The sequence below is a fragment of the Ureibacillus endophyticus genome, assembly GCF_024159215.1.
Lineage (GTDB): Bacteria > Bacillota > Bacilli > Bacillales_A > Planococcaceae > Ureibacillus > Ureibacillus endophyticus.
In genome coordinates, this window is the sequence record NZ_JAMYWW010000001.1 from 1473089 (window position 1) to 1530759 (window position 57671).

The 57671-nt window shown below is 33.0% G+C and carries 61 protein-coding genes (1 of these 61 cut by a window edge); 43 read left to right on the forward strand and 18 right to left on the reverse strand.

Annotated features, from left to right (window positions below; genetic code table 11):
• Window positions 1-64: 64 nt before the first annotated feature.
• On the reverse strand, window positions 65-1033 hold the full coding sequence (locus tag NKR20_RS07175) for an ABC transporter substrate-binding protein (protein ID WP_121215774.1): 969 nt from the start codon (window positions 1031-1033) through the stop codon (window positions 65-67).
• Between the two features lie 185 nt (window positions 1034-1218).
• Between NKR20_RS07175 and NKR20_RS07180 the strand changes: the two genes are divergently transcribed.
• From NKR20_RS07180 to NKR20_RS07200, 6 genes are all read left to right on the forward strand, one after another.
• The gene (locus tag NKR20_RS07180) at window positions 1219-2223 is read left to right on the forward strand and encodes a FecCD family ABC transporter permease (protein ID WP_121215775.1); all 1005 of its coding nucleotides are present in this window, start codon (window positions 1219-1221) and stop codon (window positions 2221-2223) included.
• Window positions 2220-3275 (forward strand): FecCD family ABC transporter permease, encoded by a 1056-nt coding sequence (locus NKR20_RS07185; RefSeq protein WP_121215776.1) that lies wholly within the window; start codon window positions 2220-2222, stop codon window positions 3273-3275. The genes NKR20_RS07180 and NKR20_RS07185 overlap by 4 nt, the downstream gene beginning before the upstream one ends.
• A gap of 24 nt (window positions 3276-3299) precedes the next feature.
• A complete protein-coding gene (locus tag NKR20_RS07190) occupies window positions 3300-4121 on the forward strand; it encodes an ABC transporter ATP-binding protein (protein WP_253424850.1) in 822 nt (273 codons plus the stop codon).
• Complete coding sequence (locus NKR20_RS07195) at window positions 4114-4734, forward strand: IucA/IucC family C-terminal-domain containing protein (protein ID WP_121215778.1); 621 nt, start codon at window positions 4114-4116, stop codon at window positions 4732-4734. The genes NKR20_RS07190 and NKR20_RS07195 overlap by 8 nt, the downstream gene beginning before the upstream one ends.
• Window positions 4735-4787: 53 nt before the next feature.
• Window positions 4788-4874, forward strand: a complete 87-nt coding sequence (locus NKR20_RS19535) for a (2Fe-2S)-binding protein (protein ID WP_121215779.1) — start codon at window positions 4788-4790, stop codon at window positions 4872-4874.
• A gap of 121 nt (window positions 4875-4995) precedes the next feature.
• Window positions 4996-5421, forward strand: coding sequence for a hypothetical protein (locus NKR20_RS07200; protein ID WP_253424852.1), 426 nt, complete (start codon window positions 4996-4998; stop codon window positions 5419-5421).
• A gap of 77 nt (window positions 5422-5498) precedes the next feature.
• Here the strand turns inward: NKR20_RS07200 and sspO are convergent, their stop codons facing one another.
• Both sspO and NKR20_RS07210 read right to left on the reverse strand, forming a co-directional pair.
• Window positions 5499-5654: a small acid-soluble spore protein O gene (gene sspO, locus NKR20_RS07205; protein ID WP_245987591.1), complete on the reverse strand. Its 156-nt coding sequence runs from the start codon at window positions 5652-5654 to the stop codon at window positions 5499-5501.
• 110 nt (window positions 5655-5764) lie between these two features.
• Entirely contained in the window at window positions 5765-6220 is a 456-nt protein-coding gene (locus NKR20_RS07210) for a GNAT family N-acetyltransferase (RefSeq protein WP_253424855.1), read from the reverse strand.
• Between the two features lie 242 nt (window positions 6221-6462).
• On the opposite strand from NKR20_RS07210, the gene NKR20_RS07215 reads away from it, so the two are divergent.
• The 3 genes from NKR20_RS07215 to istB all read left to right on the forward strand — a co-directional run bounded on the left by NKR20_RS07215 (window position 6463) and on the right by istB (window position 9296).
• Entirely contained in the window at window positions 6463-6849 is a 387-nt protein-coding gene (locus NKR20_RS07215) for an iron chaperone (protein ID WP_253424857.1), read from the forward strand.
• Between the two features lie 399 nt (window positions 6850-7248).
• A complete protein-coding gene (gene istA, locus NKR20_RS07220; RefSeq protein WP_253423462.1) occupies window positions 7249-8535 on the forward strand; it encodes an IS21 family transposase in 1287 nt (428 codons plus the stop codon).
• Window positions 8536-8543: 8 nt separating this feature from the next.
• On the forward strand, window positions 8544-9296 hold the full coding sequence (istB, locus tag NKR20_RS07225; RefSeq protein WP_253428007.1) for an IS21-like element helper ATPase IstB: 753 nt from the start codon (window positions 8544-8546) through the stop codon (window positions 9294-9296).
• Window positions 9297-9331: 35 nt separating this feature from the next.
• On the opposite strand, the gene NKR20_RS07230 is transcribed toward istB, so the two are convergent.
• The 3 genes from NKR20_RS07230 to NKR20_RS07240 all read right to left on the reverse strand — a co-directional run bounded on the left by NKR20_RS07230 (window position 9332) and on the right by NKR20_RS07240 (window position 11326).
• Window positions 9332-9793 (reverse strand): GNAT family N-acetyltransferase, encoded by a 462-nt coding sequence (locus tag NKR20_RS07230; RefSeq protein ID WP_253424859.1) that lies wholly within the window; start codon window positions 9791-9793, stop codon window positions 9332-9334.
• Window positions 9794-10224: 431 nt separating this feature from the next.
• The gene (locus tag NKR20_RS07235; protein WP_121215286.1) at window positions 10225-10545 is read right to left on the reverse strand and encodes a heme oxygenase; all 321 of its coding nucleotides are present in this window, start codon (window positions 10543-10545) and stop codon (window positions 10225-10227) included.
• A gap of 262 nt (window positions 10546-10807) precedes the next feature.
• Complete coding sequence (locus NKR20_RS07240; RefSeq protein WP_253424862.1) at window positions 10808-11326, reverse strand: PadR family transcriptional regulator; 519 nt, start codon at window positions 11324-11326, stop codon at window positions 10808-10810.
• A gap of 454 nt (window positions 11327-11780) precedes the next feature.
• On the opposite strand from NKR20_RS07240, the gene NKR20_RS07245 reads away from it, so the two are divergent.
• Window positions 11781-12170, forward strand: coding sequence for a GNAT family N-acetyltransferase (locus tag NKR20_RS07245; protein WP_253428084.1), 390 nt, complete (start codon window positions 11781-11783; stop codon window positions 12168-12170).
• 229 nt (window positions 12171-12399) lie between these two features.
• Here the strand turns inward: NKR20_RS07245 and NKR20_RS07250 are convergent, their stop codons facing one another.
• Together NKR20_RS07250 and NKR20_RS07255 are read right to left on the reverse strand one after the other, a co-directional pair.
• The gene (locus tag NKR20_RS07250; protein WP_253424865.1) at window positions 12400-13716 is read right to left on the reverse strand and encodes an ammonium transporter; all 1317 of its coding nucleotides are present in this window, start codon (window positions 13714-13716) and stop codon (window positions 12400-12402) included.
• Between the two features lie 3 nt (window positions 13717-13719).
• Complete coding sequence (locus NKR20_RS07255) at window positions 13720-14079, reverse strand: P-II family nitrogen regulator (RefSeq protein ID WP_253424868.1); 360 nt, start codon at window positions 14077-14079, stop codon at window positions 13720-13722.
• Between the two features lie 630 nt (window positions 14080-14709).
• On the opposite strand from NKR20_RS07255, the gene NKR20_RS07260 reads away from it, so the two are divergent.
• The 3 genes from NKR20_RS07260 to NKR20_RS07270 all read left to right on the forward strand — a co-directional run bounded on the left by NKR20_RS07260 (window position 14710) and on the right by NKR20_RS07270 (window position 15983).
• Window positions 14710-15237, forward strand: coding sequence for a MerR family transcriptional regulator (locus NKR20_RS07260; RefSeq protein ID WP_253424871.1), 528 nt, complete (start codon window positions 14710-14712; stop codon window positions 15235-15237).
• Between the two features lie 27 nt (window positions 15238-15264).
• Complete coding sequence (locus tag NKR20_RS07265; RefSeq protein WP_245987594.1) at window positions 15265-15453, forward strand: hypothetical protein; 189 nt, start codon at window positions 15265-15267, stop codon at window positions 15451-15453.
• A gap of 107 nt (window positions 15454-15560) precedes the next feature.
• Window positions 15561-15983: a MarR family winged helix-turn-helix transcriptional regulator gene (locus NKR20_RS07270; RefSeq protein WP_121215289.1), complete on the forward strand. Its 423-nt coding sequence runs from the start codon at window positions 15561-15563 to the stop codon at window positions 15981-15983.
• Between the two features lie 339 nt (window positions 15984-16322).
• On the opposite strand, the gene NKR20_RS07275 is transcribed toward NKR20_RS07270, so the two are convergent.
• On the reverse strand, window positions 16323-16658 hold the full coding sequence (locus tag NKR20_RS07275; protein WP_121215290.1) for a DUF4363 family protein: 336 nt from the start codon (window positions 16656-16658) through the stop codon (window positions 16323-16325).
• A 100-nt stretch (window positions 16659-16758) separates the two neighbouring features.
• Here NKR20_RS07275 and NKR20_RS07280 point away from each other — a divergent pair, with 100 nt between their 5' ends.
• Window positions 16759-17463, forward strand: coding sequence for a YetF domain-containing protein (locus NKR20_RS07280; RefSeq protein WP_121215291.1), 705 nt, complete (start codon window positions 16759-16761; stop codon window positions 17461-17463).
• Between the two features lie 74 nt (window positions 17464-17537).
• Here the strand turns inward: NKR20_RS07280 and NKR20_RS07285 are convergent, their stop codons facing one another.
• From NKR20_RS07285 to NKR20_RS07295, 3 genes are all read right to left on the reverse strand, one after another.
• Window positions 17538-18437: a cation diffusion facilitator family transporter gene (locus NKR20_RS07285; protein WP_121215292.1), complete on the reverse strand. Its 900-nt coding sequence runs from the start codon at window positions 18435-18437 to the stop codon at window positions 17538-17540.
• Window positions 18438-18847: 410 nt separating this feature from the next.
• Window positions 18848-19480: a LysE family transporter gene (locus tag NKR20_RS07290; RefSeq protein ID WP_121215293.1), complete on the reverse strand. Its 633-nt coding sequence runs from the start codon at window positions 19478-19480 to the stop codon at window positions 18848-18850.
• 230 nt (window positions 19481-19710) lie between these two features.
• Window positions 19711-20772, reverse strand: a complete 1062-nt coding sequence (locus tag NKR20_RS07295; protein WP_121215294.1) for a 2,3-butanediol dehydrogenase — start codon at window positions 20770-20772, stop codon at window positions 19711-19713.
• A gap of 313 nt (window positions 20773-21085) precedes the next feature.
• On the opposite strand from NKR20_RS07295, the gene NKR20_RS07300 reads away from it, so the two are divergent.
• The 17 genes from NKR20_RS07300 to NKR20_RS07380 all read left to right on the forward strand — a co-directional run bounded on the left by NKR20_RS07300 (window position 21086) and on the right by NKR20_RS07380 (window position 34605).
• The gene (locus NKR20_RS07300) at window positions 21086-21646 is read left to right on the forward strand and encodes a GNAT family N-acetyltransferase (RefSeq protein WP_253424873.1); all 561 of its coding nucleotides are present in this window, start codon (window positions 21086-21088) and stop codon (window positions 21644-21646) included.
• A gap of 287 nt (window positions 21647-21933) precedes the next feature.
• Complete coding sequence (locus tag NKR20_RS07305) at window positions 21934-22479, forward strand: accessory gene regulator ArgB-like protein (RefSeq protein ID WP_253424876.1); 546 nt, start codon at window positions 21934-21936, stop codon at window positions 22477-22479.
• Window positions 22476-22667 (forward strand): hypothetical protein, encoded by a 192-nt coding sequence (locus NKR20_RS07310; RefSeq protein WP_121215297.1) that lies wholly within the window; start codon window positions 22476-22478, stop codon window positions 22665-22667. The genes NKR20_RS07305 and NKR20_RS07310 overlap by 4 nt, the downstream gene beginning before the upstream one ends.
• An 18-nt stretch (window positions 22668-22685) precedes the next feature.
• Entirely contained in the window at window positions 22686-23978 is a 1293-nt protein-coding gene (locus NKR20_RS07315; RefSeq protein WP_121215298.1) for a sensor histidine kinase, read from the forward strand.
• Window positions 23975-24721, forward strand: a complete 747-nt coding sequence (locus NKR20_RS07320) for a LytR/AlgR family response regulator transcription factor (protein WP_121215299.1) — start codon at window positions 23975-23977, stop codon at window positions 24719-24721. Before NKR20_RS07315 ends, NKR20_RS07320 begins: the two co-directional genes overlap by 4 nt.
• Window positions 24722-24973: 252 nt before the next feature.
• Window positions 24974-25357: a hypothetical protein gene (locus NKR20_RS07325; protein WP_121215300.1), complete on the forward strand. Its 384-nt coding sequence runs from the start codon at window positions 24974-24976 to the stop codon at window positions 25355-25357.
• A gap of 129 nt (window positions 25358-25486) precedes the next feature.
• Window positions 25487-26026, forward strand: coding sequence for a LysE family translocator (locus tag NKR20_RS07330; RefSeq protein ID WP_253424879.1), 540 nt, complete (start codon window positions 25487-25489; stop codon window positions 26024-26026).
• Window positions 26027-26351: 325 nt separating this feature from the next.
• On the forward strand, window positions 26352-27560 hold the full coding sequence (locus NKR20_RS07335; protein ID WP_253422723.1) for an ISL3 family transposase: 1209 nt from the start codon (window positions 26352-26354) through the stop codon (window positions 27558-27560).
• 69 nt (window positions 27561-27629) lie between these two features.
• A complete protein-coding gene (locus tag NKR20_RS07340; protein WP_121215302.1) occupies window positions 27630-27863 on the forward strand; it encodes a hypothetical protein in 234 nt (77 codons plus the stop codon).
• A 248-nt stretch (window positions 27864-28111) separates the two neighbouring features.
• Entirely contained in the window at window positions 28112-28441 is a 330-nt protein-coding gene (locus tag NKR20_RS07345) for a PadR family transcriptional regulator (RefSeq protein ID WP_301285993.1), read from the forward strand.
• The gene (locus NKR20_RS07350) at window positions 28431-29003 is read left to right on the forward strand and encodes a hypothetical protein (protein WP_253424883.1); all 573 of its coding nucleotides are present in this window, start codon (window positions 28431-28433) and stop codon (window positions 29001-29003) included. Before NKR20_RS07345 ends, NKR20_RS07350 begins: the two co-directional genes overlap by 11 nt.
• Before the next feature lie 43 nt (window positions 29004-29046).
• Complete coding sequence (locus NKR20_RS07355; RefSeq protein ID WP_253424886.1) at window positions 29047-29700, forward strand: class I SAM-dependent methyltransferase; 654 nt, start codon at window positions 29047-29049, stop codon at window positions 29698-29700.
• A 338-nt stretch (window positions 29701-30038) separates the two neighbouring features.
• Complete coding sequence (nhaC, locus tag NKR20_RS07360) at window positions 30039-31415, forward strand: Na+/H+ antiporter NhaC (protein WP_253424889.1); 1377 nt, start codon at window positions 30039-30041, stop codon at window positions 31413-31415.
• A 165-nt stretch (window positions 31416-31580) separates the two neighbouring features.
• Window positions 31581-32789: an ISL3 family transposase gene (locus tag NKR20_RS07365; protein WP_253424673.1), complete on the forward strand. Its 1209-nt coding sequence runs from the start codon at window positions 31581-31583 to the stop codon at window positions 32787-32789.
• 243 nt (window positions 32790-33032) lie between these two features.
• Window positions 33033-33380 carry a PadR family transcriptional regulator gene (locus NKR20_RS07370; RefSeq protein WP_253424892.1) on the forward strand — a complete coding sequence of 116 codons (348 nt, stop codon included), beginning with the start codon at window positions 33033-33035 and terminating at the stop codon, window positions 33378-33380.
• Entirely contained in the window at window positions 33367-34362 is a 996-nt protein-coding gene (locus NKR20_RS07375) for an HAAS signaling domain-containing protein (protein ID WP_253424895.1), read from the forward strand. The genes NKR20_RS07370 and NKR20_RS07375 overlap by 14 nt, the downstream gene beginning before the upstream one ends.
• Before the next feature lie 87 nt (window positions 34363-34449).
• Complete coding sequence (locus NKR20_RS07380) at window positions 34450-34605, forward strand: DUF1540 domain-containing protein (protein ID WP_121215308.1); 156 nt, start codon at window positions 34450-34452, stop codon at window positions 34603-34605.
• A 159-nt stretch (window positions 34606-34764) separates the two neighbouring features.
• Here the strand turns inward: NKR20_RS07380 and NKR20_RS07385 are convergent, their stop codons facing one another.
• Window positions 34765-35457, reverse strand: coding sequence for a class I SAM-dependent methyltransferase (locus NKR20_RS07385; RefSeq protein WP_121215309.1), 693 nt, complete (start codon window positions 35455-35457; stop codon window positions 34765-34767).
• Window positions 35458-35566: 109 nt separating this feature from the next.
• Between NKR20_RS07385 and NKR20_RS07390 the strand changes: the two genes are divergently transcribed.
• The 3 genes from NKR20_RS07390 (at window position 35567) to NKR20_RS07400 (ending at window position 39318) form a co-directional block, all read left to right on the forward strand.
• Window positions 35567-36430 carry a LysR family transcriptional regulator gene (locus NKR20_RS07390; protein ID WP_121215310.1) on the forward strand — a complete coding sequence of 288 codons (864 nt, stop codon included), beginning with the start codon at window positions 35567-35569 and terminating at the stop codon, window positions 36428-36430.
• Window positions 36431-36516: 86 nt separating this feature from the next.
• A complete protein-coding gene (locus tag NKR20_RS07395) occupies window positions 36517-36963 on the forward strand; it encodes a DMT family transporter (protein ID WP_253424898.1) in 447 nt (148 codons plus the stop codon).
• 228 nt (window positions 36964-37191) lie between these two features.
• Entirely contained in the window at window positions 37192-39318 is a 2127-nt protein-coding gene (locus NKR20_RS07400; protein ID WP_253424901.1) for a transglycosylase domain-containing protein, read from the forward strand.
• Window positions 39319-39451: 133 nt separating this feature from the next.
• Here NKR20_RS07400 and NKR20_RS07405 read toward each other — a convergent pair whose 3' ends face one another.
• Window positions 39452-40429: a hypothetical protein gene (locus NKR20_RS07405; RefSeq protein ID WP_253424904.1), complete on the reverse strand. Its 978-nt coding sequence runs from the start codon at window positions 40427-40429 to the stop codon at window positions 39452-39454.
• Between the two features lie 177 nt (window positions 40430-40606).
• Entirely contained in the window at window positions 40607-41578 is a 972-nt protein-coding gene (locus NKR20_RS07410; RefSeq protein WP_253424909.1) for a DUF5050 domain-containing protein, read from the reverse strand.
• Window positions 41579-41724: 146 nt separating this feature from the next.
• Here NKR20_RS07410 and NKR20_RS07415 point away from each other — a divergent pair, with 146 nt between their 5' ends.
• The 4 genes from NKR20_RS07415 (at window position 41725) to NKR20_RS07430 (ending at window position 45966) form a co-directional block, all read left to right on the forward strand.
• Window positions 41725-42240, forward strand: a complete 516-nt coding sequence (locus NKR20_RS07415) for an NfeD family membrane protein (RefSeq protein ID WP_341943281.1) — start codon at window positions 41725-41727, stop codon at window positions 42238-42240.
• A gap of 15 nt (window positions 42241-42255) precedes the next feature.
• Window positions 42256-43764, forward strand: a complete 1509-nt coding sequence (locus tag NKR20_RS07420; RefSeq protein ID WP_121215625.1) for a flotillin family protein — start codon at window positions 42256-42258, stop codon at window positions 43762-43764.
• A 260-nt stretch (window positions 43765-44024) separates the two neighbouring features.
• Window positions 44025-44528 (forward strand): hypothetical protein, encoded by a 504-nt coding sequence (locus NKR20_RS07425; RefSeq protein ID WP_253424912.1) that lies wholly within the window; start codon window positions 44025-44027, stop codon window positions 44526-44528.
• Between the two features lie 193 nt (window positions 44529-44721).
• Window positions 44722-45966 (forward strand): DUF4153 domain-containing protein, encoded by a 1245-nt coding sequence (locus tag NKR20_RS07430; RefSeq protein WP_253424915.1) that lies wholly within the window; start codon window positions 44722-44724, stop codon window positions 45964-45966.
• A 559-nt stretch (window positions 45967-46525) separates the two neighbouring features.
• Here the strand turns inward: NKR20_RS07430 and NKR20_RS07435 are convergent.
• Window positions 46526-48013 (reverse strand): SLC13 family permease, encoded by a 1488-nt coding sequence (locus NKR20_RS07435; protein ID WP_253424918.1) that lies wholly within the window; start codon window positions 48011-48013, stop codon window positions 46526-46528.
• Between the two features lie 466 nt (window positions 48014-48479).
• Here NKR20_RS07435 and NKR20_RS07440 point away from each other — a divergent pair, with 466 nt between their 5' ends.
• The gene (locus NKR20_RS07440; protein WP_253424920.1) at window positions 48480-49286 is read left to right on the forward strand and encodes an aldo/keto reductase; all 807 of its coding nucleotides are present in this window, start codon (window positions 48480-48482) and stop codon (window positions 49284-49286) included.
• 53 nt (window positions 49287-49339) lie between these two features.
• Here the strand turns inward: NKR20_RS07440 and NKR20_RS07445 are convergent, their stop codons facing one another.
• Entirely contained in the window at window positions 49340-50257 is a 918-nt protein-coding gene (locus NKR20_RS07445; RefSeq protein WP_253424923.1) for a LysM peptidoglycan-binding and 3D domain-containing protein, read from the reverse strand.
• Window positions 50258-50741: 484 nt separating this feature from the next.
• On the opposite strand from NKR20_RS07445, the gene NKR20_RS07450 reads away from it, so the two are divergent.
• The 4 genes from NKR20_RS07450 (at window position 50742) to NKR20_RS07465 (ending at window position 56968) form a co-directional block, all read left to right on the forward strand.
• Window positions 50742-53153 carry a P-loop NTPase fold protein gene (locus tag NKR20_RS07450; protein ID WP_253424926.1) on the forward strand — a complete coding sequence of 804 codons (2412 nt, stop codon included), beginning with the start codon at window positions 50742-50744 and terminating at the stop codon, window positions 53151-53153.
• Window positions 53154-53658: 505 nt separating this feature from the next.
• Entirely contained in the window at window positions 53659-54120 is a 462-nt protein-coding gene (locus NKR20_RS07455; RefSeq protein WP_253424928.1) for an N-acetyltransferase, read from the forward strand.
• 978 nt (window positions 54121-55098) lie between these two features.
• Window positions 55099-56211, forward strand: a complete 1113-nt coding sequence (locus tag NKR20_RS07460) for an AAA family ATPase (protein ID WP_253424931.1) — start codon at window positions 55099-55101, stop codon at window positions 56209-56211.
• A gap of 13 nt (window positions 56212-56224) precedes the next feature.
• Window positions 56225-56968: a hypothetical protein gene (locus tag NKR20_RS07465; protein ID WP_121215635.1), complete on the forward strand. Its 744-nt coding sequence runs from the start codon at window positions 56225-56227 to the stop codon at window positions 56966-56968.
• 442 nt (window positions 56969-57410) lie between these two features.
• Here the strand turns inward: NKR20_RS07465 and NKR20_RS07470 are convergent, their stop codons facing one another.
• Window positions 57411-57671, reverse strand: the end of a protein-coding gene (locus NKR20_RS07470) for an ABC transporter ATP-binding protein (RefSeq protein ID WP_253424934.1). It continues 414 nt past the right edge of the window; only the last 261 of its 675 coding nucleotides appear in the window; its start codon lies beyond the right edge, outside the window; it ends in the stop codon at window positions 57411-57413.

Consider the following 57671-nt stretch of genomic DNA (forward strand, 5'->3'; position numbering starts at 1 on the left):
AACAGAATCGATGTTTTTCCATGTCTGACAACACAAATGATAACAAATCGTATTTTAATTTAACTTATTTTAGAAAAGTTTTTTCGATATCATCTAGCATTAAGTTAGCAGCTTTTACACCGCCAGCTGTGTTCCAAATAACATCATCCACTTTATGCACTTCACCTTTTTTTGCTACTTCCAGGTTTTTGAAGATAGGATCCTCTAACCATTCTTTTTCAAGCTCAGTAGCAGCTCCGTCCCCAGTTTCGTAAGTAAAGTAGAATAGGATATCGCCATCCATTAAAGGCACTTGTTCTTTTGTTGCACCTTTAATTGCAAATTCATCAACATCTTGGCTTTCAGGTCTTGCAAATCCAAGTTGATTTAAAATGACACCAGAAAAAGAATCTTTTTGATAAATACGAACATCCCCAGCCATAAAACGGACCATAGAAACCTTCATATTCAATTTATCACCAAGCTGTTCTTTTAAGTCAGCAATTCTAGAATCGTATGCGTCTATAATTTCTTTACCTTTTTCTTCTTTATTCACTGCTTTTGCATAAAGTTCAAAGTTGTTTTTCCAATTGCCACGTAAATCTTCAGCAAATACAGTTGGAGCAATTGCGCTTAATTGTTCATAAATTGCTTCTTGGCGCATTTTATTCCCGATAATTAAGTCAGGTTGTAAAGCAGCAATTGCCTCAATATTTACTTCACTTTCTAATCCAACTACTTCTACATCTTTCATTTCATCAGCAATATGATCGTACCAAGGATTGCCCGTCCAAGATTGAACTGCACCCACAGGTTTCACTCCAAGTTCAAGAAGTGCTTCAGTTCCTTCATTTGTTAAAATTACTATTCTCTCAGGTGTATTTTCTAAAGTTGTTGTACCCATTGCATGCTCAACTGTATAACTAGTTTCTACTGTGTTTTGCTCACTTGTTTCTTTTTCAGAACTTTTCTCTTCATTCGTATTTCCTCCGCATGCAGCTAAGATGAAGAGTAAAAAGACTGATAGACTAAATAAAATAGATTTTGATTTCATACTTAAGTCCCCCAATTGATAGTGATAATTGTTATCATTTATGAGAATATATTATTTTTATTTTAAACCAATGTCAACAATTAATTGAAAATGATTATCAAAATCATTGACATGGAAGTAATCAGTACAATAGACTAATCTTAGAAATATAAAACTTTAAGATTTATTTTGGAAGGTAAAATATTATGCTATTAAAAACAAATCGTTGGAAAATAATAGGGTTGATTTTCGCAAGTTTGCTACTCTTATTACTAATGTGTGGAAGCATCATATATGGATATACCGATACAACGTGGAAGATGGCTTGGGATGCATTCCAATTTAATAATGGTTCAAATGAGCATCTAGTCATCACAACGGTAAGACTACCCAGGGCATTAATTGCTGCAGCAGTAGGTTTCAGCGTGGCCATAGCTGGTGTGTTAATGCAAACACTGACGAAAAATCCACTTGCATCTCCGGACATTTTTGGGGTAAATGCTGGTGCTGGTTTTGCAGTGGTAATTGGAATCACGATGTTTTCAATGGGAAATTTACAAGCGATAACATGGGTCGCATTTTTGGGGGCGTCCATAGCTGCTATTGGAGTGTATGCATTAGGAACGGCAGGTAGAGAAGGACTAACACCAATTAAACTAACATTGGCTGGTGCAGCAATGGCCGCCATGTTTTCTTCCTTTACCCAGGGGTTCCTTGTTACGGACGAAGCCGCACTGGAGCAGGTTTTGTTTTGGTTAGCAGGTTCTGTTCAAGGGCGAAAGCTTGAAATATTATTGTCGGTTTTACCATATTTAATAGTTGGCTGGTTAGGTGCCATGGTGATTTCTCCAAAGATGAATGTTTTGTCGATGGGGGAAGATGTAGCAAAAGGTTTAGGACTTCGTACGGGTTTATTAAAAGTGTGTATAGCCATTGTTGTGATTCTATTAGCTGGGGGTTCAGTAGCCATTGCAGGTCCAATCGGGTTTATTGGTATTGTTATTCCACACGTAGCAAGAGCAATCGTTGGAATTGATCATCGTTGGTTAATTCCGTTTTCAGGACTTCTTGGAGGCTGTTTATTACTTATAGCTGATATCCTGGCTCGGTATATCATTATGCCGCAAGAGGTACCGGTAGGTGTTATGACAGCTATCATTGGAACTCCATTCTTTATCTATATCGCAAGAAAGGGGTTTAATGCAAAATGAGTAAAAATAAAACAGTTCGATTTTTGAATGGAAAAGTCTCATTTTTATTTGATAGACGAGCGATTAAAGTTTTTTCTATAGCAGCGATCACAGCTGCGATTATTTTTATCATCAGTACAGGGATAGGGGATATGAAAATTAGCCCTCTTTCAGTAATAAATGTATTGTTCGGCGGTGGAACTCAAATGGAACAACTGGTAGTCACTTCCTTACGATTACCCCGCATTATTGTAGCCCTAATGGTAGGTATGTCATTGGCTGTTGCGGGTGCAATTTTACAAGGTATGATTCGAAATCCATTGGCCTCACCAGATATCCTCGGAACTACAGGAGGAGCGGCAGTTGCGGTTGTCGGTTTTTTAGCCTTTTTCAGCGATGAAAACAATGCATTAACGGTAAGTATTAAATGGATGCCTTTAGCAGCTTTTATTGGTGCTGGAGTCATTGCAATTCTGGTATACATACTGGCATGGAAAAATGGCGTATCTCCATTCCGACTAGTGTTAATAGGGATAGGGGTATCTGCCCTCATGCAGGCTTTAACGACATTGATGATGATTTTGGGTCCAATTTATCGTGCGAGTCAGGCAAATATTTGGATTACTGGTACTGTAAATGGCACCACTTGGGATAATGTAAAAATTTTAGTCCCGATATCTGTCATTCTAGTTATGATTGCATTGTTTATGACACGAGATATGAATATACAAGAACTTGGGGATGACATTGCCACTGGGGTTGGCAGCCATGTTCAACGTCAGCGTATTTTTTTTCTGGTCATTAGTGCGGCATTAATCGGTGTTTCAGTTGCGTTTGCAGGAGGAATCGGTTTTGTTGGTTTAATGGCGCCTCATATGGCTAGAAGATTGGTTGGATCTTCTTTTGGGGCTCTATTACCAGTATCTGCACTTATAGGCGGAATACTCGTTATGTTGGCAGACTTAGTAGGCAGAACATTATTTTCTCCGTTAGAAGTTCCGGCTGGAATATTTACTTCAGCAATCGGGGCACCTTATTTTATCTATTTACTATTTAGAACGAGAAATTCATAAATTTGGTTTAAGGAGTTGAGGATGATGGCACAAGCAATTGAAACGAAAGAGTTAACTCTTTCCTATGGTGAATCAATTATTATTGAAGAAATGGATTTACGTATTCCAAAAGGGGAAATTACAGTTTTTATTGGCGGAAATGGTTGTGGTAAATCAACACTCCTTCGTTCTATTGCCCGATTGTTAAAACCTAAAACGGGTTCTATTTATTTAGAAGGAACTGCAATTGCCAATATGTCAACGAAAGACGTGGCTAAACAAATGGCGATTCTTCCTCAATCACCTGTTGCTCCTGAAGGTCTTACGGTTCTCCAGTTGGTTAAACAGGGGCGATATCCATATCAAACATGGTTAAAACAGTGGACGAAGGAAGATGAAAAGATAGTAAACGATGCATTAAAAGCTACAGGGATTGAAGAACTAAAAGATCGAGCAGTTGATTCTTTATCTGGAGGACAACGCCAAAGGGCATGGATTGCGATGACATTGGCTCAGGATACGGACATTATTCTCCTTGATGAACCAACTACCTACTTAGATATGGCCCATCAAATTGAAATTCTCGACTTGCTTTTCGAATTAAATGAGAAAGAAAATCGAACAATTGTGATGGTTCTGCATGATTTGAACTTGGCATGTCGATACGCCCATAATATTGTGGCTATCAAAAATAAAGAAATCTTTGCACAAGGCAAACCGGAAGATGTAATCAACAGTAGGTTAGTCGAAAAAGTATTTGAAATGGAATGTGAAATTACAACAGATCCATTGTTTGGAACACCTATGTGTATTCCTTGTGGAAAGGGAAGATGTATTCTTAAACAGCGAGTAAGTGCTCATGCATAAAGCTCTAGATAGTAACGAAATTGAACAATTAAGACAGTTTCGTTTTGCTACAAAGCTTGAATCATCGGAACTATCGATTGAATTAAATCGATTAAAAGATGAAACTGAATTGTTGCGCTATTTGGAAAATCTCGGTCCTCATATTGGATCTCCAAATTTAAAAGTTACTTCATCTGTTTTCATAAAGAGATACGCGTTTTTAGCGGTAATTTATTTCCATGCATTTACTACATGGAATAAAAAATTAGATGTTTCTTTCGATAATTTAATTTTGCAGACGAAAAATGAAGAAGGCAATTGGCTGCCAACAATTTATTTTAAAGACATGGGTGTAATAGAGGTAATGGAAGATAGAAGTAGTAGGAGAGACGAGGTGCTTAAAAAATTATTTTCAGATAATATTGATGTATTGATAAACTTATTATCGAAAGTGACGAAGCAATCGAAACGTATTCTTTGGGAAAATATTTCTATTTATATCTTCTGGTTATACGAAATAGTGTTAAGTAACTCAGATAATGCATATTTGCGCAATCTAGCAAAAGAAGATTTTTATTATATAGTCCATGAAGCGCCCGGGAGTCTTTTCGGAGCCATACGACCAATCCATTAAAATCGTTTTATAGAAATAAAAGATACCTACAACATTTACAAGAAGAAGTACGAGTGAGAAACACCTGTTGCCTTTCTTACTTATTAATGGGAAAGAAGAAATATTGCAAATCATGTCCACTAATATGTAATAAAAAATAAATACTCAATAATCAGTGCTTTCCTTAAATAAGGAAAGTGCTTTTTCATTACCTGAGGATTTGAAACATTTTCCAATTTTTATCGTCAATTTATTGAAAAGATAGTATAGAGAGGTGAGGAAATGAAGGAAAGTATAAAAGGAGCTATTTCATATATATCATTGGTAATAGGATTAATTTTATTGTTTATTGGCTTTTTATATTATTTAATAATTACTTCTGATATACCTGTTAGTTTCACACTCGCCGAATCTAAGGTGGCACAAGGGACTATTCTCGCTTCTACTTTTGCATTTTTGTTAGGTTCACTTTTGAATCTTAATAAGAAAGTTCGTACTATACTAATTGGTATATTGAGTATTAGTTTTATTATAAATTTATCTCATCTTACTACAGCTAGTCGTGGAGCAGAGTATTTTACGCTTGAGTTTGTACACCTGATATTATCATTTGTAATTCAACCGGTATTAATTATTTTCGTAAATATTTTAGTCATCATAAATAATCGAAAAAAAGGTAAAGAGTATTTCCGAACGCAATCAAAGTGACTTTTTCTTTCGTTTATTAAACTTCGACAAGCCCCCACCTTAATATAGATAGGGGCTTGTTGCATAAATTTTTTTCCTTACTGTCGCTTCTTCGTTTTCTTATTATTAGCTCTTTCTGTCGCTGTTAATGGTTCATTTGCAAATTCATGATCGAACTCTCTTGATAAATTCTTTCTTACTGCCTGCTTATCACTAATAGTATCACTTACATTGCTTTTCCGGTTGTTACTCACTTTCAACACCTCCATGTAGTTAGTTTGCTACGTGTTGTCCTGAGTATGCATTTTTGTTAATTGTTATTGTCACTACTTAAAATTGTTTAACTGTACAAAATAAAGATTAGTTATAAATCAATTTCCATAAATAAACTGTTCGGATCATCCCAATATTGGTCAAAGGGCTTACAGTATCTGAAGCCAAAACTTTCGTATAGACGGTGTGCAGGTTTGAATGCATCCATTGAACCGGTTTCTAGACTTAATTTTGTGTAACCACGTTTTTTAGCCTCGTTAATAATGTGTTGTAATATCGCACTAGCAACACCTTTTCTTAAATGTTTCTCCGCTGTTCGCATAGATTTTACTTCCCCATGCTTTGCCGTTAATTCTTTTAGTGCTCCACATCCCATAATGTCGTTATCTTCCCACGCACTATAAAAAGTAATATTATCTTGTTTGAGTCCTTCAACATTTAAAGCGTGTATACTTTCAACAGGAGAGTTTTCCATCATACCTGCTAAATGGGTCTTAATAAGTTTTATTGTGCGAATATCTGTTAAGTCATCTATTTTTATATCCATAACCATCCTCCTCTTAATTTAATTATAATTTAAGAGGAAAAATAAGGAATCAATATTATGGTTATTCATTCAGGCAAAAAGAGAGAACTTAGGGTGTTTTGAAATGCATAGAAATTACGAAAACATTATGTTGATTCTGTAAGAAAAAAAGATGTAAAGTATTTTAAATGGGGTAGTGAGAATAGATTTGCTTATTCTAATTCAGAAGCCTTTAGTTACTTAAATTTAAGAGGAGGTATATTATGGACAAAACCATTCCCAAATCAATTGATGAATATATTTTACTCTATCCTCAAGAGATTCAAGAAATATTAAATACAATAAGAAAGGTAATAAAGGATTCAGCACCAAATGCCGAGGAAAAGATAAGTTATGGAATGCCTACTTTTGCATTGAATGGCAATTTGGTACATTTTGCTGCATATAAAAACCATATAGGCTTCTATCCATCTTCAAGCGGAATAAGTTCTTTTCAGCAGGAGTTATCAGAATATAAAACTTCTAAAGGTGCAGTTCAATTCCCAATCGGAAAACCCATCCCATATGAATTAATTAGTCAAATAGTAAAATTTAGAGTTGCTGAAAACCAACGTAAAGCGGAAGAGAAAATAAAAAGAAAAAATAATTAAATTAGAAGTAGCTAAGTTTGCTAATTTAATGAACTGTACAAAGCCATTTAGCTATCGTGCAATATTTGTTGAATAATTTTATCAATTATATTAAATATGTTATTTAAGTTTTTCATATAATTTATGCTTCAAGCGAAAAGGCACAAATGTTGATTTAACAACATTCGTCCCTTTTTGTTGTTTTATAGGTGGTTCTTTAAAGAATTTTTACTTTTTTAAATCCATCCATTCTTCTCTTGTTATCGCATAAACTTTAGTGAATTCATTTACTACGTCAGGAAATTCGTCTATTAGTTTCATTCCTGTCTATAAATGCTAATTTAAATATGTACATTATCGCTTTAATAACTATGTACATAAATGCTCGGGGTATACATACTAATCTAGAGGTGATTAGGAGTGTATATCCAACTAAACGTAGAAACAAAATTTGAAATAAATAGTCTTGCAGACTTAGCAGGATTCAAAAAAATAATGGAGCAGTTAAAAATGAAAATAAATAAAAGTAAATTAGCAAGGGACTTAGGAGTAGATCGTCGTACAATCGACAAATATTTAAATGGTTTTGTTCCCAAAAAGAAACGAAATAAACCATCTAAAATCGATAAGTTTTATCCAGTAATCGCAAGTTTATTATCTGAGGATTCAAAGCAGGTGTTTTATTATCGGCGTAATCTTTGGCAGTATTTAAAAGATAATCACGGCTTAGAATGTGGGCAATCAACGTTTCGAAATTATATTGCGACTACACCAGAATTCCAAGCGTATTTCGAGAAAGATGAACGTATCTCAAGTATGGGAAACAGTGGGATTCGATTTGAAACGCGTGCTGGGCAACAAGCACAATTAGACTGGAAAGAAAGCATTATGTATGAAACAAAAGATGGCGAACAAGTAGAAATAAATATAGCCGTTTTAGTATTGAGCCATTCACGCATGCGATTCTTTTATATGAGTATTTCTAAATCACAATCCGTACTATTTTCTTTCCTAACGGAAACGTTTGAAAAAATGGGTGGCGTCCCTGAAGAGCTAGTTACAGACAATATGAAGACAGTCATGGATGAAGCACGTACCGAATTTTCAAAAGGAAAAGTAAATGCGAAGTTTGCCCAATTTGCGAAGGATTTTGGTTTTAAAGTCAGACCATGTATCGCAGGTCGTCCTAGAACAAAGGGGAAAGTCGAAACAACAATGAAATTACTTGATGAGATTCATGCATATCAAGGTAAGTTTAATATGGAAGAATTATATGACTATATTGAACGTTTATGTAATCGAATTAACAGTGAACTTCATCAAGGAACAAATAAAATTCCGTTACTTGAATTCCAAAAAGAAAAGAATCACTTACTCCAGCTACCAACTGAACGAGTAAGAGATTCCTATAAAATCAAGCATACACCTGTAAAGGTCAATGCATCGAACATGATTACTTACAAATCCAATCAGTACTCTGTCCCACCAGGGTACCAAGGAAAGAAAGTAAGTTTACAAGTATATGATGAGCATTTATGGATTTATTATAACATGGAACTGATCGCACACCACAAAATAAGTGATGCAAAACTTAATTACCAGGAAGCCCATTATCTTGAAACAATATTAAAAGCACTACCGAACTATCCAGATATTAATGATCTAGCGAAACGAAATTTAGCAGCGATTGGAGAAATCTATAAATGAATCCTAATATGAACTCAAATTATCAACAGCTTCAACAAAACTTGGAGTATTTAAAATTAAAGCAAATGGGTCTCCATTTAAGTGAAACCATCGACTTCGGTATTAAGAATGAGCTTTCATTTATAGATACACTTATAAAATTAACAAATTACGAAGTAGATGTACGTGAACAGAATATGATTCATGCGATGGTAAAGGTCGCAGCATTTCCTCATTTAAAAGAAATGAAAGACTTTGACTTCTCTTTTCAACCAAGCATAAATCAGCAACAAATACTCGATTTTCAAAGCTTACGTTTTATTCAAGAAAATGAGAATATTGTATTTCTAGGCCCAAGTGGTGTGGGTAAAACCCATCTAGCCATAGCGATTGGAATCATGGCTGCGAAGAAACGTACAAGCACCTATTTTATTAAGTGTCATGATTTAATTCAAAATCTAAAAAGAGCATATCTCGAAAATCGTTTGGAAAGTCGTTTAAAGCATTATACGAAGTATAAATTATTGATCGTTGATGAAATTGGCTATTTACCGATTGATTCAGAGGATGCGAAGCTATTTTTCCAGCTCATCGATGCACGTTATGAAAAGAAAAGCACCATATTTACAACCAATGTGAACTTTAAATCTTGGGAAGAAATTTTCCCAGAACCAAAATTAGCAAATGCAATTTTAGACCGAATTTTACATCACGCAAGTGTAGTAACAATTACAGGTAATTCATATCGTCTAAAACAACATCTCGAACCAATAGACGAGTAATTTTGTACATCCTTAAATGAGCAAAAATGTACATATTAACGTTGACATTTATATGTCGAAATAGCTGTGCGATATGAACCAACATTTGTGAACTTCATATATGAATAAAGTATATTAAACGGGGTATATGTAAAAGCCCAGTCTCTAACAGCTTTTGAGGCTTCACTTACATATCCCTTTTTCTGCATATTTTTTCGTATATGATAGCCTATTTCTGGTTTGATTTTCCCATCAATCACCTGCATTGTAAGTCCACAATCTCCAATTAACTCACCTGTTTCCTTTAAAACAACCGCCCATAATCCAAACGAGAATATTTGATATCTTTCAATGTTATTATTAATCCATGTTCTTACTTTTTCTTCATCAAATGCATTGGGATAGTACTGCATCACTTCAGGATCTCCTAAAATGGCATACAAAGCTTCAAAATCGTGTTCTGATAATTCCCTAAGAATTAATCTCTCTGTTTCTATGATTATTTTGTTATCTCTCATCTGTATACTCCTTATCATTCTTACTATACTTTCCGTTACCGTATTGGAAGGTGAGGGTTGTATAATTTGAGGGTTAATCAACAATTGGGTGCCATTCGTGAAGGATTTAGACTTATTTTGCATTCTAGGGTCACATTGGGTTGCAAAATATTTATAGTATTATGAAAGGTGATCCGTACTATTCGTAAAGATAAAATAGATTTAAAATTCCTTGATTTATACTAGTTCGCAAACAAGGGTAGTCTGAAAAGTCCTTTTAAGTCGTAACCTTTGTGACTGACGCTTACGATTTCGTCATAGATAAAATGGCGAAGAGGAGAGTGGATGTTTATTTCGACTACCGCAGAAGCAATAATTCGTAAGGGAAAATTTTCAATAAAGAATAAGGGTGTCCAAAAAGTTTTTCCTTTTTGGACACCCCTGGTAAGTAATTAAGCATTTCCCTCTAAAGTCGAAGCAACCTCTGAAATAATAATTTCACTTCCTAAGATTGGAGATTCTTGTTCAGAGTTACCTGGTCCTCTATGAGCGTCTTTGAAAGCATCGCTATTTTTCCAATTAGTAAAGTCTTCAATTGTGTTCCAATACATATTTACATTAAGCTCATCATATTCTGTAAGATTTTTAGTAATTAAAACTTCAACTTTTACAAATCCATCCATTTTTTGTAAATCCCCTGGTCTTGTGAACATTGGAGCCATTTTTTCTGCAAAACCTAGTTTCGTTTTAATTTTATTAGTTACAATAATCATTTATTATTCCTCCTTAATTTTCAAAGCAAATATTTATCCTTTAGTATGGACGAACTTCAACTTTACAAGACTGAAAGCAATGTCAGTTTTAGTCTTCCTATTTCTGTTCAATCTATTATCTCGTTTCGTTCGTCAATGTAAATAATAATAGTATTTTTGTGATTAGTCAAACGTGACTATATGATCAAAATATGATTTTTTTTATTGTGACTCAAATAAAAAAGGAACCATTTATGGCTCCGTTGATATATTGAGTATTAAATTAATCCAAATGGAGAAGACGTTTAATGGTTTTTTCAAGAAATGCAACCTCTGCTTCTAACATAGTAATTTTATGTTCAACTGCAAGATTAACACCAGTTCGGTTGCCGTGTGTAGGAGTTTGTTTAAATAGCTCTATCAGTTTTTCGTTTTTCTTTAATCGTTCTTTCAAGGCTGGTATTGCTTTTTCCATAGGAAGAAAGTCAATAAACATTAACCCAATATCTCCTTGGTAATTAACACTTTCAGCAGAAGACAGATTATCCAATAGCAATTTATAAAAATAGTTTCGGCCACTTTCATTTATAGAGTACACTTTACGAGTGGGTCTATTACCTTCTTGCTCTAACTGTATGTCAATAAAACCTTTTTGATTTAGTTTATCTAGAGTAGCATAAGCAGTTGGTTTTTTCATATTTGTAACTGTACTTAAGTTTCTTTCGATAAATTCATTAATTTGATATCCGTGTTGACTTTGTCCCATTAATAAACCAAGCAGAATTAGTGAGCGATGTTCCACTGAAATCCTCCTTTCTTTCATCAATCCTTATATATTCTCTCGTAAATTTTACTTGCAGTCAATTGAGTGCGAATCTAGTGATTGCTGGTTAATAGGGTTATAAATAAAGGAAATCTTTTATTATCCAGAAAATAACAGCAGTCCTGGTTTGTTTAAATTTATTCTACGTTTGTACACGCAGTTCTTTAGTATGATCTAGATGTCGGAAACATTAAATAAAATTTTTTATCTTCAACAACGATTACACAGAGGTACTATTCCTTTTTTACAATGGGGGCATGTTCCTGAATAAAGGTTAAATTATAAAGCTTGAAGAACTATTATAAGGTGGGGAACAACAAATAATACCCTCCAGGTGGCATTAGTTAAAAACTCTTAAGGAGGTATTGTAGTAAACCCTCTCAAATTTATTATAACTCAGTATAATCCGACATACGCGGAACAGACAGTGGAAATGTGGCGAGAAAGTAAGGAACGGGCTATTGGTCAAAAAGAACATCATAGCATTGAAAATCATATATATTTTTTAAATAATATATTATCAAAGCAGTATCAAATAGATGTAGTGTTAATTGATGAGAATGTAGTTGGAATGATCGCCTATAATAAAAGGGAGATAAGCCAACTCTATATTCATATTGATTATCAAGGATTTGGTATAGGTCAAATATTACTTGATAAGGCAAAAGAGCAATCAAGTGGGAGATTAACATTATATACATTTGAAGTAAATGAAAACGCACGACGATTTTACGAAAAGAACGGATTTAAAATCATTTCTAGAGGACATGAAAATGAAGAAAATTTACCTGACATTCTATATGAATGGATATCCAAAAAATAATAAAATAGATAGTGCTTTTTCTAAAATATAGCCACTTTTCGGGGGTTACTTACAAGGGGCTATAGTAGAAAAAATGATTTTCAAAAATCGTTCATTTCTTAATTGAGGAAAAATTTAGTAATAATAAAAGTGCCACTCCTATAGCAGGCCGGCACTTTTATTTATTGATTTATATTACATACAAGCTTAAGTAAACAACTGTATTTATTCTATAGGTGATATTATTTGATCAAACAGGAGTTTTATTTACTGACTTTTTATTTTTTGCTGGGGCAATGATAATGCCTGTTGTTTCTTCAAAATCATATAAATTTGTAGGTAAATCAGTGAAACGTTCTATTTCATTGTAGGCAGGGATACCGTGGTAGGACATATCTAATCCTTCTTCCTCTTCTTGTTCACTTGCTCGTAAACCGACTGTTACTTGACATACCTTTGCAATGAAGATTCCGCCGATAAGTCCCCACACAACTACGACAATTGAACCCAATAATTGTACTTTTATGAGAGAAAAATCACCAGTTGTAAAAAGACCTTGAGATGAATCGAACAATCCAACTGCAATTGTACCAAATACCCCATTAAAACCATGTACAGCTACAGCTCCAACAGGGTCATCTACTTTTAGATTATCTACTAATAAAGTAGCATAAATCACAATGACACCACTAGTAACACCAATAATGATGGCACTCCATTGAGAAACAAATGCACATCCAGCAGTTATAGCCACTAAGCCGGCTAATACACCGTTAATCGTCATACTTGGGTCTGCTTTTCCAAACTTTTTCAATGTCATGAAAAGAGCAGCAGTACCACCACTTGCTCCGGCAAGAAGTGTATTAAGGGCAATTGATGCAAGGGAAGTATTGGATGCATCTAGTGTGCTTCCAGCATTAAAGGCAAACCATCCGAACCAAAGAATAAAAGCACCAGAAGAAGCTAACGGAATATTACTTGGCGCAAATACATTCGTACTACCATCTGAATTAAATCTTCCTTTTCTTGGTCCTAATATTTTGGCTATTGCAAAAGCAATGAATCCACCAAGTGCGTGAATTGCAGCAGATCCAGCAAAATCCTTCATGCCCAGTTTGGATAACCAACCTTCACTACTCCAAATCCAATGACCTGAAAGAGGATAGATAATAATACAAATCAGGGCTACTGTTAGAATATAGGCTTTAAAATTCATACGTTCAGCTACTGCACCGGAAACAATTGAAATACTAGCAACTGCAAATCCCATTTGAAATAGAACAAAAGCTGCACTAGGTAATTCAATGGATAAAGAAATCTTTTCTGGACTGCCAAATAAACTTGTCCCAATCATTCCAAAGGCATCTTCCCCAAACATAATGCCAAAACCAATGAGCCAAAAAGCTAAGATGCCAACTGTTAAATCTACAAAAATCTTCATCGTAACATTGACCGCATTTTTAGTTCGAACCAAACCAGATTCTAGTAAACTAAATCCACCCTCCATAAATAAAACCATTGCCGCTGCTAACACAATCCATACTGTATTTAAAAAGATTAATTCCATATTCTATCCCTCCGGATTCACTAAATCATCTATACTTAGGTCTGCTTCTCCTGTCTTAATGTTATAGGCTTCAAGAATGGGATATACGTAAATTTTTCCATCCCCATCTTCTCCTGTTTGTGCAGAAGCAACAATTGTCTCTATTGTTTGCTTGACCATATAGTCGGAAAGGACAATCTCTAATTTAATTTTTGGGCGAAGGGTTACTTTATAATTTTTCCCCCGATAAACCCCTTGTGTTTCTTTTTGTTTCCCTCTTCCAACTGCCTGGGATACGGTGAACCCCGTAATCCCGATACTCTTTAATCCTTTTAGGGTATCAGTCAGCTTTTCGGGTCTTATGATCGCTTCAATTTTTTTCATTTTTATCACCTGAAAATTTTGAATTTTATATTGTACTAATATAGTATATTTTTTTCATATATCCAATCTCGATATTAGATTATACCTATCGTAATAAAACATTTAGGACCAGAGAGTACTGATAATAGTGGCTTTATTAATAATGGAGGAAGTTATATCTAGAGTATTATTTCAATTTTATTGTTATATAAATGAAAATAAATGACCCTTAAGAAAGAATAAGTGAATCGCTGTAAAAATTATCGTTTGTTGCCTTTTTATGAAAAATTCTCTAAAGTTGTATTAAATAATGGATATTAAAAGGGGGAGGGAAATTGGATAATTCATTTTTGATGAAGACTGATACAACTTATACACTGAACTTTTTGATTTACCTACAAATATTTTTCTAAATTAGAATAAAGATGAGGGAGAAATAAAATTTCCCTGTTTATTTAACAGAATTACATTTGATGAAGATTTTGAATTAAGATATAAGGAACTGTGGAATGAGGTATCGCAACAACTATATAACTGCTACTAGCGCAATTCAATTAGAATTGTGCTTTTTCTATATCAAAAATTTAATTAAAGTGTTGACTCTTACCTTAGAGGATACTTTAGTATAAAGACCACAGAAAGGAGGTAACAATGTACACCGTTCATGAAGTTGCTAAACTAGCACATACAACTGTGAAGACGTTACACCATTATCACAAAATTGGCCTTTTAATACCAGAACAAACTACAGAAGCTGGCTATCGTTTATACGGAAAAAAAGATTTAGTACGTTTACAGCATATTCTTTTTTACAAAGAAATGGATTTTCCTCTTAAGGAAATTAAAGAATTATTAGATGGGGAAATTAATCGGGAGAATAGGCTGATACAACAAAAGTATTTATTAGAGAAAAAAGTCAATCGTTTGAAGGGCCTCATTGAGACAATTGAATGTTCTATTGAAAGTGTAAAAGAAGGGGGAGATTTAGATATGGAGAAAATGTTTAAAGGTTTTAATACAGAAGAGGAATGGAAAGAAGCTTTAAAGGACCATACAGAACATTTGAAGAGTGAATACGATTTTGACCTGTCCAGTAAGGCGATTGATGTAGAATTAATGAACGACACTGCAATGGAAGCACAGTCATTTAATGAGGATATGGTTCATTTCTTACAATAAGGTCTGTCAGTAAATGCCCCGCAAGTATTGGATCGTGTAAAAGAACATTTATCATTCCTTGAAAGTAAAGGACATCCTTCAACACCACAAGATTTCCTAAATCAAACAGAGTTTTTCATTACAGACGACTATCACAGAAATATGCTTGAACAACAGCAAGTTGGTTACAGTTATTATCTAAATAAAGTAGCATCTAACTACTTGTCAAATCAATAATTAAAGGGCGCTTTTTTGTATTGGAAAAGCGCCTTTATTAATGCTCTGTGAAAGTTTAGGTATTTAGTAAATCATTTTTTACTAAAATACGAATTAAACATTGATTTATGTTTCAGTATATAGCCTTGATACCGAATTTGTTCGGAAGTTTTAGTGATTTGAATAAGGACTCTGTAGAACTATCACATTTACAGAATCACGTAATTGAGTATATGTATATGCAAAAGAGAGCCTTAAATCTTAAAGAAATAAGCGTTGGATTTGGTATTATTAAGCAACAACTAACCAATATCATTAGTGATTTAGAAGATGGTGGTTATGTGGTTAAGGAGCCCGATCCAAAAGATAGACGCGCGGTTTTGATATCACTGACACCAAAGGGTAAGGGAATTGAAGAACGAAAATGGATTAAGGTTTATCAAATGTTTAATGAAAATTTAACGAAATTAAGCGATGAAGAGAAAATAGACTTAAAATATGCTCTTCATAAAGTGAATGTATTATTAAAAAAAATGGAGGATAACCAATGAGTCAAAGAGAACGAGTGTCAATCATAGTGATAGGTGTAATTTAAAGACATATATAATTGTTTACTTACAGGTGTCATCGTAGCCTCAGTAATCTTGGTAAAACAAAGTCGACAAGTTAAAAAGGGAGTATCTTAAACTTTTTAATTGCGATAGGGATAGTGCTAAATTTTATCTGTAAAATAGGACGCATTTCTTTCATAAGGAATGCGTCCGTTTTTTTGGGATAGCGCCTGTCTTAATTTAAACATCAAAAGCACAACATCTATTAACAGAAATGTAAACCATACAAAATTAAAATACTTATGTTTGAAGGGTGAATAATGAAACGAAAATTTATTTTTAAAGAGAATAGATGTCCTCGAGGTATGTTTTTATGGATGCAATTTCTAATTTTAATTCGGTCATATCTTGTTCTTCAATTGCGGCAATTAATTGATTAATGCTTTCTTGTAAACTTTCATATTCATCTTCATCCCCCATTAACTGGATTTTCCAGAGGTTATGACGATATAGTTGCTCTAATTTAGCACCGAGTAAATTTAGTTGTTTCCAATCTGGATCCTTTAAAGCGTTCTCAATCGAGTTCACCTGTTCATAAAATTCATTTTCTCCATTAATATTTGAGCAACCAGATATCAAAATTAATAACGATGAAAGTAAAATCCAATTTTTCATAAGTTAAGTAATCCTTCCTAATTTGAATATAATAACTAGGTTTTCCTAATAATAGTAAAAACATAATCAGTCTTAAATAAAAATTGGAGGAATTTTTTTAGTGCCAGATTATTCATTAATTTTAATACGATCGATTATCGCATTTATCTTATTGCTATTTTTGACTAGGATTATGGGGAAAAAACAACTTTCACAACTTACATTTTTTGATTATGTCGTCGGGATTACTATCGGATCAATTGCTGCATCGATGTCTGTTGATAAAAACATTCAAATTTCAAATGGGGTGGTCTCTTTAGCTATCTGGGGGATTTTTCCGATTATCCTCGGATTTTTTGGCATGAAATCTAGAAAGTTCCTACAAATAACAGATGGAAGACCTTCTATCGTCATCAAAGAGGGCAAAGTTTTAGAAGAAAGTATGAAAAAAAATCAACTTGCTATTGATGAATTAATGATGCTTTTAAGAGAAAAAGGGGTATTTAAAATTGAAGATGTTGAGATGGCTATCTTAGAAACAAATGGGGAACTAAGTATTATGAAAAGAACAGATGTGGAACCAATTACACCAAGTTTATTGGGCATGAAGGTAAAATTAGAACACGCCCCAACTTTATTAATTGTCGATGGACATATTTTATATAAAAATTTATCTACTTTAGGATATACTGAGGAATGGCTTCAAAAAAAAATAAAAAAACAAGGTGCACAATCAATAGATGATATCTTTATAGCTCAAGTTGATTCAAACGGGTCTCTTTATGTAGACCTTTATAAAGATAAGATACAAAAAGATGAAAGTTAATTAAAAACCCGTAAAAACTTACTTTATGTAATATTTACGGGTTTTTATACTAGTTCGGTGGATATTTAAGATTATTAATCATTTTCGTACCAAGGATTTAAATGGATTAACACTTCTGCCACATCATCATGATGTTCCATAATTGTCTTTTTAATTTTACGTATAATATCATGACCTTCTTGAATCGTAAAATTTGCTGGTACACTCACACGAAGATCTACCAGTATATAATGACCATTTTCTCTTGCGCGTAGTCGGTCAATCCGTTTTACATCTGGTACAGTTAAAATGAGATTGTGAAAATCATCTAACAACTCTTGACCTACGCTTTTTTCCATAAGTGATGCACCAGCTTCTACGAGCATTCCGTATGCCAATTTAAATACTAAGATAGTTACAATCAATCCAGCAATTGGATCCCCAAACAATAGGATGTTATTTTGAGTAGCTTCTCCAACTAATGTAAGGCCAATACCAATTACAGCAGCTAATGAAGCATACACATCTGCAAGATGATCTTTTGCTGTAGCAATTAAACCTTTACTATTTGTTTTTTTCCCTATGTTCATCGTGTATATGTATAAAATGAATTTCCAAACTAGAGAAATAATAGCTGTTACGAAAGCAATTACCCCTGCTTTTTCAGGCTCCTCAAAGAATACTTTGATAGATTCATAAGCAATATAACAAGCGGCTAAAACTAAAATAATTCCAACAATCGCAGAGCTTAGAACTTCCGCCTTCCCGTGTCCATAAGGATGATCTTCATCAGCAGGACGCTTAGAAATACGCATCGATGCTAATGTAGCACCACTTGCGATTACATCACCAGCATTATGATAACCATCTGCTAGAAGTACGGGACTGTTAAAAATTGCACCAACTATTATTTTTAGAAATGTTAACACTATGTTGCTGATTAAACTAATCCAGCCAGCCATCATGGAAGTGTTTGAATGTGTGTGTTGATTCATTAATTTGTACCTCCACTAAAAATCTTTCCCTAAAACAACAAAATCCTTTGACTTTAATCGTCAAAGGATTTTAAGTGAAAATATATAATTTAGTTAAACTAGAAAACGGCATCATATTCTATCACTCCTAAAAATTAGCGCTCATAAATTATAGTCCTATTAAATTATGTTTTCAATAGTTTTAAATATTGAGTTTGTTTTTTATTTCTGTTTACAATCTTTAACCTAATCCAATCACATTACTTGAATTGTAATCATGTTACTAAATATTTTGAAACACCAGAACCATTCGAGAAGTTAAATCTTTTCGAGTTAAGTGGAAAAGAGAATAAAAGGAGCTCAATAGAGATAATGATGGCTTATAAAATGAAAAGGTCCTAAAATTTAATATTTAGAACCTGTTAAAAACGTTATATAAAATTTTTTAAATCAATAATGAATTCATATATAAAATAACAGGCAAATCCAAATAACAATATTCCTGCAATGATTGAAGTCCACTTGATCATATTACGATTCATAACTTTTCTTGTTAATGAAACGATTGTTAATAATCCAATATCATGCATTAATATACCTGTTAAAATACCTAATGCGACAATAATGAATTGATTTGCTCCATTTTCTGCAAACGAATCAGCTAAAACTGCTCCAAATACAGAAACCCAAAACACTAAATTTCCTGGAGAGCTAGCTACTAATATTCCATTGCGATAGGTTGAGAAAAATGATTTTGTTACTTTTTCGCCTGCTAATGTTATATCCTTATCTGCATTTTTAATGGAGTCATAAGCAAGTATCAATAAAAATACAGCCCCAACAATCCAAAGTGGCATTTGAATATAAGGTAAAGCTAAAAAATTAGCTAAGCCTAAATATAATGCCATAATTAGTAACAAATCAATGGTCATTCCACCAATTCCAACAGCCCAACCGTGGATAAAACCATTTTTTAAACCTTGTTTTGTCATCTCGACTGTTATTGCACCAACAGGCATTGCAATGGCAAGTCCAATCATGACATACGTAAAATATAAACTCATTTCAACACTACTTTCAAAAAAGCATCCTTTCTTACGTCCGTTTATAAATATAAATGTACTTGAATAAAAATAATTTTTCAATTTTTTTCTATAAATACAGGAATAGGACAAGATTTTTTAAAGTTAAAAACAGACGGCCATTTTGAAGCACAATTCGAGAGCTTCTAAACCGTCTGCTTTTAATATCTTACAAGTCTCAACAGTTACAATTTGCAACTACTATCAACTTATTATTTATTATTTGGAGAAACTAGGATTTTGATTTGTTCTTTATCGTTTACTAATGTTTCGAATCCTTCTGATACGATATCATCGATAAGAATATGCTTTGTGATTAATTTTTCAGCTGGGAAGTAACCTTGTTTCATTAAATTCATAACAGCTGGGAAAATATCACGATATGCGATAATACCTTTTACAGAGCGTTCAGATAGTACGATATTATTTGGTTGGAATGATGCTTCATTTTCCCAAATGGATACAATAACTGTTTCACCTTCAAATGTAGTAGAATTAATCGCTTGTTTCAATACGACTGGCACACCAGTTACTTCGAATGCTACATCTGCACCACCGTTTGTCAGTGCTTGAATTTCTGCTACTACATCTTCCACTTCTGCTGGATTAATAACAGCTGTTGCTCCAAGCTCTAATGCTTTTTCTCCGCGTTTTTTTGATAATTCTACTGCATAAATTTCTGATGCACCTGCAACTTTTAATGCTTCAATTACTAATAAACCAATTGGTCCAACACCGAATACAACGGCTTTATCTCCAGCTTTTATTTTACTCATACGTACTGAATGTAATGCTACTGCTGCTGGCTCTACTAAAGCACCTTGCTCTAATGTTAACCCTTCTGGCATTTTATGTACCCAGCGTTCATCAACTACTGTATATTCAGAGAAGCCACCGCCTCCACCAGATAAACCGTGGAATCCTAAGTGTTTACAAATATTATATTTTCCTTTTTGACAAGCTGGACATTTCCCACAAGCCAAAATTGGTTCTACGACAACTTGGTCACCAACTTTTACGCTCGTTACGCCTTCTCCTACTTCAACAACTGTTCCAGAAAATTCATGACCCATTACAATTGGTGCCACATCTTTACTTACTTCATGCGGTTTTTCAACAGGAATAAAGATTGGACCCGCTACGTATTCATGAAGATCGCTACCGCATATGCCTGTATATGCAACTTGAATTTTTACACGACCTGAAGTTACTTGAGGTTCTTCAATGTTTTCTACTCGAATATCTTTTGCTTTATACCAAAGTGCTGCTTTCATAAGTATTACACCCCAAATCAAAGTATTTACTATATATGTAATAGCAATATAATTTTACCAAATTTATCGATACTATTTTGTGTAAAACTATAAAACTTTCTCAATAAAATGATGAAATAATGTACAAAAATTATTGACTGAATAGCTAACGGGCACTTTTTGAATGAGAAAGGGACTAAAAACTATGGAAGTGATTTTTTTCTAATAACATTGTAAGAGATTGGATTTAGAAATAATGTATATTGTTAACAAGGAATTTAATTTATACTAGTTGAAGATATATTTATATAAAAGAAGTTTATGGAGGCAAAATATGTTTAAACATAAGATTAATGATTTGACTGAATTAAGATTATTAGAAGTTAGACATACAAAATTACTTTTTGAATTAACTAATCAATCTAGGAACTATTTACGTGAATGGTTGCCTTGGGTTGACTCTACCAAGACTATTGAAGATACGAAGCATTTTATTGAAGGCATTATGAAACAATTCTGCAACAATAATGGTTTTCAAGCAGGTATTTGGTATAAAGGAGAATTAGCAGGAGTTATAGGGTTACATGGTATAAATTGGGCAAATAAATCTACTTCAATAGGCTACTGGTTAGGTGAAACATATCAAGGCAAAGGTTTAATGACAAATTCTTGTAAAGCCGTTATCGATTACTGTTTTACAGAGTTAAATTTAAATAGAATCGAAATAAGGGTTGCAACAGAAAATCTTAAAAGTTTAGCTATCCCTGAAAAACTAGGCTTCCAAAGAGAAGGTCGTCTAAGATGTGTAGAGTGGCTATATGATAAGTATGTAGATCATTATGTCTATGGTTTAACAAAAGAAGATTATAATAGAATTAATCAGCATATGGATTGAGAGATAAAATGCAGCCTACTTGATTACATTAATGAATAATATTTTACATGTATAAAAAGCCATTTGAGTATTTTTCAAATGGCTTTTACTTATATCAAAGGTTAAAAGAATCATAGTTGAGTGACGATTATGATTAAAAAGTGTACGTTTATGATGAAAAAGGGACTGAAATATAATATAATGCTAAAATACTAACAGGTAGAATGAATTACCTTAAGTGTTAATTTTGACGTACCTAAGAATATTATGGATGGGAGGTATATAGGATAAATAGGCTAGAAAATGCTTTGTTTAGTTTTTTAAATCAAGAAAATTTTTCGCCTCTTGAAAAAGAAAAATTAAGGTTTGGTATTCAAATTGTATTAGCAGAGATTAATAAATTGCTAATTATCTATTTGGTTGCATTTTTATTAGATTGTTTTGTACCAACACTGATAACACACCTTTCTTTCTTGCTTTTAAGACAAGTATGTTTAGGATATCATTTTAAAAATTTGTATATATGTATTGCAGGGAGTCTGATAGCATTTCCAATAGCTATAAACTTTTTAACAAATCAATTCGGTAATCTTTCAGCTATCTTCCTATATATCGGTTTTTGTATTCTGTTATTATTCATCTACATACTTGCACCACAAGGTACTGAAAATCAACCAATTATTAGTGAAAAACACCGAAGTTATCTGCGTAAGCAAATGAACATAAGACTATTCATTTTAATTGGTGTATTTTGTTTCAGTCCAGCAGAAATGAAGGTTCTAATCAGTTATGGTGTATTTTTAGAAGTGTTTATGTTAATTACACAAAAAATAAAAGGGGAGAAATTAGTATGAAAAAAGAGAAACAAATGACAGTGAAAAATAATAAAGGATTAAAATTAAATTTTGTTGCGTCCAAAGTAGCTCAAGGACTTGTGGCAGTAGGTGGTATGGCAACTGTTCAAGCGTGTACAGCATTTTTCAATGAAAAGAAAGTACCTGATGAGTTATTGAAGAACAATCGTTTTGCAGATAATGAATAAAGTGAATTGGTGAAGGTAATGCAATTATTAATCGCAGGTTTGGTTGAGTTAATCGGAATATTTTGGGCTATTTCTTATACAACTCAAATCAAGTTAAGTATTAAGCGTATCTTGTTTTATATATTACTAAGCATGGGTCCTGCCATTGTTCTACTACAATTTGTAGGGCAATGGCAAGGAATCATCTACTTAATAATTAGTTCTTTTACTTACTTCTATTGGCTCTCCAAAAGCTTCCTAACTCTCATACATATATGCTTTGTCTTGATTTTTGGTGTTATAACAGATAATCTTTCGCAATATGTGATGACTGCTTTACCTAATATATTACCTGGAAACTTAGAACATTTATGTATTTTTACGTTGTTGTTTGTTGTTAGTATTATCATTTATCAACATTCAACAAGAAAGATCTATAACTTAATTGGTGAAATAAAAGTTGCGTATATGCTTATTCTTTTTATTGCACTTGTGACAATGGGGACGTTCTATATCAATCTCTATTTAACAGATTATTTATCTAAACAGAATCTATTAAAATTTAACATCATCACACAGATTACCTACTTTGCAATAATGCTGTTTGTACTGTATTTTACAATTGTTACTATAAAAAAAGAAAACCACTATCGAAAAGTTGAGTTTGAAACAGCGCAGTATACAGAATACATGCATTCATTGGAGTTAATTAATAATGATATGCAAAAATTTCGCCATGATCATGCCAACATCTTAGTTACCATGCAGGGGTACATAGAAATAGAGGATTTTGACGGATTGAAAACGTATTTTAAAAAGCATATTTTTTCTGCTGAAGAAGATACGATTAAGAGAAATATGCGGCTAGCAAATTTGGCGAATTTAAAAATTACAGGGATTAAAGGGCTTATTTTAACAAAGACGCTTCAAGCAGAAAAAGAGGGAATATCAGTACATATTGAAATTCCAGATGAAATTGAGGAACTAAGCATGAATGTGATTGATATTTCTAGAATTCTAGGAATATTTTTAGATAATGCTATTGAAGCAAATATAGAAAATAACGAAAATAAAGAAATCGATATTGCAATTTTTCACAGTATGTCGGGTTCCACACTAATCATCATTGAAAATACGATAAGCGATAATTCTATCATGATTAACCAGATATTTGATGAGGGCTACTCAACGAAAGGTAAAAATCGTGGTACGGGATTAAGCACTGTTAAAAGCATTCTGAAAAACTATCCGAATGTTATGCTGAATACAGATGTAAATAATGGTGTATTTACTCAAATTATCGAGGTTACAAAGAGTGAGGGGATTCGATGAAAGTTGTAATTTGTGAAGATAATCCACAACAACAAAAAATGCTTTATAACAGGTTAAGAAACTATGCCATGATCAACCATCCAAGTGTAGAATTTGTACTAGTTGCCTCTCATTCTGCGGAGGTTTTATCCTATTTAGAGGATCATAAAGCAGATTGCTATTTCCTAGATATTAATTTAGGGGACGGACGCAATGGGCTTGAATTGGCTTCTGAAATTAGAAAACACGATCCGATAGCGAGTATTATTTTCGTAACAGATTATTCAGAAGCATTGAAGTTAACATTTAAGTACAAAGTAGCGGCATTAGATTTCATAATTAAGCGTACCGAGGAGAGTTTTACCGATGAGTTAATTGAAGCTTTTGTGAGTTCAATTACACGTTACGAACAATTAGGACAAAATAAAGTGACCAATTTCTTTCAAATTAAAATGGGAGAATTAATAAAAAACATTCCTTACGAAAATATTTACTACTTTGAAACATCTGAGGATTTTCATAAAATTCGATTATCTGAAAAAAATGGAGTATTTGAGTTTTACGGAAAACTTAAAGAGATTGAAGAGATGCATTCAAGTTTTTTCAGGTGTCACAAAAGTATGGTAATCAATCTTCAAAATGTAGTGGAGATAAATAAGAAGGAAAAGTACGTCGAATTAGCGAATGGTGTGAGATGTCCCATTTCTATTCGAGCGCTACGAAATATTCAGCATAAGGTGAATGAGCATTTAGTAAATGATTAAAAACGGCTAAGGTTGAAGGTTTACCCACTTCAACTTTAGCTGTTTTCTTGTTTAGAGGTTGATTCCTGTTATTTGAAATTTGGTAAAAATTTGCATAGTGCGAAACGATTATTACAACAAACCGAACGCTCAGGAAAAAAGTCCCTACTTTGATGAAAAGGTATTAAAATAAAATTATAAGTAATTGACGAAATTAATTTTGACTATATAGCATTTGGTTTACTATAAAGCTTTTAAAAGGGGGAGTTAGGAGTGTCTAATCAACCGATTGAATACGATGGAGAAGTTTGTTTAGAGCGTGCTTTAAAGCTTCTAGTAAAAATGGATGGTTTGTGTGAATCGGTGATACAAAGGATTCTCAGAGAAAAAAATTATCAAGAACTATACGAGTTACTAGTGAAATCTCGTTATAATGAGCGTTATGATGATGTAGCATCGAGTTTGTATCGACCGTTTCATTTTGATGCAGGTAGCTGTTTATCAGAGGCTTTAATATGTTTAATTGAATTAGGTGCTATGAAACATGAAGAAATTATTAAAATTTTAGATCAGCAAAGTTACGCAGGTTTATATAATTTTTTAGAAATTCGAATCCATCAGTACAATCAGTATAATCTAAAAAGAATGGCAACGTAGTGTTGCCATTTTTTAATAGTGAGCCCTAAAACTCTTAGTATTGGTTATAGTAAATTAATAATCTAACATGTATAGTTATACAAATATAATATTTGAAATTGGAATAACTTAAGTTTTCAGAGGTGTAAGATGGCAGATTTTTTATCAATTGATTTTTCAAACTTTGCTGCTTTTTTAATGGTTGCAATGGTGATGATGATTATTCCAGGTCCAGATATGGCATTCATTATAAGCAGAAGTGTTTCTGGTGGTAGAAAACAGGGGATTGCAACTGCATTCGGTATGCAATTAGGATTTATTTTCCATATTTTAATAGCTGTTTGTGGACTTTCAGCGATTTTAATGACATCAACGATTGCTTTCCAAATTGTAAAATACGTTGGAGCAGTTTATTTAGTCTATTTAGGGGTTAAAATAATACATGAAAAACAACAAATCACATTGGATACACAACAAAAAATCCATTCTAGTGTGTGGAAGTCTTTCACACAAGGTGCTATTACAAATATTTTAAACCCTAAAAATGCTTTATTTTTCCTAACTTTTTTACCTCAATTTATAAAACCTGCTGCTGGTAACACCGCTTTTCAATTCATTTTCTTAGGTGTTGTATTCGGTGTAATGGGTTTAATATTTGACATTTTATTAACTTTATTAGCTACAGCATAAAAAATCGTTTTACAACAAATACAAAAGCAATCCAATGGCAAAAGAATATTAGTGGTGGTGTATTAATCATATTAGGTGCTATTTTGGCTTTTGAAAAAAGTAGAGCTTAATATTATCATCCTTAGTAGGACGCTTTCCTTAAAACAAGGAAAGTGTTTTTCTATTTATGATAAGATTAAGAACGAAAAAAAGTCTGTTACTTTAATGGTTCTATAATATTTGTTGGGGTTTTACTACAATTTTTGACAATAAAAAAGCACGTAACCACCGATTTCGATATACTTGAATTGACGAGAAACAAGTTATGAAAGGTGATACGTGCAATATGAATTTTAACATGAATATACCAGGATTAAAAGATGTAACAATTCATAAGATGGAGGAGATTGGAGACCGTGTGGCTTTATACGTGTCGCTTCCGAAGAAAGAACATCAATGTCCAGTTTGTAAGAGAATGACCTCTAAAATTCATGATTATCGAGTTCAAAAAATTAAGCATTTAAAATGGTTTGAAAGATTAACTATCCTTTTTTATAAACGCCGTCGTTATGTATGCGAATGTGGAAAACGCTTCTCAGAAAAATCCCCTTTCGTGGATAAATATCAACGTTACTCAAAAGAATGGAACCAAGTTGTTGGAATTCGTTCAGTAAAAGCAAAGACATTTAAGGAAACTGCAGAAGTCCTTGGAACATCTAGTTCAACTGTAATTCGTCGCTTTAAAAATGTTGTAAAAGAACAGTTAAAAGAGGGAGTACATTTACCGAAATGTATTGCAATCGATGAATATAAGGGAGATACCGATGCAGGGACCTATCAACTAATTATTGCGAACGCTGAAACACACGAACCGATTGATATTTTACCAAATCGACGCAAAGAAACGATTAAGGATTATTTAATGAAATATGGAGCAGCTGTAGAAGTAGTGGTAATGGATATGAATCCAAGTTTTAAGGCAGCTGTTAGAAAAGCATTAAATCGCCCCATTATCGTAGCAGATCGATTCCATTTTTCTCGTTATATTTATTGGGCACTAGATGAAGTACGTCGTAAAGTGCAGAAAGAATGGCATCCTTATGATCGTAAAAAGTGTAAGAAAATGCGCCATGTCTTATATAAACGGTTTGATAAGTTAACAGAGAAGAATCGCTGGTATTTAAGACGCTATACAGGGATGTCTAGTGAATTGAGAAAAGCCTATGAACTTAAGGAAGCCTATTGTAAATGGTTTGATTGGGCAAAAACAACTGATGATATAACAGAAGTTAAAAAGAGATTAGAAGCTTTTTACCGTAAGGTAGAAGAAGCAAAGATTCCAGCATTCATAAAAGCGATTCAAACTTTTAAGAATTGGCAAGTAGAGATCTTGAATAGCTTTAGTTTTAGGTATTCAAATGGATTTCTAGAAGGCATTAATAATAAATCGAAGGTAATGAAACGAAATGCTTATGGTTTTAGAAGTTTTAAGCATTTTAAAGCAAAGATTTTATTAAATGATTTATATAAAGAAATCGGGGTTCATTTAGGTTAACAAGGGTGACGTGCAAGAACACATCACCCCAACATTTGACTAAGAACCACTTTAATGGGGGGGATATAGTTGAAAGTAATTTCATTCATCTTATGCATATTCGCATTTATAATTTTTGTAGCTGCATCAATTACAGAAAAGTATAGTTCTTATACACCGATAGCAATTATTTTAATTGGATGTGCATCTTTATTAAATGGTTTGCGATTTTTAAAAATTAATGAACTAAAGAATAGCGGAAAGTTTAACATAATCATTGGGATTGTGATGATTTGTTTAGGGGGGATTGTATTAGGACTTTGATTCATAAAACTATCTGAAATTTTTTCTTCATATAACGGAAATGAGCATTTTATCAAGGGATAATTGCATTATAAGAATGCACATCAGCATAATCAGTTGATGTGCTTTTAATTATGCATTTTATTTTAAAAATCTTTGATTAAAATTTATTGACCAAACTAGCTACTCTATTTTATTATGTAGTAGTACTCAATATTGTTGATTACCAATATTATTGAGTACGAAAAGAGGTGATTTTTTTGCAAAACATGCGTGAAATGCTGAAAGGCGTCTTGGAAGGTATTGTGATGGAAATTATAAGTCACGGTGAAATATATGGTTATGAGATTACTAAAAAACTGCGCTCATTAGGATTTGAAGAAGTGGCTGAAGCCTCTGTATATGCATTGCTACTTAGGCTAGAAAAAAACAAATTAGTTCACATTACAAAAAAAACTTCTGAATTAGGCCCTCCAAGGAAGTTCTATACACTAAATGAGCGAGGGCATGAAGAATTAGTTGCTTTTTGGGCTAGATGGGATTTTTTACGTGAAAGACTTCAAATTTTAAGATTGGAGGAGAAAGAGAATGAAATTTAGTGATGAGATGAAAGGGAAAATTAGACAGTTTGCAAAGGAACAATCCCAATATTATTTGGAAGAAGCAGAAATGACATATCTTGAAAAGTTGAAATATAAGACAGGTCAAATGAGGGGGCAGGTTGCAGCAAAGCTTTCAAAATTAAAGAAAGAATCAAATATGTCCATTGAAGCTCAAAACGATATGATGCTGTACATGAGTGATTATATGAACGACTTAATCGAACAGGGAAATTCTGAGCAGGAAGCCTTTGAACGTGCGAAGGAAGAGCTGAAGTTTCGTAGCGAAACCACAGATTCTGCCAATTTACAGAAAAGATTTGCTGAATACTATGAAAATCTTGATACTGCCCATTATGAAGCAATCGGATTATTTTACGCTGGTTTTATGTTTTTTGGCGTTTCGATTGGCGCTCTAACTGGATTTCTCGGTAGTGGCGGGAAAGATATGTTCTACTCAGGAGGGTGGATAGATACGCTGATTGGTGTCGTTGTTGGGGGAATCATCGGAATTGGTTTAGGCCTAATTAGCAATGCGTTTATTCTATTAAAGAAAAAATAGAAAGTGGCTAACATTCTTAAAAGACTGAGGGAGGCGAACTGTCGTGAGAAATATCAGAAAAAAGAAGGATATTGGTATTTATGGTTTCGTCGCAAAAGAGTATGACAGAAACTCTCGAAAAAGCAGGCTTCCGGAAATGCAAAGCTATGCCAATGAAGTCGAATACTATGTAGGAAAAGGTGCTAATGTTTTGGAAGTAGCACCTGGCCCAGGGTATTTGTCCATTGAACTTGCCAAAAGAGGCTTTCATGTAACAGCAGTGGATATCAGCCCTGATTTTGTAGAAATCGCAAAACGAAACGCAAACGAAGCAGCTGTTTCAGTAAATTTTCTAGAGGGGAATGTGTCAAACCTACCTTTTCAAGATTGCCAGTTTGATTTTGTTGTGTGTAGTGCTGCATTTAAGAACTTTAAGGATCCTGTGAAGGCATTATGTGAGATTCATAGAGTGCTGAAACAGGAAGGAAAAGCGTTAATCATTGACATGAATCATGAGGCAACAAGCGAGGATATCAACAAGGAAGTAAGTAATATGAAAGGGTTTGATAGGTTATTCGTCAAATTTTCATTTAAGACGTTCTTAAAGAAAGGTGCGTATACAAAAGATGAATTTGCTGAATTTATTAAACAAAGTCCTTTTAAAAACTATCATATTAGAAAAGAAGGAATCAGTTTATATGTTTATCTGGATAAATAAAGTCGTTCACGTTTTTTAGTTGAACATGTTGAATCAACTCATTTTCTAAACGGACTAAGTCAATAGGCAAGGTCATTGTCGGGTTACTAACTTTTTTGGGTTTATTCACATTACAGAAAAATTATTTTATATCTACAAATCCTTACGTACTGTATCCACAATTACACCAATACATTTACCACTTGTCTTATTTAATATTTGAATTAACCATTTTTACTTCTAAAAATTTCGCCCTCTATTGACATTAAGTAATTACATGCTAGAATGATAAAGACTTTGTCGCGTTGAAGCGCTAAAGTTAGTATTGTGAAATAATTTCATCTAGGAGTATACAGCATATGTTTTCTATTGAGGCAAAATCAAAACCGTCAGTATTCGAAGCATTATTCATTGTAATTCTCGTTATTTCAATCATTTCAATTGCAATCGGTAAGTTTGGTAGTACACCACATATCCCGATTCTGTTATCCATTATTCTTCTTATTTTTTATGGTTTGCTAAAGCGTGTGCCATTTAAAGTGTTGGAAGAAAGTATGAAATCTGGATCCATTTCAGGAATTGGTGCTATTTATATTTTCTTTTTAATCGGTATATTGATTAGTAGCTGGATTGTTAGCGGAACAATACCAACGCTTTTATATATGGGTTTTACCCTCGTTTCGGCTAGTTTCTTTTATGCCATAGTCTTTATCATTACAGCAATTATCGGTACAGCCATTGGTAGTTCATTGACGACAGTAGCGACGATTGGGGTTGCGTTTGTAAGTATTGCAGGAGCCATTGATGCATCACTAGCATTGACGGCTGGCGCGATTGTATCCGGAGCATTTTTTGGTGATAAAATGTCGCCATTATCAGATACAACGAATTTAGCTGCAAGTATCGTCGATATTGATTTATTTGAACATATTAAAAATATGAGTTGGACAACGATTCCTGCGTTTATAATTAGTGGTGTCTTATATGCTGTTTTATCGCCTTCAATTGCAGGAGTAAATAATACAACGATTGAGTACTATCAAGCTAGTTTACAAGATACAAATTTAGTTCATTGGTATGCGATTGTTCCACTTCTAGTCTTGATTGTTTGCACATTTATAAAAGTGCCGGCATTTTTAACACTGATAATTAGTTCTCTTGTGGCGCTTTTCTTATCAATATTCCATACGTCTTTATCCATTAGCGATTACTGTGCAATTTTATATAGTGGTTTTGTTTCTGAAACAGGCGTGGAAGTGATTGATTCATTGTTAACTCGCGGTGGTATCAGTAATATGTTCTTTACCATTATGCTTGTTGTGCTTAGTCTCAGCATGGGTGGGTTATTGTTTGCTTTAGGGATTATTCAAACATTGCTTAGTAAAATTGAAAGTTTATTAAAATCAGTTGGAGCATTAATAACTGGTACGGCCTTTACTGCAATTGGTATTAATGTTGTAGTTGGAGAACAATATTTATCGATTTTATTAACGGGGGAGGCCTTTAAGCAAAAGTATAGAGAACTAGGCTTACAACCAAAAAACTTAAGCCGAGTAATGGAAGATGCGGGTACTGTCGTAAATCCGCTTATCCCTTGGAGTGTTTGTGGACTATTCATTGCCTCAACACTTAATGTTTCAGTAATCGATTATTTACCGTTTGCGTTCTTCTGTTTACTAAGTCCAGTCCTTACGATCCTCTTTGGATGGTTAAATCTAACGATATCAAAAAACTAAATATAAAGATTACGCAGATTAGAATTAGTTCTAATCTGTTTTTTTAGGTTCTATATTAATTGTTGGGGTTTGCCTACAATTTATGAAAAACAAAATGCACAACATCACCTATTTTTCTATACTTGAGTTGACTAGAAACAAGCAGAAAAAGGTGAGTTGTGCATTATGAATTTTAACATGGAACTACCAGGATTAAAAGGTGTAAATATTGAAGAAATGGTTGAACAAGAAAATCGTGTACTAGTCTATATTTCCATGCCTATAAAAGAACATATTTGTCCAGCGTGTGGTGAAAAAACAAAGAAAATACATGATTATCGAATGCGAAAAATCGGCCACCTTTCCTTTTGGGGACGTTTAACTAAGTTGATGTATAAATGTCGTCGTTACCGCTGTCAATGTGGAAAGCGTTTTGCAGAAAAGGCTTCATTTGTCGAGCGATATCAACGTTATTCAAGAGAAGCGAATCAAGCGATGACGATTCAATCCGCGAAATCGAAAACATTTAAAGATGCGGCAATGATTCTCGGTACATCTATTTCAACCATCATAAGAAGATTTAAAAAACAAGCAAAAGCAGTATTACCAAAGGGTGTTCAATTACCAAAAGCAATTGCCATTGATGAATACAAGGGAGATACGGATGCAGGAAAATATCAATTAATTATAGCGAATGCGGAAACACATGAACCAATCGATGTTTTGCCTAATCGCAGACTTCAAACGATCAAAACTTATTTGCAAAAATATGGTCAAGAAGTGGAAATCGTTGTCATGGATATGAATGGAAGTTTTAAAGCAGCGGTTCAACAAGCATTGGGAAAACCAATCATTGTGGCGGACCGATTCCATTATTGTCGTTATATCCATTGGGCTTTAGATGAAGTCCGAAGAAAAGTTCAAAAAGAAATGCATGCCTATGATCGTAAGAAATCGAAGAAAATGCGATTTGTTTTACATAAGAATTCCGACAATCTATCAGAGGAAGAACGTTGGTATTTAAATCGATATCTAGCTTTATCATCAGAGTTAAAGCAGGCTTATGAATTAAAAGAAGCATTTAAACAGTGGTTTACAGAATCCAAAAGGAGAGAAAATATACAGGAGGTCAAAAGTGGATTAGAAGCATTTTACCGAAAGGTAGAAGAAGTAGGCATTCCAAGCTTTTTAAAAAGTATACAAACACTAAAAAACTGGCAGAATGAAATATTAAACAGTTTTGTATTTGGATATTCCAATGGCTTTTTAGAAGGAATTAACAATAAATCAAAAGTGCTCAAACGAAATGCTTATGGATTCCGAAAATATGAGCACTTTAAAGCGAAAATACTATTAGGTCACCTATATAAAAAAATAGAGTTGTATGTTGGGTAGGATGAACGCGCGCGTTCTGCCATCCATTCCTTCTTCGCTACGCTTCAGAAGAAATGGATGGCAGAATAGTATATCAAATATCCAAGTTTTCTTGTCCTCTCATTTCTTACCCCAACAATTGACAAAGGACCTTTTTTTATTGCTAAAACTTTTGTCATTGCATTTTGTCACAACAATAGTGTACGATACATAGTATAAGTTAAATACTGTACGACATACATTATTGTTGAGTGAGGTGATTACATGAGTAATTTATTGGATTCATTAACAACAGAACTTAGAAGAGGCACATTGACATTAGCGGTATTAAGTCAGTTAAGAACACCTCAATACGGATATTCACTCGTTCAGTTATTAAAGGAATCAGGAATAACCATTGATCAAAGTACACTTTATCCATTGCTTCGCCGATTAGAAAAACAAGAGCTTGTCTCAAGTAGTTGGGATACGTCAGAGAGCAGACCACGTAAGTACTATGTTTTAAGTGATTATGGTTTGGAAATCTTTTTGAAATTGAAAGAAGAGTGGATGAGCATTTCGAAAGAACTTTATACGATATTAAGAGAGGATGAAGAAAATGATGTTGATTGATATATACATTCAAGAAGTCACTCGTCGGCTGCCTGAAAAAATGCGATCAGATATTGCACTTGAATTACGATCAACAATAGAGGATATGTTGCCTGGTGAATATAGTGAGGAAGATGTAAAGGAAGTTCTGAATACTTTAGGTAACCCAGTAGTATTAGCAAGTGGTTATAAGGATCAGCCAATGCATTTAATCGGTCCTCGCTACTTTGATGTTTACGTTTCGTTATTAAAAATGATTCTACCTATTGCAGCGGTCATCTCCTTGATTACAGTAATTAGCCAAAACGTCTTTGGATACAGTGGGGATGAGGCGATTCTAAGTATTGTTTTACACATTATTGGTGAAGGAATATGGGCAACTATAGACGTGGGCATCCAAGTCTTTTTCTGGCTAACACTTACTTTTGTCATTATTGAGAGAGTTGATAAAAATAAAGATGAACAACCCGTAACATTAAGCGCGGAAAAATGGACTGCAGATGAATTAAAAAATATTCCATATATCCCGAAGAAAAAAGCGATATCAAAATTTGAAATATTTGGTGGGTTAATGTGGACTGCCATTTGGGCTACAGTATATTTTAATGCGAATCAACTTGTAGGTGTTTATCATGGAACTGAAAATGGATTAAAATTTGTGATGCCTGCTCTTAATCAGGAAGTGTTATTACAGTACTTACCAATCATTGTGATAATAATCGGCATTGAAATTGCGATGTCTTTATATAAGTTATTAAAGGCACAATGGACAAAACGAATGGCTATTTTTAACGCAATCCATGAACTAATTGTAACAGTAGTCTTCATTATGATTATTACCAATTCCAAATTAATGAACCAACAATTTATTTCATACATGAGCGATTTATTCTCGAAGGAGAATTTTAATAATTGGTTAATTGGTAGTGCAATTTGCATATTTATAATCAGTGCTGCCATCAATGTATACGATGGATTCAAACGATCGAGAGTTCATAAGTAACATGTTAAAATTTTGAATTTGATAAAGAAAAAAAGTATCAACCACCTCAAATTTGTCAATGATATGACAAGAGGAGGTGTTGATACTATGCAACAAGAAGTTCTTTGTGAGGTAAATAACTGCCAGTATTGGGCAAACGGGAACAAATGTAGTGCTGAAAAAATTTATGTAGTTAGCAACAAAGGTAAAGAAGCATCTACTAGTGAAGAAACAGATTGCAAAACATTTAAACCTGAGAACTAATTTATTAAGAGGTAACCAACTACGATTGGTTACCCTTTATTATTGATAGTATTGATAATAACTCTCATTTTCATTCGTGTTACTTCAATTATTTTTCCTCAGATCTACCTTTAGGAAGAATATTTCTTTAAAATGGACGTTTTATTCTCAAAAAAACAATCATATTTTTCTTCCATACATTACAACAAAGTTAAAGTATTTATAAATACAATCAACATCTTTAAAACCACTTTCTTCTAACCAATTTAATTGTTGTGTTAAAGTGGCCATCTTATCTAGCTTAGTTCTTTCATAGGCTGCGTAGATTTCCTCTTCTGTTAATCCACTACTTTCAACTTTATTTTTCCAATCATCTTTATAAAGCTTTTCAAGTGAAGCGGTATGTCCTAAAACTTGATCAGCATTTACAAATATACCGCCATCATTTAGTAAGTCATAAATTTGAATGTATAAATTTTTCTTCTCTGTATCTGTTAAATGATGTATGGAAAGAGAAGAAACAATAATATCAAACTTATTATCATATTCGTAGGAAGTATAATCATCGACAATATAATTGATATTTGAAAAATGGGAGAAACGTTCTTTGGCAACATTTATCATTTTCTCTGAAATATCAATAAGTGTTACTTTTGCTTCAGGAAATTTATTTAATATAAAAGATGAGAATAATCCAGTTCCTGCACCAATATCTAACACAGTTGGCGTTGAAGAATGGGTTTCTATAATAGATACTGGTATAGAATAAAAATCATCAAAACATGGAATCAATTTTCTTCGTTGTGAGTCATACTTTTCTGCATTTTCGTTAAACTTTTGGACAATAGATAATTTTGAACTTTGATAAACCATAATTTTTTTCCCCCTTCATATTGTTAATTGAATTATAATGACTATTATCAGTAATTAAAATTAACAAAAATGACATTTTTTGATAACGAACCGTTATTAGGAGGATGAAATGGATATTAGATGGATGAAAACATTTATTATATGTGCGAAGTATGAAAATTTTAGGAAAGCATCGGAAGAACTATTTTTGACACAACCTGCTATTACAAAGCATATAAGACGACTTGAAGAGCATCTTAATACACAGTTATTTGAAAGAAGTGGAAAAAAGGTACGATTAACTCAAGCTGGGTATAAATTTCTCCCTTATGCAACGGAATTAGTATTAAAGTATGAACAAGGGATTGACAACTTTGAATCTTGGAAACAAGGATATAATCGTAAATTAACTATTGCAACAGCACCTCAAATTGCATCATCATTTTTACCCTCGTTGTTACGTGCGTTTATCGATGAAAATCCTGATATCGAAGTGATTATCAATGTCACGAAGTCTTTTGAAATAGGTGGCGAAATAAGTTCTGGAAAAGCTGATTTAGGACTATCCAGAGCACTGCCTTTGGAAACTAAATTAAAAACAGAAATTATTCATGAAGAGCCAGTTATTTTAGTCGGAGCTAATTTACAGAATGGAGCAAGTGCTATTGAAAGTGAAGTATTATCTAATTATCGCCTAATAACTCATAATCATCCAGATTATTGGGATTCGTTATTAATTAATGTAAGAAGGCATTATCCAACAGTTCGAACGATGGTGGTAAATCAAATAGAAGTAACAAAAAAATTTATAGAAAATGGTCTTGGTGTTTCATACTTACCATATTCTATGGTTAAGGATGAACTAGCAAATAAGAAATTAACGGAAGTAAAATCTGTGAAAATTTCACCACCTACCTCCTCAACATATGCTATTACGAAAATAGAGACAAATGAGGCAAGGAACTTTATTAAATTTTTGCGAGATTCTTTATAAAAATATAGCGATACGAGAACTTACAAAAGGTTTTTTAATTATTTTGTAGAATATAAGTTAGAGGAATGTTTATACATATAAGGAGAATGGAAATGTGGTTAAAATTACTGTTCCCTATGCTTGCACTAATTGCTGGTATGGCAGTGGCTGTGCAAGGTCAGATTAATGGTGGTTTAGGGAAAAAAATTGGTGTGATTGAGGGTGCCTTTTTTAGTTTTGCATTAGGTACATTGGTCTTATTATTTGTTTTAATATTTTTTGGCAACGGTCAAATTTCATCTGTTTCATCTGTACCAAAATGGCAATTAATTGGTGGGATTTTAGGTGCATTTTTTGTCATCGTTCAAGTGCTGGTTGTGCCAAAAATTGGTGTATCGACTACCTTGCTAGCAGTCATTGTTGGTCAGATTATTTTAAGTGTTGTGATTGATCACTTTGGACTGTTTGGTGCAGAACGTCGCCCGGTAGACATGAACAAACTAGCTGCTGTTGTATTAATGTTTATTGCATTATATCTATATAATAAAAAATAACTATAAAGCAATTTCAACTAATAGGCGCTATCCTGGAAATCAGTGATAGGGCCTTTTATCTTGTTGATTAAACACTACTTTTTATTGTTTGAAATAAACTAAATGCGCAGAAGGGTACAAAGTAGCGGGTTACGATATCCCTATTGACTATCTTTATACCTTATCTAACAATAACACTTATGCAGCAATGAATCTTCAACATTGTTAGATTAGAAGGTGGAATAAAATTTGAAAAGAACGGAAAGAAGACAACAACAAAAATTAACCAGGCAGATATGGAATAAGTTAAATAATAAAAAATTATTATTGACGATTTTAGCAGCTATCTTTGTATTGTTTCTATGTGCCTTGCTTATCTTTAATATTTTTGTTTGGAAAAGTGATGTTAGCAAACTAGAAGAACCTACTCCACAGCCAACGATTATTTATGATCGAAATGGAGATATAGCGAGTAAAGTCGAAGCTTCAAATATTGAAGGTGTTAGTATAAAAAAGGTTCCAAAACATTTAATTGAGGCTGTAATTGCTACAGAAGACCAAAGATTTTACAAGCATGATGGGATCAATATCATTGCCATTATTCGAGCATTTACGAAAAATATGATGAGTGGTGATATTGTCGCGGGAGGAAGCACCATATCTCAGCAGTTGGCCAAAAATGTCTTTTTAACACAGGAACGTACATATACAAGGAAGTTTAAAGAACTCATTTTGACGAAAAAAATTGAACGAACCTACTCTAAAGAAGAGATTATGGAAAAGTACTTAAATCAAATTTATTTTGGTGAAGGTGCTTGGGGCATCCAACGTGCATCGCAAACCTACTTTGGCAAGGATGTTAGCGATTTAACAATAGCTGAGTCAGCTATGCTTGCTGGGTTGATTAAGGCGCCATCTATTTTGTCTCCATTTAAAGATATGGATAGAGCCGTAGAACGGAGAAATATCGTCTTATCATTAATGGAAAAGGAAGGTTACATTAGTCAAAATGAAATAGAAAAAGCGAAAGAACAGGCTATTGTTTTAGAGGGCGACAAGGTTGATGATTATAAAGGAAAATTTCCTTACTACGTAGATCATATTCTTGAAGAAGCGATCACTAAATATGGTCTGACAGAAAATGAAGTACTTTCTGGGGGACTTCAAATTTATACAGAATTAAACCCTACAATCCAAAATGCAGTTGAGCAGGTGTATAGTAATGACGAGATGTTTCCTGAAGGGCAACCGGATCAGTTGATTCAAAGTGGAGCCATTTTCATTAATCCTTCAACCGGTGGAATCAACGCACTTGTAGGTGGAAGAGGGGAACATGTTTTTAGAGGATATAATCGTGCCACTCAATTAAAACGACAACCTGCCTCTACGATGAAACCATTAGCAGTCTATACGCCTGCTTTAGAGCAAGGCTACGATGTGTATAATCGATTGCAAGATTCACCGATTAATATAGGTGGATATCAACCAATGAACTATGACAAGCAATTCCGTGGGGAAGTTACGATGTATGAAGCAATAATCAATTCTTATAACGTCCCGGCAGTTTGGTTATTGCAAACAATGGGGTTGAAATCTGGTACGAATTCAGTAGAACGTTACGGCATTCCATTGAAGGAAGAGGACAATAATTTAGGGTTAGCGCTTGGTGGCTTAAATGAAGGGGTATCGCCTTTATTGATGACTCAAGCGTACTCCACATTCCCGAATAATGGTGAAATGGTAGAAGCACACGCAATTCAAAAAATTGAAGATGCAGATGGCGAGATCATTGCAGAATGGAAGAATACTACTACAACAGTAACGGATCCTTTAGTGGCTCAGAAAATGACCTATATGCTAAAAGGTGTTGTTGAAGAGGGCACAGGGAAGAATGCTCAAGTTGATGATTTTGAAGTAGCTGGAAAAACGGGTACAACACAGCTTCCTTTTGAGAATGCAGGAGGAGCGAAGGATCATTGGTTTGTCGGATATACTCCAGAAATTGTTGGGGCAGTTTGGATGGGATATGATAAAACCGATGAAAATCATTATATAATGGAACCAAACAACGCGACCGTTACAAACATTTTTAAAGAAATATTCACCCAATCTAAAGCTGAATTCTCCCAAAATAAATTTACCTTACCGTTAATAGGAAAACAGCTTCAAGACAAGTGGAAGAAAGAAGAGAAAATAGAAAAAGAGAAAAAACGGAAAGAAGACAAACAGAAGAAACGGGAAGAAAAGAAACGAGAACGAGAGAAGAAGAAAGAAGAAAAGAAACAAGAACATAAGAAGAAGCACGAAGAAAAGAAACGAGAAAAAGATAAGAAAAGGGAAGACAAGAAACGGGAAAGAGAAAAGGATGATGATTAAGAATCATCACGTTTTCTGATTAACAACTGTTCTAAATTGGCTCATTTCTAAAGGTTTCTATAGAAAAAAATAAAAAGGATAGATGCAAGAAAATTTCATTCTTGTTATCTATCCTTTTCCTTATTCGAAAATATTATTCTGCAGTAGATACAAAGGTTTCAGCAATATGGGCAGTAATGGGATTATAGATATCCTTTTTACTTTCGGGATACGTAATGATTAACGTATTTGCAAAGCTATCGCCAAAGAAAAATTTTTTATAAGTAATGATGCCATTATCATTATAAGAAAGCACATACCAATCATTTGTTAACTTTTGATAGCTAACTTCAACTGGGATATCTTCTAGATCTCTATCATAATAGGTATGAATAGTTTCACCTGGCTCCAATACATTCGTCAAAGACCCATAGGCGAGGAGCGTAAAATCTTCATTACGAAACGTTGCGCCATCTCCGTTTGTAGGGGGTGGATCCATTGTTAAGTCTGAAGGGTATTGTAGTTGAAAACCATATCGCTCGTTTGAATAAGTTGCATACTGAACTTGAGATTGTTGCGGCTCATCAGCTTCGACTTTCTTATTCAGCGCACTGTTTACATCATCCATTAACGCAACCACTTCACTTTGATAAGTTACTAATAATTCCTGTGTACCAATTTGCTCTTGTAATAGCTGAAGTTCTTCTTGAGCAGCTTGGTAATCTTCTTGCGAAATCAAATCGTTGATCACTGCTAATTTTCGTTCAACATCTGCAACTAGTTCACTTTCTTCTTGAATTTGTTTCAAGATTTTTTGTGCCTCATCTTTTACTGTTTGTAATGCCGCTTCATTTTCTATCACTTCTTGAAGTATTGGTAATGCAACTTCATAGTCATATTGTTCCACAGCATCCATTGCTTCTTGCATTTGTTTTGCCAAATCAAAATAAACTTGAGCCTCTTGATCGTCCGCTTTTTCCTTCAATGCCAGTTCAAAATAAAGTGCGGATTGATGATAATCCTTTGCTCCTAAACTCTCAATTCCTTTATCCATCGCATCTTGGTAAGCATCGGAACAGGCTGTGAGGATGACCATTGCAACGATCATCACCCAAACATACAATTTTTTCATATTGTCCTCCTAATAAAAACCAAATGGAGGTGTCCAAAAAGTAATAATTTTTTGGACACCTCTTTTCTTTCTTGATAAATATCTCTTATGAATTATTGTTCCTGCGGTGGTTGTCACCATCCTCGTCGCAAAGGAGCTGTCTCAAAATGACTTTTCAGACAACTCCATGTTGAAGAATTATTTTAATGGAATACTATGGAGAGTAAATCGGATTGGATCGTATTTCTGAACAACAAAATAAAATACATTATTGGAATAGCCAGAAAACGTGAAGGAACCTTTTACACTTCCAATGCTCTTCAAACCTTTTCCATCTGTCGTCATACGGTACATATAGCGGATATCATTGCGGGTATTATCTGTGAAATAAATATTTTTACCTCCGACAAAGAAGGTACCACTTGATTCAATAGGAGAAATCCGTTTTAGATTTTTACCATTATAGTCCATTTTGTATATATATCGGTCCAAATTATCTACGTTTTTATGAACCACTGCATAAATAAATCCACCATCTACTACGAGTGAATCTACATTTGCTACATTTTTTAATAATACCGTTTCTTTTGATGGGTTACTAATTTTGATTTTCGATAAGTTAAATAGTGTTGGCTCTTCAAACGAGTTAGGGTTTACATTCGCATAATAAGCGAAATATAACCATCCATTATTCACAGTAAATTCACTCACATAGCCTTTTGGTTTGTAAAGTAATTGATTGTCTTTTCCATTTACCTTCATCCGATAAAGACCTTTTTCATATTTGTGATAATAAATATAGTCTCCATCAATGACAAATTCATTGGTATCAATCTCCGGGTATTCACGAATTATCGAACCGTCTAACGCTATTTGTTGGAGAACAAATTCGTCAAAACTATAGGCTATTAAGCTATTGCCATAAGTATAAAGATTATTGAAGTTCCCTTCTCGAATCAGTTTTTGGCTTTTTAAATCTCTGCTTATTTTATAAATGCCAGGATCCTTATTTAACTCCCCAAAGGAATTAATAAAATAAAGGTTCCCATCTTTTTCAGCAAAGGTGTGAATGTAGTTACTGTCTTTTAAAGCCGTTCCTTTTGCTTCTGTATTGTTAGGAATAATAATACAAGTGATGAATAATGTAAGAATGATTAACCACTTTTTCATTTATTCTCCCTCCATTTCATTAACCACATTTTACCATTAAATTAAGATTTGTGAATCTTTATTAAAAAATTTCTAAATATTTCGAAACCAAAACTAATCTCATTCGTATAGTAATTAACAACATAAAAAAGGAGGTGAAATTGGTAGTGGCGTCCATTTATTTAACTGTCATGATCATTGCAGGATGTTTAGCAATCGTTTATCTCTTATTCTCTGAACTATTTGATGGAGTTTTTGAGGGAATACCCTTTATCGACCCAGCAGTCATTCTTTGCTTTTTCACAATCGGTTCAGCAGCAGGGTTTTTACTCGAAAAGTTTACCTCAGTATCTACTTTGCTTACATTCATTCTAGCTAGTATTCTCTCTGCAGGAATTAGTGCACTTATTTATTTTTTCTTACTCGTTCCAATTCGTTCAGCGGAAAGTTCGCTTGCATATACGGAAGAATCCCTTTGTGGTCAAGTGGGGAGGGTGATTGTTCCCATTCCTGAAAATGGGTTTGGAGAAGTTGTTATTGAATCTGTCAACGGAATTATTACAAAACGTGCAACTGGTTATGACAATGAAGCGATTGATTATGACGAAGAAGTGCTAATCATTGAAGCAAAAGAAGGCACCATCTACGTAAAAAAGTACGAAGCGATTCAATTTCTATTCTAAGGTAGGGGGAGTTTTATGTTAACGACTATTATTGTGATTGGAATTGTTGTGTTTGTTCTGGCGGCCGTTGTTGCGGTGTATATTGCGAAATACAAAACTGTCGGTCCAGATGAGGCTTTAATTGTGACTGGTAGTTTCCTAGGTTCTAAAAATGTACATTCCGATGAATCAGGAAATAAAATTAAAATTATTCGTGGTGGCGGTACTTTCGTATTCCCAGTATTCCAACAATCCGAGCCACTTAGTCTATTATCTAGTAAACTAGAAGTTACAACACCTGAAGTATACACAGAGCAGGGTGTACCAGTTATGGCTGATGGAACGGCCATCATCAAAATTGGCGGATCCATCTCTGAAATTGCCACAGCTGCAGAGCAATTTTTAGGGAAAAATAAATCCGAGCTTGAAAATGAAGCAAAAGAAGTATTAGAAGGTCACCTCCGTTCAATTTTAGGCTCTATGACTGTAGAAGAAATCTATAAAAATCGTGATAAATTCTCTCAAGAAGTTCAACGTGTGGCTTCTCAAGACTTGGCGAAAATGGGGTTAGTCATTGTATCTTTCACGATAAAAGATGTTCGTGATAAAAATGGTTACTTAGAATCATTAGGGAAACCTCGAATTGCCCAAGTAAAACGTGATGCAGATATTGCGACAGCTGAGGCAGAAAAAGAAACACGTATAAAAAAAGCAGAAGCAGAAAAAGAAGCACAAAAAGCAGAACTACAACGTGCAACTGAAATTGCGGAAGCTGAAAAAGAAAATCAATTAAAAATTGCAGAATACAAGCTCGAACAAGACAGAGCAAAAGCACGTGCCGACCAAGCCTATGAACTCGAATCAGCAAAAGCAAAACAAGAAGTAACGGAACAAGAAATGCAAGTCAAAATCATTGAACGTCAAAAGCAAATCGAATTAGAAGAAAAAGAGATTTTACGCCGTGAGAAACAATACGATTCAGAAGTGAAGAAAAAAGCCGATGCTGACCGTTATGCCATCGAGCAAAATGCAGCCGCAGTGAAAATGAAAGAATTAGCTCAGGCCGATGCAGAGAAATATCGTATTGAAGCCCTAGCAAAAGCCGAAGCGGAAAAAATCCGCTTAGATGGTCTGGCAAAAGCCGACTCTGAACGTGCACAAGGGGAAACAGAAGCAGAAATCATTCGTCTGAAAGGTTTAGCAGAAGCCGAAGCAAAACGTAAAATTGCAGAAGCCTTCGAACAATTCGGTCAAGCCGCTGTCCTGGATATGATTGTTCGCATGATGCCGCAATACGCAAAAGAAATCGCAAGCCCACTATCCAACATCGACAAAATTACGGTGGTCGACACTGGCAATGGAGAAGGTGGCGGTGCAAACCGTGTTACAAGTTACGCAACAAACCTAATGTCCTCCCTACAAGAAACATTAAAAGCGTCCTCTGGCATTGATGTGAAAGATTTATTAGAAAGCTTTGTTGGAAAGCAACAGCCGATAGAAGTGAAGGAAATACAGGAAGAAAAAGAAGAAAAGCAATTGGTGTAAAAATAAATAGTGTACAGACCATTTGATTTCTCGAGTAAACGGGCAAGCATTTCGCAAGCCCGTTTACTTTTTTCGAATTGTTGTCGCAAATTATAGTAGTAATTAAAGCAAAAAATTGAGACCACTTGATTCAGAAATTACAATTTTTTATCCACCTATTCAATATGCAGTAATAAGGGTACTAGCCTCACTTTTTTTCAATTATTTATAATGATATACTTTTCTTGTGATATATTACAGGTTAGGGGAAATTTATGCAGGTGGAGACAACAAATACAATTGAAAAAAAAGTAGATGAATTAGAAATAAAATTTGAAGGGTTAAAAGAAATAGTTGCAATTTATCAACACAACATCGATAACAATATTACTTGGTTTTATGCATCAATCGCAATTGTTGTAGCAATCCTTCTTGCATCACTTTATTTTCTAATAAAAAATGCTGTAAATGCAGGTATTGAAAAAGGAATTAAAGAAATTGATAAAAAAATAATAAAAATAATTAAAGAAAATCCTCCTTATCGTCATGCTAGAGGTAATACTAATGTGGTCGATAATCAATTTTTAATTACCGGACTAGAAGATTTTAACTTAGATGTTTTAGTAAGTTTAGAAGTATACAATCGTGATGGTAAAGAATTGTCGAGGAATATACAATTGGAAAATGGGTCAATCACAGTGAAACTAATGAATTATGATCCTAAAGAAGATGGATTGACTGTTTATTGGAACATAGTTTGGAGAAATGGATACGAATTTTTATAAGTAATAAATACAGAAGCAAAATACATATTGTGTTTAGATTTAGCGCATTCCTTTTGAGTGAGGAATGCTTTTTTATTTGTTAAATAATAAAAATGTAATCTAAATTAACAAAAATTTATTGTAAAACGATAAATTTTGAATTAGAATCATATTATTAAATTATAGAAAGATAAATCTAAGAGGAGGTTGAACGATGGATAACAATAATTTGGTTGCTGAACATATTGATAATCCTCATGAGCTGGAGAGATTGTATCGAAATGATCCGAAAGTGTTTAAAAAGTTATTCTCTTTCGCATGGGAACAACATCCTGAATCCGAAGTTCTTCGTGTTTGGTATGAACGATTGCATTTTAAGGAGTCAACAAATACTGAAAAACCGCCTTTGCTTCAAAAAGGGTTCTTATTCATGGGGCTTCTCGCAATTCTTGCCGGGATAAGCTCGAGGATTATTTTTCATTTTGTTGAACAGGAGTCCATTGCTCCAATCAACATAGCTTTCGGGGTCATTCCTTTTATTGCTGCATATTTTGTTTACAAGAATAGACCGAAAAAAGGTATTATTTATTCCCTTGCAGCGTTGTTCGTTATTTCGGGAGTGTATATTAATACGCTACCATTAGATTATAGTGATAGTATTGTTCTTGTTTATTTACACATGCCCATCTTCTTATGGGTCGTGTTGGGCCTTGCTTTTACAGGGAATCATTTTGCAAAAGGGAATACAAGATTAGCCTATATTAAATTTAATTTGGAATTTGGCATTCTCTACGCAAGTATGGCAGTAAGTGGAATGGTGCTAGCATTATTAACGTTAAATTTATTTAGCTTTGTCGGCTTGGATATAGAAAACTTCTATTTTAGTAATGTTGTGTTATTTGGTGCTGCGGCTCTCGCTGTTGTGGCTGCATACCTTGTATCAATGAATCTTAAACTGGCAAAAAACATTACTCCTTATTTAGCGAAAATTTTTAGTCCACTTGTCCTTGTGACATTGGTGGTTTATCTTATAACGGTAATTTGGGTCGGAAAAAATCCATTCTTGGATCGTGATTTCCTCATCGCTTTTAATGGAATCCTACTTGGTGTATTGGCTGTAACTATCTTTTCTGTTACAGAGAATGACACAAGTAAGAAGAAAAGTATTTCAGATTATATCAATGTGGCTTTAATTGTACTTGCGTTACTCATTGATAGTGTTGCATTGTCAGCGATTGTTTTTAGGCTTTCATCTTATGGGATTACACCGAATCGACTTGCAGTTCTAGGCGCGAACATCCTGATTTGGGCAAATCTCATTTGGATTATGTTCTCCTATATCCGTTTCCTTCGAAATAAAACTGGAGCTCCCACAATCCAAGATGCGGTGACAAAATATCTCCCTGTTTACGGAATTTGGGCAGCTATCGTCATATTTACGTTCCCGATTATTTTTTAATTTTAAAAGGAGGTGTCCAAAAAGTAATAATTTTTTGGACACCTCTTTTCTTTCTTGATAAATATCTCTTATGAATTATTGTTCCTGCGGTGGTTGTCACCATCCTCGTCACAAAGGAGCTGTCTCAAAATGACTTTTCAGACAACTCCTTTTCATATTGTATATTGGATAAAAGAGGTGAAATTGTCATGAGAAGTGAAAAGGAAATGTTTGATTTAATACTAGGAGTCGCGCGGTAGGATGATCGAATTCGAGCAGCTTATATGTACTGTTCAAGAACCAACCTGAAATACCTTATACATGTGAGAGATACCAGTAGATGTGAAGGAAATCTTTTAATGGAATGGTAGAAGGATAGGTTAGTATGAAACGTATTAGTAGCAGGTATTTCAAGCTATCTTAAATTCGCCCTCAAAATTTTGATGATTTGCTCCCTGATTAATAGCACTTTAAATATAATATCTGTATATCGGGGGGGTTTCTTATGTTACGATGTTGATAAAAAAGCCTTAAAGTATTTTTCAATCTTTAAGGCTCTATTTAAGAGAAGTTATTTAGTTTATAGAAGACCGATCCATTTCCAATAGGTTGCGCTTAAGATAAGTACGAGGATATAGGCACCAATCGTAAGTGGTATACCGGATTTTAAGAAGTCTTTTGTTGTAAAAGAACCTGTACCATAAGCAAGCATATTTTGTGGTGCACTTACAGGTAATAAGAACCCAAAGGAAATAACAAATTGCTGAATAAGGACAAAACCAATATTGTTCACATCAGGTAAAGTTGAGGCAAGCGCAATTAAAACTGGGATGAGCGCGGAAGCAAGACTTGTTGCACTGGCAAAACCTAAGTGAATGATAATATTAAATACTGTCACGAGTGCAATCGTTGCTACCAGTGGCATAGAATCTAACCCAATCGATCCAAATACCGCATCAGACAGCCACAACGCACCTTTTGTATTGAGTAGTACAGTTCCCAAAGAAATCCCTACTGAGAAGACGATAATCGTACCCCAGTCAATTTTGGCAGAGGCTTCTTTCCAATTGAATACACCTATCTTTGGTAATAGTAAGAAAGCGATTGCTGCAATAGTTACAGTAGTTGAATCAAACGGATGTAATTTTGTTTCTGTTGCCCATAAAAACAATAGAATTATACTTGTGATAATTAATGTTATTTCTTTACGTTTTAGTGGTCCTAATTCGCGCAATTGTTGATGAATGATTTCTTTACCACCATCAATTGTATCTGTTTCTGGCTTAATTAGTTTAATCATGACGAAGTACAATAAGACTGACATGCAAATTGAGAATGGGGCAGCATAAATGAACCAATCAATCCATGTCACATCTTGATTAAATTCAGAATTGATAAATCCAAGGGCAACTAAATTTTGTGCGGCAGCTGTTTTAATTCCGATATTCCATATAGATACTGCTTGGGTTGCTGTGATGACGAGAAGTGCTGCTAATCTACTTTCATTGGATAAACCAAAAGCTGCTACAATCCCTAATAAAATTGGTACGACTGCACCAGCACGAGCAGTTGCACTTGGGACGAAGAAAGCTAAAATAATTGAGACTAAAATTGCCCCAAAAACGATGGATTTCGTTTTTGTTCCAACCATTGATAAGATCCAAAGGGCGAGTCGTTTATGTAAATTTGTCACTTGCATAGCAGCTGCTAAAAATAGTGCAGCAGCTACCAATGCTACTGATGAACTACTAAAACCACCTAAAGCAAGTTTCAAAGCATTGGATGTTCCCATCGTAGTTGAAGGATCATCCATTGATGGAGACAATCCTAATAGAATAGAAAGTAAAACAATAATCATTGCAGAACTAACTGGATAAGATACTGCCTCTGTCACCCATAAAATGACGGCAAAGGCTAATATGGCAAGTGCACGTTGACCTACAATAGGTAAAGTACTGCCATCATTAGGGAGTAAACAAATGATAATGAGGGAAAGAAACGCAACAACAATCCACAAAGGTTTTAAGTTTCTTTTTTTTATTTCTTCTCCAACTTTTTTTGTTGTCATAATACTGCCTCCTTTAATTGGCAAATCCATTCCTAATACTTACGAAGAAAAGTTTTAGTATTATATTAGGAAAGTATATAACTATACTTTTATATTACCAATTTTTGAGAAAAAGAGTTGGGTAGTTATTGAACAATTGTCGAACTTATCGTAAAAGATAAAATATATTTAAATTCATATATAAAAGTTTGAACAAAGTGAATAATTAAGGGAATTCAAAACGTTGTACTGATTATGTGTATAAAATAATAATTTACATAATTTTTTTAATAGATATTTATAGTTCATCAACTATTTTCATTGGGTACGATTGAGTGCTTTTCAATAAAAAATTTGAATGAGAAGAGGTTTTTGATCAACTAAAGACTAGGACTTTATAAGATCATTAGCATATTTCATATCCCTTTCTGATATTTCCTTATTTTGTTATGATATTAGTAGTGAATAAAGGGGGAGTGCAGAAATTATGGAATATATTACATTGAACAACGGGGTAAAAATGCCAATTGTTGGTACAGGTACAAATACGTATGGAAAATTAAATAACGACTATAATGGTGCGTTAACAAATGAAATTCCTGAACTCGTATCAGCACTTGAGTTGGGATATCGCTCAATCGACGCAGCGATTATGTATCGAAATGAACATCTAGTTGGACGAGTTTTAGCAGAAAGTACGGTACCTCGTGAGGAATTATTTATTACAACAAAAGTTCCAGCAAGCGAAGAATATGTTTCTTCTAAGGATGCGACTCGTGCAGCAATCGATAATAGTCTAAAAAATTTCCAAACAGACTACTTAGACCTAATTCTGATTCACTTCCCGATTGAAAACAAAGAACATTTAAAAAACACATGGGAAGTCTTTGAAGAATACTATGAGGCTGGTAAACTAAAAGCAATCGGGGTTTCAAACTTTGAAAAACATCATCTGGATGAGTTGAAAGAATTTGCGAAAGTGAAACCGGCTGTTAATCAAATTCAAATTAACTTAAAACAACCTAACAAAGAACTTCTTGCTATATGTAAAGAAGAGGGGATTACACCTGTTGCATGGGGACCTATGAAAGCAGAAGACCATCAAAAAGAAGTTTTGAATGAAATCGGTAAAGCCTACAATAAGACAGGTGCTCAAGTCTTATTGAGATATCAAATAGAGCGCGGTGTGGTCGTTATTCCGAAATCACACAATCCGGAAAATCAAAGAGCGAATCTAGATATTTTCGATTTTGAATTAACTACTGCTGATGTAGAAAAAATTGAAAACCTATAACTGTATAAAAAGATAGCTTCCTCAAATTGAGAGGAAGCTCTTTTTAGAGAATACTAGTCTAAAATTTTAACTTTTACTTGTTTTACCCCGAAATCATTTGCCTCTTGTTTCGTCGGTACAAAGACATCGATGCGTTTGCCCTTAATTGAACCACCAGTATCTCCTGCGATTGCTTCACCATAGCCTTCCACATATACTTTGCTGCCTAGTGGAATAACAGTTGGGTCAACTGAGATGACTTTTGCATCTGGGTTTTCTTTTAAGTTAATTCCAGTAGATGTAATCCCTGAACAACCCTCACATGAAGCAGTATAGGCTGTAGCTTCCACTGTGATTTCTTTAACAGCTTCATTGTCTGCTGGTGCAATTTCAGTTTCTACTTTATTTGTAGATGGAGCAGGTGCTTTAGTCTCTGCATTTGTTGATGGAGCGGTTGGTTCAGTATTTGCTTTTTCAATAGATGGAGCAGGTTCCTTAGATTCTACTTTATTTGTTGTAGGTGCAGTTGGCTGAGTATCCACTTTACTTGTTGGGGGAACTGTTGCATTTTGACTATTTTCCTGTGATTTTGATGCAACAGGTTTCAACGTTTTTTCAATAACATTATTATTCTTTAAACCTTCAAAAATAACTAGTGTAGAATCAGGTTTAATAAGATCAGATTGTAATTGGTTCCACTCTTTAATTTGCGAAACTTTCACTTGATGATCGCGGGCGATAACCCATAATGTATCACCATTTTTTACTGTATATTGTTTTTCCGTAACAATCGTTAGTACATCTCCAGGATGTATCAGGTCTGTTGTTAGATGATTGAACTTTTTAAGATTTTCAACAGTTGTATTATTCGCTCGGGATAAATCCCAAAGCGTATCTCCTTTTTCTACTGTAATCGTTGCTGCTTGTGCAGAAGTACCTAAAGTTATTGAGAGTACTGCAACAGGTACCATTGACATCATTTTTTTAAACATTTTTTTGCCTCCAATTCTGTGGTTGCTAATCTATTATAATCGTAGCATAGAATTTTCTAAGAAAAAGAACAGGAGGATGTTAATTCCTTTACTTCCATGGCGATTATATTTCAAAATTATGTCTATGTGGAAAGGAGTAAATAATAGTTGAAATAATATATAAGGAATTAATAAAAATTATTTTAGTTGTTAGAAGAAATTGGTAAATATTATACTTAAAACAAAGGATAACTAGAAGACCTAGAAAATATAAAATTAGAATAAGTAAGCACTTAAACTTTGACCGTTTAAAGAAAATGAAATAAAGAACTTAATTTTGACACTGTTAGAATTGTATCTTATTGATAAAGTACAGTCTTGATTAAAAAGGATAGTATTCTGTCTGTTATTCCTTCCTTCTAATTTACAATCTTAGGGCAAAAAGAGAACTAAATAAGGAAGTTTTTATTAAGATAACAAACTAGTTAGAAATTTAGGAGGTTTTATGAAATCAATAGTCAACAAAGCGATTATTTCCGCTTTAGTAGCATTTTTATTATTTAACTCAATTGAAATTAGCTGGATATACTATTTAATAGTATTTTTGGTAGTTTTTATCTTAGTTAGTACTAATTTTGCTTTATCTAAAAATCACAGCTTATATTATTCCATACTAACGATCAATTTTGCAGTATTTATTGTATATTGCACAATTATTCTAGTGAAAGAAGGAAGCATTACTCAAAACAGATTAGATCAACTTTGTTTTATAATAGTATTAGTAATATTGAGTATAATATCCTATTTAGTATTTATGAGTGGTATGACTAGGGAAAAGAAGAAAAATAGTAAATTAAACTTAATCTCTAAAAGAGAGAAGGATTTAAGTTTATTATTGAGTTATTTAGAGAATTTCGAAATAATTGGATTAAATGGAAGATGGGGGACAGGAAAATCATTTATTATAAATGCCCTTAAAGAGAGAATTAAAGATAAATATGAATTTATTGAGATAGATCTAATGACATGTAATTTAAATGAAATGCAACCTACTTTAATAAGGGCTTTTGAAGAAGTGATGTATAAAAACAAGATTCTACCAAAGTATGCAAATAAAATGAAAAATAATATTGAGTCTACTTCATTTTTCTCTAAGATACAAGATTTAACTAACCTAATTTTTTTAAATAGTAATTCCAAATCTGAAATACTACATGAATTTCAAAATGAACTAAAAAAGCTTGATAAAAAAATATTAGTCATATATGAAGATATAGATAGAATCTCAAATAAAGATGTTATTCAGGAAATCTTCTCAATTTCTGAAAAGATTTCAAATGAGAATATAAAGATAATTTACCAATATGATGAGATGGTTATAGAAAAATTAGGTTTTAAAGCAGATTATTTAGAAAAGTATATTCCTTTTAAAATCAATCTTACCGAGCTTCATTTTTGGGAAGTATTACAGTTTGTAATGAAGGAAATTGATGAGTCTATATTATCTATAAAAGATTTTAATTTTCTTAGGTATCAAGATCATCGCTTTAATGTGTTACAGGAATTTTTTGGATTTAAAGGAGAGTTTGTTGTTAATGTAGAATTTACTCCTATAAGAAAAGTAAAACAAATGATAAGTGAACTCTTAATGACACTTAAAATGAAAAAAGATTTGTATACCAACCATAAAGAAACCATAATTAGTTTTTATATTCTAAAACATTTGTATTCTGAAGCATATAAAAAATTAGATATTCGTCAAAGCTTATTAGAAACATTAAAATTTAAGGTAAATGATAAAAAATATACTATTATTCAGTTAATACAATTATTTAAAGAAAACCATATCACTTCAGAGAAGCTAAAAGAGATTTTTATTGACACAGAAAATCAAGAAAATTATGGGATTTTAAAATTATTCGATTATGAAATAATAAACCATGAAAATATTAAAGATGAAGATCAACTAAGTGAACGATTAGAAAAGGTAAAACATGCTAACGAGAAGATAGATAGAATTATTTGGCACCTGTTATATGAAGGAAAATCAATATTTACTGATTTTGAATTTGCAGTAAAAAAATTTAGTGAGGATGTTTTATCTAAACCAGTAGTAGAGCAAAAGAAGGCATTTCAAGATTTTTGGAATTATTTTTACTATTCAGATAAAATTGTTTTAGACAATACTTCTATATTTAAATTTGGTACTTCAAATTTCTTAGAATTATTCAAATGCTTCAAGGTAGCGAATATTGACAATGATATTCAAATAAAATTGATTGATTATTATTTCAATAATACTAATAATGAATTTAACTTAGAGGTAATAAAATGCATGAATTATTGTCCCCTACATACGACCAAAGAATATTTAAGGATTCTGAATCATTTAAACTCCTTACAAGTTGTGGGAAATTTAAGTAAAAAAGAAGAGTTTGCGGTGTTTCTAAATAAGTATATTCATTCATTAACTAGTTTAGGGTACATTCATTCTTATAAGTATTTTTATGATATAAAAGACTTTCTAAATAATTCGGACTATATATTATTAAAATTTAGGGATTTACTAAAATATTTGGAGAAAGTAAAGTTACGACATCAGAAGTTTGGAATTTTAACTACAATTGAAGATTTAGACGTTATCATTATTTTTATAGAGAAAGTTACTGAAATCTTAAAATGTACTAAAGAAGTTAAAATTGAGAATCGTCCATTTGTCAATACAGAATTTAGAAGTAGAAAAATCAATCAAGAAGAATTCGATCGATTAAAACTATTAATTGAAATAGAAGATCCTAATAGAATTGAAGAAATTAAAGCTAGTTATGAAGAGGAAAAAATTAATTTTTATGAAGCAGATGAATTATTAAAAGTAGAAGAGCACCGGTTTAAAAAGCAGAAGAAATTGCCTTTGTAATTAATTTATAGTGAATGCTACCTAGAGAAATTATAGGACAGCATTTCAATATAATGGGTACTACATAAATTAAAGTAAGTCTATTCGAAACTAATAAATTTAAATTTTATATTGTGATTTCTGTTCAAGAATAATTTTACTCTTATATCATATCTTGATATTAATATAGAACTCAAGTAACCAATTAAAGACTCAAAACACAAGAATTTGTTTGTCATGGGTTATCGTGACATGAGCAATGTTTTGGTTTTTTACTTTTTCTTGAATACCTTACTACTTTAAAATGCATGATGTCAAAGTTTTACAGTTGGTTAGTTGACTATTCTAATTTGCGAGTCATTCCTTTTACAGAGAAAGTTCCTTTTTGTTAAAGGACATATCGTTATGTTTGTTTTATTTCGTATATTCTAAAAATGAAAAAGTAATTGCGTAATAAAACTATTTATTGCATATTTATAATATGTTATTTTTAGAATATTGAAAAATAGAGTATGGGAGATATGGTATGCGAATCAGTAATGCGAGAACTGAGGATGTCTATGCAATCTATGAATTAATTAAATACTATTCTGATAGAGAGATTGTTTTACCTCGACCATTATTATCAATATATCAACAGTTGCAATGTTTGTATGTTGTTAAGGAAGATGACAAGGTTGTTGGAGTAGCCGGATTACATGTTTTAGGAAGAGATTTAGCAGAAGTGCGTTCTTTGGTTGTTCATCCTGACCAACAAGGAAAAGGAATAGGTCGAATTTTGGTTGAACATATTATAGAAGAAAGTCCGAAATTAGGAGTAGAAAGATTAATCTCTTTAACGTATCAAGTTGAATTTTTCAAAAAATTAGGATTCCAAATGGCCATTAGGGATGACTTACCCGAAAAGGTTTGGACTGATTGTGTAAACTGTCCAAAAATTAATAACTGTGATGAAATTGCTATGGTTAAATATTTGAACATTAGATAAATGGATTAAAAGTGGGTGTAATTTTACATCCTATAAAGCCATTCATAAAAAGAAGCAGGTATAATTGCCAAAGATTCACCATATGGCCAAGCTGCGTACTTCTTTCGAATGGTGCAGAAGATTAATGATGTTATTGTGTAGCTATTCAAATTTAGGTTATTAAATTATGAAGAATAGTAATAGTAGTACACAGATTCTAATAAAAGATGTAACTGTTCAACATAGGAATAAAGAAAAGAGAATTTCAAACAAAAAAACTTATATCTATTATTTGGGCATTTCGAACAACGAAAATACCAAAGTTCTTTAATAGAATTATGTTAATCATTTTTTTCTTCTGAATATAAAGTATTTAATACTTATATTAATTTCCGTAAATGTTTTGAAGTTTTCGTTTGCTTTCTACGTGATTTGCACTATTTAGATAATCTAGCAGATTTTTTTAGATTTATAATATGTTTGTTAAGGTTGACTCCCTTTAAGCATTTTACTGCTTAAGGGGTTCTTTTTATTTATTCAGTCAGAGTGTTAAAAGAACAGAATATTCCAAAATTCTTATTATGCGCATCGGTAAAATCCCATAGTGTATTTCTTTTTCTACTGTAAGCATTGTAGCTTAAATAGTCGTACCTAAAATTATTGAGAATAATGCTACTTGTACCAAAGTCTTCATTTTTTAACCATTTAAATGTATCCAATTTTTTGGTTGCTATTCTTTTATTATCGTAGCATAGAAGTTTCTGAGAAAAAAAGAGGGAGATGTTAATTCGTTTAGACCTGGTTAATAGTATTTCAATTTTATGTCTTTAGTGGAAGGAGTGAATATGGACGCCCAAATGATATGTATTGGGAATTGAAAGCCCTTAATATTCCTATATAAAGGATAAAAAAAGTAATCATTCATTACAATAGAAGTATAGAAAGATTTTTGTTATCATAAACTATAGAGACGTAAAAAAATTACGGAGGGGAAATAAAGTGCTCCATAAATTTAAAGTTGAAAATTATAAAATATTTGATGAACCTGTTTCAATTGATTTTTCTAGAGTGCGTGATTATAAGTTTAATGAGGATTGTATAAATAATAATACTATATTTAAAGCTATGTTGTATGGAAAAAATGCAGTTGGAAAAACAAGCTTTGGTCAGGCTTTGCTTGATATAAGAAATACAATTTTACCGAATGACGTCCAAAATATTAGTTCAATTGCATTTTTAAATGCTAATTCACAAAAGGACCATGCTCGTTTTGAATATACTTTCGAAATTCATGAGATTAAGGTGGAGTATATTTATGAGAAATATGAGCCAAATAAGCTTAAGTATGAGTATTTAAAATTCGAAAATGAAATCTTATATGAATACGACTTTAAAAAAAATAAAGGAAATTTTAATAATCTGAAGAAATATAAAGATGTAGAAAATTTAAATTTAGATGAATGGAATGGTGAAATTTCAATACTAAGGTATATTTTAACAAACTCAAAATTAAAAGATCTTAATGTATTAAAAAAACTTAGTGATTTTGTTTCCGGGATGGCAATGCTTAAACCATCTGAGGATATTGTGAGGTTCAAGGGACCAAGAATATTAAAAAACAGAATTATAACAAGTATTATTGAAGAGAATTTAGTAGAAGATTTTGTTAAATTTTTAAAAAGTGCAGGTTTGGAAATAGATTTGAAGGTAGGGGAAAAGCCTGATGGAGAAAAAGCATTATATTTCAACTATAAGAAACCCTTAGAGTTCATTGGGCATGCTTCTAGTGGAACTAGAGCATTAACTTCATTATATTGGATTATCCATTGTTTAAGTGAAATTAAATTTTTATTTGTAGATGAATTTGATGCTAATTTCCATTTTGAATTAGCAGAATATATGTTAGAAAAATTTAAAAGCTTAAATGATTGTCAAATATTAATAACGACTCATAATACAGATTTAATGAGTAATAAATATATGCGTCCAGATTGTTATTATATAATGATTCCGAATAAAATAACATCCATTGCAGAAGCATCTTTAAGAGAGTTAAGACAAGGTCATAATTTAGAAAAACTTTACCAAAGTGGTGAATTTAATGGGAGATAGTGAGTGATTAATTTTGGGAAAATCCAAGGTTTTACTTGTTGTTGAGGGTGAAAAAGTAGAAAAGGAATTATTTGAACATTTCTATAGTTTATATGGAATGCAAGATGTTGAAATAGTTGCTTACAGAACAAATATATACGCTTTTTATAATCGTTTAAGAAATGATTTTGGAGACACTGATGGGAAGATTGTCTATGATTATATTGATCTTCCCTTATTTTTAAATGATTATTTAGGATTAGAAGGCGATCAGTTATTAAACGATTATGATTTTAAAGATAAAATTTTAATATTCGATTATGATCCACATGATCCTCAATATTCGTTGGAGAAATTAGAAGAATTGCTCAGTAATTTTTCTAATTCTACTGAGCTAGGTAAATTATACTTAAATTATCCAATGGTTGAATCGTATAATGATTTAAGTTCATTTAACGAAGATGAATTTATTAATTATTCAATACATATAGATTTGGTTCGAAATCGGCGAGGGAAAATTAGTGAGTATAAAGCGTATGTTGATTCTAGAACATGTATAAAAAATATAAAAGATATAGATAATGAGATTGCGAATTTGTTATTTAAACTGCATTCCAAAAAATTTTGTTCAATTGTTGGAATAGATGAATGCGATGGAACAGATGGACATGTTTTATTATGTAAAAGACAATCAGAGAATTTAGAAAAAAATGAACTTATTTGGGTGATTAATACAGGTATTTTGCATCTTTATGATGAATATGGATTTATAAAATAGTGTATATTCAAAATTAGAAAATGAAAAATCTATTCTAACTTTTATAAGTAGTTAAATCTTAAAACTTATGGAACACACATATATGCTTTTATCAAAATAAATGGTAGAGTTGCTTCCGGAAGTTCGGTTGTCTTCATAATATAGTTTAAGTAGAACTAAGGCCTCTTGGTATTAACAAGGGTTTTTATTTTGTCATTTTAACCAACTCAAAAGCATGGTTAAACGTTTCTAAATATCATTTTAACTTAAATATTTGCGAATGAAATGAGATAAATATCTTTTGTAAATGTTTTAATAACGGAGATTTCATATACAAAAAGTAAGTTCAACTGATTCAGTTATGTTCTGATAGTAGGAGAGAGGTATAGAAAAATATATTCTGCTGGATTAAAAAATCAGCTACCCAAGTCCATAAAAGAACTCAAGTAGCCAATTTAATAAATTATTTTTGTAGAGTTAATACGCCATCTTCCATGCGGTATACTTTGTCACAAAACTCAAGCATACGTTCGTCATGGGTTACCATGACAGCGGCTTTGTTACGACCTTTTACTTCTTTGCGAATTTGCTTCACGACTTCAAAGGCACGGTTTGAGTCTAAGCTTGCAGTTGGCTCGTCGGCTAAAATGATATGTGAGTCATTCACAAATGCGCGGGCAATCGCTACACGTTGACGCTCACCGCCGGATAATTCATTAGGGAA

Excerpts from the sequence above, each read along its gene's own strand:
- NKR20_RS07445 (WP_253424923.1), bottom strand. The coding sequence starts at position 50,257 with ATGTTTAAAAAAATGATGTCAATGGTACCTGTTGCAGTACTCTCAATA.
- NKR20_RS07185 (WP_121215776.1), top strand. The coding sequence starts at position 2,220 with ATGAGTAAAAATAAAACAGTTCGATTTTTGAATGGAAAAGTCTCATTT.
- NKR20_RS07420 (WP_121215625.1), top strand. The coding sequence starts at position 42,256 with ATGTTAACGACTATTATTGTGATTGGAATTGTTGTGTTTGTTCTGGCG.
- NKR20_RS07440 (WP_253424920.1), top strand. The coding sequence starts at position 48,480 with ATGGAATATATTACATTGAACAACGGGGTAAAAATGCCAATTGTTGGT.
- NKR20_RS07270 (WP_121215289.1), top strand. The coding sequence starts at position 15,561 with ATGTTTCAGTATATAGCCTTGATACCGAATTTGTTCGGAAGTTTTAGT.
- NKR20_RS07290 (WP_121215293.1), bottom strand. The coding sequence starts at position 19,480 with ATGAGTTTATATTTTACGTATGTCATGATTGGACTTGCCATTGCAATG.
- NKR20_RS07455 (WP_253424928.1), top strand. The coding sequence starts at position 53,659 with ATGCGAATCAGTAATGCGAGAACTGAGGATGTCTATGCAATCTATGAA.
- NKR20_RS07300 (WP_253424873.1), top strand. The coding sequence starts at position 21,086 with ATGTTTAAACATAAGATTAATGATTTGACTGAATTAAGATTATTAGAA.
- NKR20_RS07260 (WP_253424871.1), top strand. The coding sequence starts at position 14,710 with ATGTACACCGTTCATGAAGTTGCTAAACTAGCACATACAACTGTGAAG.
- NKR20_RS07235 (WP_121215286.1), bottom strand. The coding sequence starts at position 10,545 with ATGATTATTGTAACTAATAAAATTAAAACGAAACTAGGTTTTGCAGAA.
- NKR20_RS07380 (WP_121215308.1), top strand. The coding sequence starts at position 34,450 with ATGCAACAAGAAGTTCTTTGTGAGGTAAATAACTGCCAGTATTGGGCA.
- NKR20_RS07350 (WP_253424883.1), top strand. The coding sequence starts at position 28,431 with ATGAAATTTAGTGATGAGATGAAAGGGAAAATTAGACAGTTTGCAAAG.
- NKR20_RS07395 (WP_253424898.1), top strand. The coding sequence starts at position 36,517 with ATGGAAATGTGGTTAAAATTACTGTTCCCTATGCTTGCACTAATTGCT.
- nhaC (WP_253424889.1), top strand. The coding sequence starts at position 30,039 with ATGTTTTCTATTGAGGCAAAATCAAAACCGTCAGTATTCGAAGCATTA.
- NKR20_RS07215 (WP_253424857.1), top strand. The coding sequence starts at position 6,463 with ATGGACAAAACCATTCCCAAATCAATTGATGAATATATTTTACTCTAT.
- NKR20_RS07370 (WP_253424892.1), top strand. The coding sequence starts at position 33,033 with ATGAGTAATTTATTGGATTCATTAACAACAGAACTTAGAAGAGGCACA.
- NKR20_RS07320 (WP_121215299.1), top strand. The coding sequence starts at position 23,975 with ATGAAAGTTGTAATTTGTGAAGATAATCCACAACAACAAAAAATGCTT.
- NKR20_RS07335 (WP_253422723.1), top strand. The coding sequence starts at position 26,352 with ATGAATTTTAACATGAATATACCAGGATTAAAAGATGTAACAATTCAT.
- NKR20_RS07310 (WP_121215297.1), top strand. The coding sequence starts at position 22,476 with ATGAAAAAAGAGAAACAAATGACAGTGAAAAATAATAAAGGATTAAAA.
- NKR20_RS07435 (WP_253424918.1), bottom strand. The coding sequence starts at position 48,013 with ATGACAACAAAAAAAGTTGGAGAAGAAATAAAAAAAAGAAACTTAAAA.
- NKR20_RS07365 (WP_253424673.1), top strand. The coding sequence starts at position 31,581 with ATGAATTTTAACATGGAACTACCAGGATTAAAAGGTGTAAATATTGAA.
- NKR20_RS07315 (WP_121215298.1), top strand. The coding sequence starts at position 22,686 with ATGCAATTATTAATCGCAGGTTTGGTTGAGTTAATCGGAATATTTTGG.
- NKR20_RS07405 (WP_253424904.1), bottom strand. The coding sequence starts at position 40,429 with ATGAAAAAATTGTATGTTTGGGTGATGATCGTTGCAATGGTCATCCTC.
- NKR20_RS07450 (WP_253424926.1), top strand. The coding sequence starts at position 50,742 with ATGAAATCAATAGTCAACAAAGCGATTATTTCCGCTTTAGTAGCATTT.
- NKR20_RS07345 (WP_301285993.1), top strand. The coding sequence starts at position 28,112 with ATGCGTGAAATGCTGAAAGGCGTCTTGGAAGGTATTGTGATGGAAATT.
- NKR20_RS07255 (WP_253424868.1), bottom strand. The coding sequence starts at position 14,079 with ATGAAAAAAATTGAAGCGATCATAAGACCCGAAAAGCTGACTGATACC.
- NKR20_RS07275 (WP_121215290.1), bottom strand. The coding sequence starts at position 16,658 with ATGAAAAATTGGATTTTACTTTCATCGTTATTAATTTTGATATCTGGT.
- NKR20_RS07385 (WP_121215309.1), bottom strand. The coding sequence starts at position 35,457 with ATGGTTTATCAAAGTTCAAAATTATCTATTGTCCAAAAGTTTAACGAA.
- NKR20_RS07390 (WP_121215310.1), top strand. The coding sequence starts at position 35,567 with ATGGATATTAGATGGATGAAAACATTTATTATATGTGCGAAGTATGAA.
- NKR20_RS07245 (WP_253428084.1), top strand. The coding sequence starts at position 11,781 with ATGTGGCGAGAAAGTAAGGAACGGGCTATTGGTCAAAAAGAACATCAT.
- NKR20_RS07190 (WP_253424850.1), top strand. The coding sequence starts at position 3,300 with ATGGCACAAGCAATTGAAACGAAAGAGTTAACTCTTTCCTATGGTGAA.
- NKR20_RS07175 (WP_121215774.1), bottom strand. The coding sequence starts at position 1,033 with ATGAAATCAAAATCTATTTTATTTAGTCTATCAGTCTTTTTACTCTTC.
- NKR20_RS07230 (WP_253424859.1), bottom strand. The coding sequence starts at position 9,793 with ATGAGAGATAACAAAATAATCATAGAAACAGAGAGATTAATTCTTAGG.
- NKR20_RS07430 (WP_253424915.1), top strand. The coding sequence starts at position 44,722 with ATGGATAACAATAATTTGGTTGCTGAACATATTGATAATCCTCATGAG.
- istB (WP_253428007.1), top strand. The coding sequence starts at position 8,544 with ATGAACTCAAATTATCAACAGCTTCAACAAAACTTGGAGTATTTAAAA.
- NKR20_RS07285 (WP_121215292.1), bottom strand. The coding sequence starts at position 18,437 with ATGAATCAACACACACATTCAAACACTTCCATGATGGCTGGCTGGATT.
- NKR20_RS07195 (WP_121215778.1), top strand. The coding sequence starts at position 4,114 with ATGCATAAAGCTCTAGATAGTAACGAAATTGAACAATTAAGACAGTTT.
- NKR20_RS07410 (WP_253424909.1), bottom strand. The coding sequence starts at position 41,578 with ATGAAAAAGTGGTTAATCATTCTTACATTATTCATCACTTGTATTATT.
- NKR20_RS07210 (WP_253424855.1), bottom strand. The coding sequence starts at position 6,220 with ATGGATATAAAAATAGATGACTTAACAGATATTCGCACAATAAAACTT.
- NKR20_RS07330 (WP_253424879.1), top strand. The coding sequence starts at position 25,487 with ATGGCAGATTTTTTATCAATTGATTTTTCAAACTTTGCTGCTTTTTTA.
- NKR20_RS07200 (WP_253424852.1), top strand. The coding sequence starts at position 4,996 with ATGAAGGAAAGTATAAAAGGAGCTATTTCATATATATCATTGGTAATA.
- NKR20_RS07180 (WP_121215775.1), top strand. The coding sequence starts at position 1,219 with ATGCTATTAAAAACAAATCGTTGGAAAATAATAGGGTTGATTTTCGCA.
- NKR20_RS07375 (WP_253424895.1), top strand. The coding sequence starts at position 33,367 with ATGATGTTGATTGATATATACATTCAAGAAGTCACTCGTCGGCTGCCT.
- NKR20_RS07250 (WP_253424865.1), bottom strand. The coding sequence starts at position 13,716 with ATGGAATTAATCTTTTTAAATACAGTATGGATTGTGTTAGCAGCGGCA.
- NKR20_RS07295 (WP_121215294.1), bottom strand. The coding sequence starts at position 20,772 with ATGAAAGCAGCACTTTGGTATAAAGCAAAAGATATTCGAGTAGAAAAC.